The organism is Paenibacillus sp. AGC31 (assembly GCF_057334655.1).
This window is the reverse complement of sequence record NZ_JBHFJH010000031.1, coordinates 173015-230685: the sequence shown is the minus strand read 5'-3', so window position 1 is coordinate 230685 and position 57671 is coordinate 173015. Positions and strand designations below refer to the sequence as shown.

Sequence of the window (57671 nt, the reverse complement as noted above, 5' to 3'; positions counted from 1 at the left end):
GATCGAATTGGAGAAAGAAAAATTCCTGCTCGCGCTGGATATGCATCACATTGCTTCCGACGGCCTTTCCATGGATGTGCTGCTGCGCGAGTTCGTGCGCCTGTACAATGGTGAAGAATTGCCGGAGCTGCGGATTCAATACAAGGATTACGCCGTTTGGCAGCAATCCGAGGAACAGCGTCAACGCATCAAACGACAGGAGGAATACTGGCACGGGGTATTCAGCTCCGAGCTTCCGGTTCTTGAGCTGCCTCTTGACTACTCGCGTCCAGCCGTTCAGCAGTTTGACGGTCAAACGCTCACGTTTACGCTTGATGCGGAGAAAGGCGAAGCTCTCAAACAGCTTGCCAGCGATTCGGGGGCAACGTTGTACATGCTTCTGCTGGCTGCGTACTCCGTATTGCTTCATAAATACGCGGGACAGGAAGATATAGTAGTAGGCACTCCGATTGCCGCTCGTTCTCACGCCGACGTGCAGCCAATTATCGGTATGTTTGTCAATACGCTGGCCCTTCGCTTGGGTCCGACGGCAGAGCGGACGTTCATGGATTACTTGCAGGAAGTGAAGGAAAGGACGCTTGGAGCCTACGAGCACCAGGACTATCCGTTTGAGGAGCTGGTAGAAGCTCTTCAGGTGAGCCGGGATTTAAGCCGGAATCCGCTGTTTGACACCATGTTTTCATTGCAAAAGCACGAAAGCCTGGATTTAACTCTTGAAGGCTTGCAATGGTCACTGTTTGACATCGAGGAAAAGACGGCGAAGTTTGATCTTAGCTTGGATATCGTGGAAGAGGGTAACGAGTTGGTTTGCAAGATCGAGTACGCTACCTCGTTGTTTAGACAGGACACGATGGTGCGGCTGGCGGGTCATTACGAGCAGCTTTTGGCGTCGATCCTGGCTCAACCGGGTGCGCGGATTTCGGATTTGGATATATTGACGGACAGCGAAAAGGATAATTTAATGGTCGGGTTTGACGTGTCTTCTTCGGCTCTTGCAAAGCAATCCGTTACAGAGGGTACGGGTTTGGAAGCGGATGGGTCGTGGAGAGAGAGAATATTCCACGAGCTGTTCGAGGAGCAGGCGGAACGCACTCCGGGAGCGCTGGCGGTTGTATATGAAGACAGCAAGCTGACATATGCGGAGCTGAACGCCAAAGCAAATCGTCTGGCGTATGTACTGCGGGCACGCGGGGTGAAGCCGGAACAGGTGGTCGGCATTCTGGCCGGCCGTTCGGCCGAGCTGTTGATCGGGGTACTCGCCGTATGGAAAGCTGGCGGCGCTTATGTACCGCTTGACCCCGATTATCCAGCGGAGCGGATCGAATATATGCTCGCGGACAGCGGGGCATCGGTATTGCTTACGCAGACCTGCCTGTTGGAGCAGGTGGAAGCTTGGCGCAGCGACGGAGCTTTAACGCTGCAAACGGTGATTGCACTTGATGACGCCTCGGCGTACAGCCTAGGCACGGTGGAAACGGCTGTAGGCGTACAAGCTTTGGGCGAAGCGGACGCAGAGGCGGAGGTTTTGGCGCAAGTGGCAACGGCTTCTGCCGAAACATCTGCCACGGCAGAAGCTGAGCAGAGCACACAAGCGGCGGATCTCGCATCCAATCCGGCCAATGTGAACAAGCCGAGCGATCTGGCATACGTCATCTACACCTCCGGTACAACGGGCCGTCCGAAGGGCGTGGCAGTGGAACACCGCAGCTTGGTGAACACGGCGGCGGGCTACCGGCGGGACTACCGTCTGGATCAGTTCCCGATCCGGCTGCTGCAACTTGCCAGTTTCTCGTTTGATGTGTTCGTCGGTGACATTGCACGGACGCTGTACAACGGTGGAACTATGGTCATCGTGCCGAAGGAAGACCGGATTGATCCAACCCGCCTCTATGGCTGGATTCGTGATTACGCCGTGACGGTGTTCGAATCAACTCCTGCGCTGGTCGTGCCGTTCATGGAGCATGTGTATGCCGAGGGTCTGGACCTCAGCTCGATGCAGCTGCTAATCACAAGCTCGGACGCTTGCAGCGTAGCGGATTACCGCACCTTGCAGGAGCGCTTTGGCTCACAGTTCCGTATTATTAACAGCTACGGCGTAACAGAAGCGGCGATTGACTCCAGCTTCTATGATGAGCCTCTGGAGAAGCTGCCGAAGACTGGCAGCGTGCCAATCGGGAAAGCGTGGCTTAACGCCAGATTCTACATCGTGGATGCAAATCTGAAGCCGGTGCCGATCGGAGTGCAAGGCGAGCTGGTTATCGGCGGAGCGGGTGTGGCCCGCGGTTACTTGAACCGCCCGGATTTAACGGTGGAGAAATTCGTAGATAGCCCGTTCATCGCTGGGGAGCGGTTGTACCGGACCGGTGATCTGGCACGCTGGATGCCTGACGGCAACGTAGATTTCATCGGCCGAATCGACAATCAGGTAAAAATTCGCGGTTATCGGATCGAGCTTGGTGAAATTGAAGCGGCCATGAAAAATGTTGCCGAGGTGCGTCAAGCGCTTGTCATCGACCGGACGGACGAGCGGGGGCAGAAATATTTGTGCGGGTATGTCGTAGTGGATTCCAGCTTCGATCTGGAAGGGCTTGTGGCCCATCTGGACGCCGTACTGCCTTCTCATATGGTGCCTTCACGAATCATGCGTCTGGATCAACTACCGCTTACACCGAACGGCAAGATCGACCGTAAAGCGTTGCCTGTGCCGGAAGGAAGCATTCGTGCCGAGGCTGCATACACGGCGCCGCGTACTCCTGCCGAGAAAGCACTCGCGTTGGTCTGGCAGTCAGTGTTAGGCGTGGATCAGGTTGGCACCATGGATAATTTCTTTGCGCTTGGTGGAGATTCAATTAAAGCTTTACAGGTATCTTCTCGTCTTTTGCAAACGGGGTACAAGCTGGTCATGAAAGATTTGTTCCATTACCCGACGATTTCCGCCCTTAGTTTGCGGTTGCAAACAGCGGAGAGAACGGCAAGCCAGGCCGAAGTGACGGGAGAGGTTATCCTGACCCCGATTCAGCTCTGGTTCTTTGAACAAAATTCGGCCGATGTACATCACAGTAATCAGGCGTTCATGCAGTTCTCCAAGCAAGGCTTTGATGAAAAAGCTTTACGTCAAGCAGTGCGTCAGCTTATCGTGCATCACGATGCTCTTCGTACGGTTTATCGTCAAACCGAGAATGGTTATAACGCTTGGAATCGAGGCGCTGGGGAGAATGAAGTGCTGTTCGATCTGGAAGTTGTCGATTTCAAGGCAGTCCGTGACGTGAAAGAAGCGGTAGAGGTTAAGGCAAATGACATTCAAGCAAGCATCGATCTGGAAAACGGTCCGCTGGTGAAGCTTGGTTTGTTCCGCTGTGATGATGGCGACCATCTGCTCATCGCGATCCATCACTTGGTTGTAGACGGCGTATCCTGGCGGATTCTGCTTGAGGATTTTGCTGCCGCCTATGAGCAGGCGCTGCAAGGGCAGCTGATCCGTCTGCCGCTCAAAACGGATTCATTCCAAACGTGGGCGAAACAGCTCGCTGATTATGCGAACGGGTCCGCGATGGAAAGCGAGAGAGCGTATTGGCAGTGTATCGAGCAATTGGCCTATGAGCCGCTTCCAAAAGATTATGGACAAGGTAGATCCAAGCTGAAGGACAGCGGGCTCGTAACCGTTCGATGGACAGTGGACGAAACCGAACAATTGCTTAAGCAGGCTCACCGTGCTTACCATACGGAAATGAACGATTTGCTGCTTGCCGCGCTGGGCCTCTCAGTACAAGCTTGGAGCGGTCAGGAACGCGTGCTGGTGAATCTCGAAGGCCACGGCCGGGAAGAACTTTTGCCAGATGTGGACATTACGCGCACGGTAGGCTGGTTTACAAGCCAATTCCCTGTTGTTCTGGAGCCAGGTAACGTTCAGGCACTCGGTCATCAGGTGAAACAGGTGAAAGAAAACTTGCGTCGCATTCCGAACAAAGGGATCGGCTATGGCATCCTGCGTTATTTGTCGGCGCCGCGTGCCGGAGAGAGCTTTGTTTTGGAGCCGGAGATCAGTTTTAACTATCTGGGCCAGTTCGACCAGGATTACGAAAGCAGTGGCTCGCAGCCGTCTCCGTTCAGTCCGGGCTCCGATTCAAGTCCGAATGCTGTGATGGATTATGTCCTCGATATCAACGGTATGGTGTCGGAAGGCGTGTTGGAACTCACGATCCGTTATGGGGAAACCCAGTATCAACGGGAGACGGTTGAGCGCCTGGGCTCTCTGCTTCAATCGAGTTTGCGTGAGGTCATCAGCCATTGCGTATCGAAAGAGCGGCCGGAGCTTACGCCTAGTGACGTACTGCTTCAAGATGTGACGGTGGAGGAACTGGAGCGGCTGTCCGAACATACGGCGGCACTCGGCGAACTGGAGAATGTATACACCCTGACTCCACTGCAAAAAGGGATGTTGTTCCACAGCCTGCTGGATGCCGATTCGGAAGCTTACTTCGAACAGGTAACCTTCGATCTGTATGGAAGCCTGAATGTGGAAGCCTTCACCCGGGGATTGGATACGCTGGTACAGCGAAATGAGGCGCTGCGGACCAACTTTATTACCGGCTGGAGAGACGAGCCGATTCAAGTGGTATTCCGCGAGCGGAAATGTGAAGTGTACTTTGAAGATCTTCGCTCGGCAAGAGATGAACACCCGGAGAAAACGATAGCCCATTTTGTCAGCGCGGATAAAGCGAACAAGTTTGATTTGGCTCAAGACTCTCTTATGCGTGTGACCGTTTTGCGCACAGGCGACGAGGCCTACCATGTGATCTGGAGTCATCATCACATTTTGATGGATGGCTGGTGTATGTCCTTCATGATCAAGGAAGTGTTCGACACTTACTTTGCTTTTCAGGAGAAGCGATCGTTAGAGCTTCCTCCGGTTACCTCATACTCCCGGTATATCGAATGGCTGGAAGCTCAAGATGTAGCAAAAGCTTCGGGTTACTGGTCGGAGTATTTGGCGGGTTACGATCAGCAGACCAGGCTGCCGCAGGAGAGAACGCAGCTGAAACAGCATGCTTTTGAAATGGCTGAAATCGATGTGGAACTCAGCAAGGGACTGACTGAGCAAATTGAGCGTGTGGCGCGCCAGCAACAGGTGACACTCAACACGTTTATGCAGACTGTATGGGGACTGGTCTTACAGATATACAACAACAGCGAGGATGTTGTGTTCGGCTCCGTTGTATCCGGGCGTCCGGCGGAGATTCCGGGCATCGAAAGCATGATTGGCCTGTTTATTAATACGATTCCGGTCCGTATTCAAGGTAAAGCCGAGGAGACGGTAGCCGATATTTTGAGAAAAACCCAGGATCAAGCGCTGGCATCGGGAGCTTACGAAACGTTCCCGCTGTTCGAAATTCAGTCGCTGAGCGAGCAAAAGCGTGACTTGATCAACCATATTATGGTCTTTGAAAATTATCCGATGGAAGAACAGATTGAGCAAGTTGTCGGCGGAGGCCAAGATGCGCTGAAAATCGCTAATATCCAATCGCCGGAACAAACGAACTATGATCTGGACATTACCGTCATTCCGGAAGAGCATATTTTGCTGCGGTTTACGTACAATGCACTGACGTTCAGAGAGCAAGACATCAGGCAGATCCACGGTCATTTTGCCCGTGCATTGGAGCAGGTTGCGGCTAACCCGAATGTTCGTGTAAATGAGTTAGAGCTTCTGACGGCGGCGGAAAAAGAAGAAATTGTCGGCGTGTTTAATCCGGTGCAGCAGGAAGTGGCTCCTGTAGCCGCCTTCCATCGCCTGTTCGAGCAACAGGCGGAACGCACACCGGAAGAGGAAGCCGTTGTCTACGAGAACGATCGGCTGACGTATGCGGAGTTGAATGAGCGGGCGAACCGCCTGTCAGCAACGCTGCGTGCAAGCGGCATCGGTCGGGAGACAATCGTTGGCATTCTCGCCGAGCGTTCGGTGGACCTGCTGGTGGCTGTGCTGGCCATCTGGAAAGCGGGAGGGGCTTATGTACCGCTTGACCCGGATTATCCGGCGGACCGTGTGCGGTTCATGCTGGAAGACAGCGGAGCGAAGGTGCTGCTGACGCAAACGCCGCTGCGAGAGCGTGCCGAAGCCTGGCTTGGCGAAGAGGAGCTGGTACTGGCGAAGGTGCTGTACCTCGACGACGAAACGTCATACAGCGAAGTTCGGGCAAATGCCCCGATGGGCACTGGTACGGTTTCCGGTATAGACCCCGGCAAGCTAACGGGGGCTGTGAACGGTGGTGACGAGAGTCATCCAAATGATGTTGATGTTGTCGGTATGGACAGCTTCCATGAAGCTTGCCCGGAGGATTTGGCGTATGTGATCTACACGTCCGGAACGACGGGCAAGCCCAAGGGTGTGATGATCGAGCACCGCAGCCTGGTGAACACGGCAGCAGGCTACCGACGGGAATACCGGTTGGATCAGTTCCCGGTGCGACTGCTGCAACTCGCAAGCTTCTCGTTTGACGTGTTCGTGGGCGACATTGCGCGAACGCTGTACAACGGAGGGACCATGGTCATTGTACCGAAGGACGATCGGATTGATCCGTCTCGTCTGCACTACTGGATAGAGCGGGAGCAAGTGACGACTTTTGAATCGACGCCCGCGCTGATCGTGCCGTTTATGGAGTACGTGCATGAGCAGGGGGTGGAGTTAAGTGGTATGGAGCTGTTGATCACTAGCTCGGACAGCTGCAGTGTGGCAGATTACCGGACCTTACAGGAACGGTTTGGCTCGTCGTTCCGCATTATTAACGCCTACGGTGTGACGGAAGCGGCAATTGACTCCAGTTTCTATGACGAGGAGTTGTCGAGACTTCCTCAGACAGGGCATGTGCCGATTGGCAAAGCGTGGTTGAATGCGAAGTTCTACATCGTGGATGCACATCTGAATCCTGTTCCAGTCGGGGTGCTGGGCGAATTGGTTATCGGCGGAGTCGGTGTGGCGCGCGGTTACTTGAACCGTCCAGAGCTGACGGAAGAGAAGTTCGTAGACAGTCCTTTCACCGCTGGTGAGCGGTTGTATCGCACGGGAGATTTGGCGCGGTGGACGGAGGACGGCAACGTGGACTTCATCGGCCGGATCGACAATCAGGCTAAAATCCGGGGGTACCGGATCGAGACGGGCGAAGTCGAAGCAGAGCTGCTGAGTGTAGGTGGCGTGAAGGAAGCGGTCGTTGTTGTCAGGGAAGATCAAGAGGGGCAGAAAGCGTTGTGCGCTTATTATACAGTGGAAGAAGGCTTGACGGCGGCAGATTTGAAACGGGCGATCTCCAGTGAGCTACCAGGATACATGATTCCGTCGTATTTCGTCGAATTGAAGCAATTGCCTCTAACTCCGAATGGGAAAATTGACCGGAAGGCGCTGCCAGCGCCGGAAGGGGGAGGCCGCGAATACGTGGCGCCGCGCACCGAAATGGAGGCGAAGCTGGCCGCCATTTGGCAGGAGGTACTTGTTCGGGATAAGGCGGTAGGCGTAATGGACAACTTCTTCGACCTCGGAGGACACTCCCTGCGGGCGACAACACTTGTCAGCAAAATGCATAAGGAGCTGGGCGCCCAATTCCCGCTTCGCGACGTATTCCGCTACTCGACAGTTGAGGAAATGGCTGTGGCTATGGAGCATTTGGAGATCGGCTCGTTTATGGCTATTCCGGCTGCGGAACCTAGCGAGTACTATCCGCTCTCTTCTGCGCAGAAACGTCTCTATATCTTGAACCAGCTGGAAGGAGGCGAGCTGAGCTACAATATACCGGGAGCTATGCTGCTCGAAGGGCAGCTCAACCGGCAGCGGTTTGAAGAAGCGTTCCGCGGGCTAGTAGCTCGTCATGAAACGCTGCGTACCGGCTTTGAGATGGTTGAAGGCGAAGCGGTTCAGCGGATTTACGAAGAAGTCACCTTCCAGGTGGAATATGTGCAGATCAGCGGGGAACAGGCGGAAGAAACGGTGCGCCAATTCGTTCGTGCGTTTGATCTGGCGAAGCCGCCACTTCTGCGGGTGGGCATTGCCGAACTGGCGCCAGACCGGCGCATTCTGATGTTCGATACACATCATATCGTATCGGACGGCGTTTCAATGGACGTACTGATCGAAGAGTTCGTGCACTTGTACAGCGGGGAGCCGCTCAAGCCACTCCGCATTCAGTACAAAGATTATGCAGTATGGCAGCAATCGGACGAGCAGAAAACGCAGCTTGCCAAGCAGGAAGCCTACTGGATTGACATGTTCAGCGGAGAACTGCCAGTTCTGGAAATGCCAACGGACTATCCGCGCCCGGCTATGCAGAGCTACGAGGGCCGTACGCTGCAATTGTTTATGAATATTGAGAAAAGCGAAGGTCTGAAACGGCTTGCAGCTGAAAACGGCGCAACGCTTTACATGGTTCTGCTTGCGGCGTATAACGTGCTTCTGCATAAATATTCAGGTCAGGAAGACGTGGTGGTTGGTACGCCGATTGCGGGCAGAAATCACAGCGACGTTCAACCGCTGATCGGGATGTTCGTTAATACATTGGCCATCCGCAGTTACCCGGCTGCTGGTAAGACGTTCCTTGACTACTTGAAGGAAATCAAGGAGACAACGCTGGGTGCTTTTGAACATCAGAATTATCCGTTTGAGGAACTGGTGGATAAGGTAAACGTGACTCGTGATTTAAGCCGTAATCCGCTGTTTGATACGATGTTTGCTTTGCAGAATACAGAAAATGTGGAAATCCAGCTTCCGGGACTGCATTTGTCGACGTATGCCAGCGAAGAAATTGTGTCCAAATTCGATCTCAGCTTGGACGTTACGGAGATTGAGGACGGCTTGGAATATCTGTTTGAATACGCCACGGCTCTATATAAAACCGAAACGGTGGAGAAGTTGGCTGCCCACTACTTGCAGTTGCTTGAATCCATTCTCTGCAACCCGTCAGCGACGATTTCCGAGTTGGATATTTTGACGGCGGCGGAAAAAGAAGAACTTGTACGCGCGTTTAACCCGGCGCAGCCGGAAGTGGCTCCTGTGGCAGCGTTCCATCGACTGTTCGAGGAACAGGTGGAACACACGCCGGAAGCGGTAGCCGTCGTCTACGAGAACGATCGGCTTACATATGCGGAGCTGAACGAGCGGGCGAATCGCTTGGCGACTACGCTGCGTGGAAGCGGCATTGGTCGGGAGACAATCGTTGGCATTCTCGCCGAGCGTTCGGTGGACCTGCTGGTGGCTGTGATGGCCGTCTGGAAAGCGGGAGGGGCGTATATACCGCTTGACCCGGATTATCCGGCGGACCGTGTGCGGTTCATGCTGGAAGACAGCGGAGCGAAGGTGCTGCTGGCGCAAACGCCGCTGCGAGAGCGTGCCGAAGCCTGGCTCAGCGAAGAGGAGCTGGCACTGGCGAAGGTGCTGTATCTCGACGATGAAGCGTCGTACAGCGAAGATCGGGCAAATGCCCCGTTGGGCACTGGTACGGTTTCCGGTATAGCCCCCGGCAAGCTAACGGGGGCTGTGAACGGTGTTGGCGAGAGTCATCCAAATGATGTTGATGTTGTCGGTATGGACAGGGACAGCTTCCATGAAGCCCGTCCGGAGGATCTGGCGTACGTCATCTATACATCGGGAACGACGGGCAAGCCAAAAGGCGTGATGATCGAGCACCGAAGCTTGGTGAACACGGCGGCGGGTTACCAACGGGAATACCAGTTGGATCAGTTCCCGGTGCGGCTACTGCAACTCGCAAGCTTCTCGTTTGACGTGTTCGTGGGTGACATTGCGCGGACACTGTACAACGGCGGTACCATGGTCATTGTACCGAAGGACGACCGGATCGATCCGTCTCGTCTGCATTACTGGATAGAGCGGGAGCAAGTGTCAATCTTTGAATCAACACCAGCACTGATCGTGCCGTTTATGGAGTACGTGCATGAGCAGGGGTTGGAGTTGAGCGGTATGGAGCTGTTGATCACTAGCTCGGACAGCTGCAGTGTGGCAGATTACCGTACCTTGCAGGAACGGTTCGGCCCGTCATTCCGCATTATTAACGCTTACGGCGTAACGGAAGCGGCAATCGACTCCAGTTTCTATGACGAGGAGTTGGAGAAACTGCCGCAGACAGGCCATGTGCCGATTGGCAAAGCGTGGTTAAATGCGAAGTTCTACATCGTGGACGCACATCTTAACCCGGTGCCGGTCGGGGTGCTGGGCGAATTGGTTATCGGCGGAGTCGGTGTGGCGCGCGGATACTTGAACCGTCCAGAGCTGACGGAAGAGAAGTTTGTATACAGTCCCTTCAACGCGGGTGAGCGGTTGTATCGCACGGGAGATTTGGCGCGGTGGATGGAGGACGGCAACGTGGACTTCAGCGGGCGGATCGACAATCAGGCGAAAATCCGGGGGTACCGGATAGAGACGGGTGAGATCGAGTCACAGCTGTTGCGGGTGGTAGGTATACGCGAAGCGGTGGTGCTGGTTCGAAGTGATGAGAATGGGCAAAAGGCGCTGTGCGCCTACTACACAACGGATATCGAACTGACGGCGGCCGACCTGAAACGAGCAATCTCCAGCGAGCTGCCGGGTTACATGATCCCGTCGTACTTCGTGGAGCTGGAGCATTTACCTCTGACACCAAACGGGAAAATCGACCGGAAAGCTCTGCCAGCACCGGAAGAGGGAGTAAGTGCAGGGCGCGAATACGTGGCGCCGCGCACCGATCTGGAGGCGAAACTGGTCTCTATCTGGCAGGACGTGCTCGGGTCAGTTACGATTGGTGTGACGGACAACTTCTTCGACCTCGGTGGTCACTCGCTGCGGGCGACAACGCTGGTCAGCAAGGTGCACAAAGAGCTGCACGTGGACCTGCCGCTGCGCGATGTATTCCGGTACTCGACTATTGAAGCGATGGCTGAAGTGATTAGCCGATTGGAGCAGCAGGAATTCCTCTCCATTCCGGTTCTGGATAAAAGGGAGTATTATCCGCTTTCCTCCGTGCAAAAACGGCTGTACATCCAGCAGCAGATGGAAGGCGCCGAGCTTAGCTACAATATGTCCGGCATGACGGTTCTCGTCGGGCGCTTGGAGCGGAATCAATTCGAGGCGGCGCTCCAAGGATTAATCGCTCGTCATGAAGTTTTGCGAACTGGCTTCGAAATGGTTGACGGCGAACCGGTACAACGGGTTTATTCGGACTTGGAGTTTGCCATCGAGTATACAAAAGCGACGGAAAGTGAAACGAAAAGCATTGCGGATGCCTTTGTACGTGTCTTTGATTTGGAGCGGCCGCCGCTGCTGCGTGTGGGCTTAGTTGAATGGGAAGCGGAACGTCATCTGCTTATGCTGGACATCCATCATATCGTCACGGATGGCATGTCGATGGGTATCTTCATCGAAGAACTGCTGCGCCTGTATAACGGTGAAACGCTGAAACCGCTTCGGATTCAATACAAGGAATTCGCCGCTTGGCAGCAGTCCGAACCTGTAAAAGAACGGCTGAAACACCAGGAAGCCTACTGGCTGGACATGCTGGAAGGTGAACTGCCAACGCTTGAGTTGCCTACGGACTTTGTCAGACCTGCCACTCGCAGCTTTGAGGGAGATGTGCTGCCTTTCAGTATCGACAAGCAGATGACCGACAGCTTGCAACGCATTGCCGATGAGAATGGTGCTACCCTATATATGGTGTTATCGGCGGCCTATTCAATCCTGCTCAGCAAGTACTCGGGACAAGAAGACTTCATTGTAGGCACACCGGTTTCGGGCCGCACACATGCCGACCTGGAGCCGCTCATCGGAATGTTTGTCAACACGTTGGCGATTCGTCATTATCCATCCGGGGAGAAGACGTTCCTCGCTTACTTGAACGAAGTCAAAGAAACGATGCTGGGGGCCTACGACCACCAGGATTATCCGTTTGAAGAACTTGTGAAAAAGCTGCAGGTGCCGCGCGATCAAAGTCGCAATCCTGTATTCGATGTCATGTTTACACTGGAAACGAAGGAAGATAACGTTCAAAGCTTCGGGGAAATCCAGATCGAATCTTATCCGGAAACGCATGCGGTTTCCCAATTTGACCTTACCTTGGTCATTTCGCTCTTGGATGAGGGAATGAACGGGCAGTTTGAATATGCGACGAAGTTGTTTACGCGCAATCTGATCGACAATTTCGCTCAAGACCTGCTCGTGATCATCAACCAAATTGCCGAACAGCCTTCGGTAATGTTAAAGGATATTTCCCTGAATGGCCAAACTGAACAGGAGCAAGATGAGCTAGAGGTTATTGATATTATTTTCTAATCCCTTACCCGGCTTGGGTGAAAATGGATCATTTAAGCACGTTATATGCGACATTCGGTATATTGAGGAAGTCGTAATTTTCTTTTTGTGGTAATCTGTGGTGGTTTCACGACTTTTTATCACCTGACAAAAGTATTTAAGTTATGTAACAAAGGGTCCTGATGACAGTTGTCATCAGGACCCTTTGTTTATGAACGTATAATTAATGTTCCTATGTCCAAATCAGTATGAGGCTATTATAATGAAAGCCTTTAACTGATATAGGATGAGTACTCTGGTATTATGGAATGCACAGTAATTTTTATCTATTTTTCAGACTTAGTATTTACTTATAGTTGTTATATTCACTTAACTATTTAATACAAGAGATATTACTTCATTGAGAGTAGCTGTTGATTATGCCCAAGTTGTAATCGTTTCAACCGGGAGACGATAGGAAGGATAGCCTTCTTTGGCTGCTTTCCCTATGGAGATCAACATGACGGGCTGGAACCGTTCTTTATCCAGGCCGAACGCTTCGGCGATCTGACCTTTGTCATAACCGGCCATAGGGTTGGTATCATAACCATGAGCACGGGCAACGAGCATGAGTTGCATGGATATGAGGCCTGAGTCAATGAGGTTCATATCACGCAATTCGGATGCGTTTATGTTCGCATAATAAGGTTTTACCTGCTGCATCTGCATATCCATGATGTCTTGGGGCATGTACCCAAGTTCCACTGATTTGCTGAAAATCTCTTCCATGTATTCAACGTTGTTGGCATCGTAAAACACGGCAATGACAGCGGAAGACGTTAGTGCCTGTGTCTGGTTAAAAGAGGCCAGTGGTGCAAGCTTCTCTTTGCCTTCAGCACTGTCGATAACAAGAAAACGCCAAGGTTGCATGTTAATGGCCGAAGGGGCACGTGAAGCTTTCGCCAGTATTTCGGTCATCTCCTCGCGGCTGATCTTCACTTCAGGGTCGTAGGCTTTAACGGAATGGCGCTCCAAGACGATGGTATCAAAATCATTTGTTTTGTTAAATTGACCGGTAATTGTGTTCATATTGAAATCTCTCCTCATATCTATATTGGTGAGAGTAGGGTATAAATTATATCTCCATCTGTCTCACTATGAGGATTGTAAACTATGAAGTATACTTTATAGCAAGAAGAAGAAACGGGGGAAATCCATATGAAGATTAGTGAAGTAGCGAACCATGTAAACCTTCCGATATCCACGATTCGTTACTACGAGAAAATAGGTATTATCCCGGATGAACATATGCTGAGAGATCATAATAACTATCGAATATATGCGCAGAGCATTATTCAGCATCTGGAAGTGGTCAAACAATGTTTAGCTGTTGGTTTTACGATCCATGAGATCCAATCTATGATCTCTAAACATGGGTTTTCAAGTAATGATCAAGCAATCATTATCCAAGCGAAAATATCAGAAATTGAAGAAACACAAAATAAATTAGAGAATTCCAAACAAAATCTGTACGAAATTCTTAAATCGGATATCACGTGTGAGGATGGTTTTGGTAAGTATTAAGCCGGAAGTCCCTCTATAGGTTTTCATTCAGTACGTTCTTACATCATATCGATTCAATCGAGTACATATCGTCCTGTATACGCAGACTACCTGGCTGCCCAGTTTCAACTTTTACCTCCGTGGCAAATACACCAGGCATACGCCCGTCTGGGAACCAGGGCATTTGTTTATCAAAGACAATAAACAAGCCTTCTGCATCACCCGTGGGGGAGAATTGTTTTCCGTCTCCGGCAAATGGTTCAAGTTGATAATGCCTATTCAATGTGCTCATCGTCTCAGGAACGTCATCGACAGGCAGACCGATTTCACTAATACATAACAGATGCTTCGCTTCGAAAGCTTCATCAACTGCGTTATCGAGTGAATGGTGAGCGATAAATTCCATCAAGTTGCCGCTTGGATCATAGAAATAGAAGGCTGTTGCATCCCAGTAAGGGAAATAAAATTCATCCTGTCCATCTTTCGAAAGCAATGGAATGTTACGGTCTTGAGCCCACCTTTTTGCATCAGCAAGTTTATTTGTTGGAATCGTAAATGCTACATGATAGTAGGGCTTCTCTTGTTCCGGCGCCTTCTTGAAAGATAGGACCGAGTTCCCCGCACGGAATGAAACGCATGTTGTATTATCCTCCACAAGATCCAGTTCCAGCAGTGTACCGTAAAACTCTTTTATGGCCTCGACCTGATGTGTCAACAAACCAACTTCTCTTATTATCATTTCAATATCCTCCTTTTAATCTCACCTTTGATTGAAATACTCGATTGTTTTCTCAATAAATGCCTTGGCCGATTGCGTCAGGTAACGGTCGGACCGATGGATGATCTCAAAGTGCCGGTAGGGCGGATCGTCTGTAATTCGGATGCAACGTAGCGTGGGCTCATTCATGGCTTTGATCAGAGGATAAGGCAGCAGTGTTCCTCCGACGTTGGCTTTGACCAAGCTAATGATGGAGGTTGCAGAACTGGTCTCCATGATGGTATTTAGGGTGAATCCATATTTACGGCAATAGCCATCGACCAATTCTCTGCCCGTAAATCCTTCGGGAAACATCACCGTTTGGATATCACGCAGCTCCTGAATTTCAATTGTGCTTCGTTCAGCCCAATCATGATTCTCGGAAACGACGAGTACATATTCTTCACTGCACAAAGGAATGCGTACAAGCCGTCTATCAGGGGCAGACGTGATCTCGATGCCGATGTCGACTGCATTTTCCAACACTTGATTTACGACATAGATCGAAGAGATAACTTTCAATTGCACTTTGGGGAATCGGGCATGAAAATCTACGAGCAGCGGAGTGATACGGTAATCCAAATCGGATGGAAGAACACCAATCACCAATCGTCCCCGCTGATCATTCCGAAATTCAGCCAACGCATCTTGGGTATTCTGTAAATGCCGGATCATCTGTACACAGTGCTCCAGAAACAGAGTGCCTGCCTGGGTCATCACAATCTTTTTGCCGACACGGTCAAACAAAGGAACACCAAGTTCATCCTCCAATCCACGTATCTGTTGACTCAACGTAGGTTGAGATATGCCAAGTTTCTCCGCTGCCCGTGTAAAATGAAGCTCCTCACACACTGTAATAAAATTTTCCATCTGACGAATCTCCATGAATTCACCTCTAATCATTGGTTTTAGTAATCATTTTAATAGAAACAATAGTATTGTTCAATCATTATAATGATCCTATACTTAATTCGTGCACCACCCGAAGATCTTGTCATTAACAAATGGGATCTTTGGTGAAGGCAACGATACTACTACCATGAGGTGATCCATAATGAAACTTTTTTATATTGTATTGGCGCTTATTCTGGCTTCACTGAACTTAAGACCGCCGATTACTTCCATTTCTCCTCTGATGAGTACCATACAGAATGATCTGGGTTTGAGTGGCATGACCGCCAGTCTGTTAACTACACTACCGGTATTATGTATGGGCATATTCGCTCCATTCTCTGTAAGACTAAGTAGAAGGTGGGGGAATGAAGGAGCCATTGTGCTGGCTTTAATCCTTATCGGGATAGGTACGGGATTACGATTGTTCGTAGGTGCAACTCCGTTGATGATGTTCACTTCTTTTCTATCAGGTGTAGGGATTGCATTGGCAGGGCCGCTGTTGTCAAGCTTCATTAAGCAGTATTTCCCTAACCGAGTGGCAGCCATGGTCGGCATCTACTCTACAGCAATGGTGATGGGGGCCAGCATTAGTGTGGGATTATCGGTTCCGCTTCAGCAGATGTTGGGTGGATCTTGGAGAGGTTCTTTGGCTACATGGGCATTACTCGCAGCCATTGCATTGCCGATCTGGTTAAAATTAGCTTGGTCTGCGCGTACAAAGAGACAATCCGGACAAACTTCGGCTCTCATTCATGCACCACTTCCGGTGAAGAACAGGCGTGCATGGGTGCTGACACTGTTCTTTGGACTGATGGCCGCGATCTTCTATTCATTAACCGCGTGGCTTGCGCCAGCCATTCAAAGCCATGGATATAGCCAAGAGACTGCTGGCAACATCCAAACGTTATTTACATTGATATCACTGCCCTCAACGTTATTCATTCCCATGCTTGTACACCGATACCAAAGGCGTGTCTTCTGGCTTGTTGGTTGTGCGATGTTGGAGTTAATAGGTGTCCTGATGCTGAATCTCTCTGTCAGTCCGTGGCTCGCGGCGATCCCGCTCGGTATTGGTGCAGGTGGACTGTTCCCGATTGCACTCATGTTGCCGATTGATGAGACAAACAATGCTCAGGAAGCTAGCAGCTGGTCCGCTATGACTCAATCTGGTGGTTACATTCTTGGAGCACTTGGGCCGCTGGCGATTGGTTGGCTCCGAGATCTAACAGGCAGCTTCGTGCAAGCATTTTATGGTTTGGCTATCATCATCGTGTTGCAGATTATCGTTCAATTGGCTATTGGCAATAAAAAAAGTTTGAAAGTTAGCCAGGAGCAGAGCTAAAAGGCATGTAAAGTAAAATGGATATAGAGATATGATCTTTATACATGATCTAACAAGTCCAGATAGTACTGCCTTAATGCTTTCTGTAAGATGATGGGCTCCATAATCTTAATCGATTTACCATAGCCTGCAAGATATCTCACTATGAAATCAAGCTCGTGAGGTTCATACGAACCGACAAGATACATGTGTCCCATCTTCTCGATGATCTGCATAGATGGGAAATGTTCTTGCTGGAATAGCTCCATCCCGGCTTCGTCAATCAGGCATTTGAATGGAATTGTTTGTTCCGATGGTTTCAATAGGGATTGGGCATCCTGTGAATAGCGTTCCTTTACATGAGTTAAAGGTTCAATCTCCGTTGTTTCGGCTGAAATGATGCGGTCGCAGCGGAATACACGATAAGCTTGTTTATGCAGATCATAGGCCTGACAATACCAATAGCCTTTCCTGGCATAGAGCGCGATGGGTTGAATGGTGCGGATATTGGTGTTTGCAGAAGATAACCTTTGATCAGAGGATCTACGCTGACTAACGTACGTAATCTGAATCACTATATTCTGCACAGCAGCCATCAACAGAAACTCCAAATGTGCACTATCGCGGATCTGCTCGGTATGTTGGAAGTAAACCCGGTGTTGGATGTTCTCAATATCCTGTCGCTGCTTGTCGGATAACGCGCTCATAAATTTCTCATGAATGGTACGGAAAGAGACTTGAAAGGGTAAGCTGGAGAAGCTGCGGAGAGCCTGCATCGCAAAATAAAGGGCATGAAGCTCACCCGTATTAAACGAAATGGGAGGCAGTTGCATCTGTTGCAACAGTCGATATCCGCCGTAGCGTCCATATTCGACATAGATGGGCGCACCTAACTCTTCCAATGAAGCGATATCTCTTAACGCAGTTCGTTTGGAGATCTGGAACTCCTGCATGAGATCTTGCAGGGTGAACTGTTGTTTTTGATTAATGAAGCGCAGCATCTGGTTCATACGTTCTGATTTTTTCATATCAAACCTCTTAATGGTGCCATGGATTGGCACCTTTCGTTGTTATAGTGATAAGTGTAATCCAATAGGAACAAGGAGGCAATATAATGAATTTTGAAGTGATACCATTTTTGTCGATGAACGGGGATGCGGCGGCAGCCATTGCTTTTTATGAGGAGTTTCTGGGCGCCAAGGTGATATTCAAGAAAAGTTATAAAGAGATGAAGGAGATGAACCCGGGCTTCGAGTACCCTGCCGGTCAAGATGAGTATATTACACATTCGGTGCTGGAGATTGGGGTTAACAAAGTCATGATTGCAGAAGAAGCAATGGACACGGAGAGAGCATGGCAGCTGGGGAACAGCACGTCACTATGTATTCAATCCAAGGACAAAGATACAATCGATCAACTGTATCATTCTCTGATGCAACATGAGGGTGTGAAGGTACTGGTGCCGTATGAACAAAATGAATTCAGCCTAGGATACGGTATTGTACGGGACCCATTTGGCATTGCGATTCAGCTGTGTGTCACTGTGCACGATTTTTAAAATGAGTTCAGGCCCCCGATTAAGCACTCGGTATGTAAACCTGTAACTAACTTAAAAACATCAAAAAAAGAAGAGCCATGGATATCATGCGCTCTTCTTTTTTCGGTTTCTCTGTTTTTCTTGTATAAAGGGGCTAAACAGTTACTACAAAACAGAAATTATGTTACAAATACGTTACAAGTGCAGAAGTGTATCCTTTTTTGCCTTATGTTACGATACGTACAAGTAGATACCGAGATATTTTACGGATAATATAAGTTATAACGTCTCTTTTCTGGACGATGAATATGCTCCAAAAGTATGATGATGGAAGCCTTTTATCCAGGATATTGCAGAAGCATTGAAACGCAGAAACAACTATATATTTTGACTGAACAAGGTTGCAATAAAGTGCAGGGATACTACTACAGCAAGCCATTGCCAGCGGATGAGGTGGAGCAGATTTTCTTTAGAAAAAATAAACGACAACAGGTGATCCAAAATGCTGCAAATCGGGTATCAATAGTAGAGTCATCTAGAACCTGATGGATACATATGTTGTTATGATCGTTTTTTGCTAGTTAAAGGCTGTCTATTATGGAATGAACTGTGGGGGTTATCAAGTGTCTGTATTAGATATGGAAAAGAAAGATGTTGTCACCGATGCAATGGTCATCAAGGCGATGGAGAAAAGTCTTGCTATCATTCGATTCGATCTGGATCGCCGGGTAACCTACGTGAATGAAGTCTTTGCCCAGACGATGGGATATACGGTAGATGAGATGTACGGCATGAAGCATCAGCAACTATGCTTCGGTCAATTTGCAAATACCCCGGACTATGATGCTTTTTGGAATAGCATATTTAATGGTGTCAGCTTCCAGGACAAGGTTGAACGCAAGGATGCAGAGGGAAATTCCGTATGGCTTGAGGCGACATATATGCCGGTGTACGATGAGACAAATCAGAAGATATTGGGTGTCTCCAAAATCGCCACCAACATTACCAACCGTCAGAACAACATTTCGGTCGTAGTGAATGAGCTAAAAGCGATGTCTCATGAACTAAATGGGCAGGCAGATGTAGGCATTGAACGGAGCCAGGAATTAATGTCCAGTATCTCCTATATCTCAGAGGTGTCCGCTACTAACCGTGCAACGCTGACTCATTTGCAGGAACAGGCCGGATCGATTCAGGGCGTGGTACGAACGATACGCGAGATTTCGTCTCAGACGCAATTGCTCGCGTTGAATGCTGCCATTGAGGCTGCACATGCAGGAGAATTTGGACGAGGATTCGATATCGTGGCTAAAGAAGTTAAGAAACTATCCGCAATGGTGGAGAGTTCGATTAACGAGATTCGTGATAGCGTTACCGGAATAACAAAGGAGATAGGTAATATCACAGGCGGTACCAAAAAAGTAGAAGAATATGTCGAGCAGAGCCAGAAGCAGATTGAGATCGCTCTGAATGATTTTACAGCAATTGCTGCATCGGCTCACTTGTTGGATGCCAAAGCGGAGCATGTGACCAGAATCGTATAAGAATATATAGTAATAGCGGTTCCTTACACAGGAACCGTTTTTTTTGTCGTTCAGTACACAAAAAAACGGGAATTATTGTGATCAAACGGGGACACAATACTTGGGAATACCTGCAGCTTCATCATGCAGAGAAATGTTGGGGTGGGAACATGTGGTCAACAATTGTATCCTACGTGCCGGATTGGACCATATGGATTCAGGCATTCTTGGTCCTTATCATACCGATCGGCATTACAGTAACCATGCGGTGGATCAATGCCGCCATTAAGCGTGGAACCTTCTCTCGTTCCGAGAAACCCTCCATATCCTCGAAAGATATTTCTCCTGCTACCGCGGGTCAGGGTCAGGGAACCGAAACAGGCCAATATGCCAATATTAAATTAACCGGCAAGTACAATACGGATCTGACCAGTGTAAGAGAAAGCTTTGGTCAAAATGCTGATGTTCACATTCGGGAATTTACCATTAGAGGTACCAATACAAGGGCAGCTGTCATATATACCGAAGGCCTGGTAGATCAAGACTTAATCGATGATCACCTGATTACACCGTTAATGTTGGAAGGCGTTCCAGAGCTTAAGCGGGAGGGGTTCCTGCATCCGGATAATGCGCATTTACTGTCGGCCTACCTGCAAGAGCAATTACTACCTGTCAGTCTGGTTGAGGAGACCAAGTCCCTCCAAGAGGTCGCAGTTGGCGTGCTTTTTGGCAAAAATGCACTGTTGGTCGATGGATTGCCGGGGGCTCTGTTAATTGGAGCTCATAAGATCAAAACACGTGGTGTGAATGAACCGGTGTCAGAGGGGTTGCTCCGTGGCCCCCGAATTGGTTTTACTGAACAGTTAAGTGATAACACAGGTATTTTACGTCGGTATGGTAGTGATCAGAGCCTCTTTATTCAGAAGTATGAAGTAGGTTCACGGATCAAGAAAGATTTGGCTGTTGCCTATATTCAGGATATTGCTGATCCTAATCTCGTGGCGGAAGTCCAAAAGCGAATTGAAGAGATGGATATGGATTCCATGTTGGAATCTGGGTATGTTGAACAGCTCATCGAAGACAATACGCTCAGTCCGTTTCAACAAGTGTTGAATACAGAAAGACCAGACCGGGTGATGGGTGCTTTACTGGAAGGGCGAGTGGCTATTTTATTGGATGGGACGCCATTTGTCTTAATTGTGCCAGTGTCGTTTAGCATGTTGCTCCAATCTCCCGAGGATTATTATGAACGATGGATTCCTGGAACATTCCTGCGAATGCTGCGCTTTATGTCCGCCATGCTGGCCTTGCTCGCTCCTGCGCTCTATATCTCTTTTATCTCGTTCCATCCGGGACTTATCCCAACCAAGCTGGTATTGACGATCATTGAAACGCGGACGGGAGTGCCGTTTCCTTCAATCATCGAAGTACTGATCATGGAACTTTCGATCGAGATATTGAGGGAGGCTGGCATTCGTTTACCTAAGCCGATTGCACCCTCGCTAGGTATCGTTGGAGGTCTGATTATCGGCCAGGCAGCCGTACAGGCAGGAATTATAAGCCAATTCCTGGTCATCGTTGTTGCGGTTACCGCCATATCCTCCTTTACGATCCCTGTCTATAGTGCCGGCATCACACTGCGAATTCTGCGATTTGCTGCCATGTTTAGCGCAGCTGTACTCGGATTGTTTGGCGTGGTTATGTTCTTTCTCCTTATATGTACCCATCTTGCGAGACTCTCGAGCTTTGGCCTACCTTATGTTGCACCGGCCGTTCCTTATCACTTTGGGGAATGGAAGGATTTCTTTATCCGTGCTCCGCTAAATATGATGAGGAAGCGTCCCGAGATGTCTAATCCAATAGATAAAGACCGCAAAAAATAAATCAAGCAAATCACGAGGTATGAGGTGGGATGAAGTGAACGGTTCTGAAGGAAATATTAGCACAAGGCAGGCCGTCGTAGTTATTGTTAATTACATGCTTGGCGCTGGGATCCTGACCCTCCCCCGAACGACGAGTAAAGCTGTCGGAACACCGGATGTCTGGATCTCCATCATTCTGTCGGGACTGATTATCACGGGTGTCGGAATTATTCTGGTTACCCTGTGTCGCAGATTTCCGGAGAAAACAGTGTTCCAGTTCACCCGTGAGATTACGGGGAGCTGGATTGCTTACATATTGGGATTCGCCATGATTATGTACTTTATGGTGATTGCCGCATTCGAAATCAGGGTCATGGCTGAAGTGACAGGCATGTATTTGCTAGAGCGTACTCCGACATGGGCCATTGTGATGGTGTTTATGTGGATTGGCATATATTTGATCTCCGGCGGACTTGCTGTTATTGTGCGTGTATTTGAGATTATTTTGCCGATTACACTGATTATATTTGTGATTGAAATTTTGCTTAGTAATCAGTTATTTGAGATCGGCAATCTGAGACCCGTACTCGGAGAGGGTATCATGCCAGTCCTCAAAGGTTTGAAACCTTCGTTGCTGGCTTACACGGGGTACGAAGTCATGTTTGTCATGACTGCTTATATGAAAAATCCCAAAAAGAGCAATGTAGCCATGAGCTGGGGCATCATCATATCGACTATGATTTATCTGATTACTGTTGTGATGGTTGTAGGCAGTCTGTCACTCGACGGCATCAAAACACGTACTTGGCCCACGCTCGATCTGGTTAGAAGCTTCGAGATTCAAGGTTTGATCTTTGAACGGTTCGAATCCCTGCTACTGGTCATCTGGATTATGCAGATCTTCTCGAGTTTCACGATCACACACTATTGCGCTTCGGTGGGCATTCGGGATTTATTTCGTACGAAGAAGATCAAGGTCATTATGTACGCCTTTCTGCCAGTAATATATCTAACAGCATTAATGCCGAAAACCGTGGATGAAACTTTTGCACTGGGTGATATGTTGGGCAATCTATCCGTGCTTCTTTTTGCCATTTTACCTCTGTTGCTGCTGTTAATAAGTCTGATTCGCAAAAAGGGAGGCAAGCAAGCATGATTCGTATTTTTATGCTTTTACGTGTAGCCTTTGCTTTGTCCGTTCTTCTGGTAATATCCGGATGCTGGAGCAGTAGGGAGATCGAGGAACTAAGTGTCTATGTTGGTCTCGGGATCGATATCGCGAAAGAAACAGAATTTGAGAAGGACATCGCTGCCCAGGGAGGAAAGTATCCAAAGAATAATTATATAACGGCTACCGTGCAGATTGCTCCCGGGACGGGCGGTTCGAACAGTAAACAGGGCGGACAATCCGGTTCACCTGCTTCGGGAAAGACTTCCTATTCCAATGAACAGCTTACTGGAGATTCGTTGCTGCAAATCTTTCGTCAGTTTGCACTAAGGCGAGACCGTCCACTTATCGGACATCATCTAAAGGTCATCGTTGTCTCCAAGGATATTGCCAAAAAGTATGGTCTGGACCAGCTGCTGGATTTTGTACTTCGGGATAACGATATTCGTCCAAATTGTCTGGTGCTGATAAGTCATCATCGCGCCGTGGATGTCCTGACTTCGGATGATCCCTCTCGGATTCCAGCATTTTATCTAACAGGAATTACCGGTAATTCATACTTGTCCAACAAAATCCTTGACCCTGTTTTGCTCTCCAAATTAGATGCCCAAATGCAATCTGGTTCCAGTTTCTTGCTCCAGAATGTACTGTACTCCAATGGAGAGGGCAAGTTCTCAGGTGGCAGCATATTCGATGGGAAAACAACCAAGTTTATTGGAGAACTAAGTCAAACGGATCTGGAAGGTTTATCGTGGCTCAGGCCTAAGGAAAGAGGAGGCGTCTTGAAGACTTACAACAAAGAGGGATTCACTGTTGTATATGAAATGAAAAAGAAGAAAACAAAAGTAATTCCCAAGGTTGTTGGCAATGATATTTCATTCCATGTAAAGACCGAATCCGAAGGCTGGTTAATGGAGGATTGGCGTGCTCCCGAAAGAGAGGAAAAAGGGGCTTATCGCGGGGAACTGGAAAAAGAATTTGCTGAACTGGCGGAACAACAGATTCGTCAGGTGTTATACAAGCTGCAGCATACCTACAAAGTGGATGTTGCGGATTTTCGGGATAGCTTACGTATTAAAGAGCCCAAAACATGGAAGAAAGTCAAAGATGATTGGGATAACATTTTTAGTACCGTGCCAATTACGTACGATGTGAAGATTAGCATTACCAATCCGGGATCATCCACCGAATAGCGATGTGTTTCATTTATGATTTAAATGTTGACACATTCATGATAGATCGCTATATTTATAAAAAATCATTTTCTTATCCAGAGAGGTGGAGGGACTGGCCCTTAGAAACCTCAGCAACAGATCTGAAGGATACTGTGCTAATTCCAGCGGGTGAAAGCCTGATAGATAGGAGCGTTTGTTTTTATTTGTCAGTAACGGCGCACTCTTTAGGCAGAGTGGGTCTTTTTTGTTTTTTCTGGATGAAGAAGTAGGGGAGCAGCAGGTATGGAGAACAACAACGACAAAGGGCATTTTCAGCGGAAAATGCAGGCACGGCATGTGGTCATGCTCTCTCTCGGAGGAGTTATTGGAACGGGATTATTCCTCAGCTCAGGTTACACCATTCAGCAAGCGGGACCACTGGGTACCATTCTGTCCTATCTGATCGGAGCCATCGTTGTATATCTGGTGATGCTCTGTCTTGGTGAACTGTCTGTTCATATGCCAGAGACGGGAGCATTTCATAGTTATGCAGCCAAATATATCGGACCAGCAACAGGCTACACGGTGGCTTGGTTATACTGGTTAACCTGGACTGTTGCGCTTGGCTCCGAATTCACAGCCGCCGGATTGCTGATGCAGCGCTGGTTCCCATCGGTGAACGTATGGATATGGAGCGCGCTCTTTGCCCTGATGATCTTTCTGTTTAACGCTTTAACGGTGAAATTATTTGCGGAATCCGAGTTCTGGTTCTCATCTGTAAAAGTAGTGACTATCGTAATCTTCATTATTATCGGTGGCGCAGCCATGTTTGGGTTCATTCCGATGGCGGATGCTGAACCAGCGCCGTTTCTATCGAACATTACCGCATCCGGGTGGTTCCCTCATGGGGCTACAGCGATATTGATGACCATGCTTGCTGTAAACTTTGCCTTCTCAGGCACCGAATTAATCGGCATTGCTGCCGGTGAGACGGAGAACCCGGAAAAGACGATACCGAAGGCTATTCATACAACGCTGTGGCGTTTAGTTATTTTCTTCATCGGAACGATCATTATCTTGTCGGCCTTACTGCCCATGTCGGATGCCAGTGTACTGGAAAGTCCGTTTGTAGCGGTAATGGAACGGGTGGGTGTACCCTATGCAGCAGACATTATGAACTTTGTTATTCTGACGGCGATTCTCTCTGCTGCCAATTCGGGCTTGTATGCATCTTCACGGATGCTCTGGTCTTTGGCTGACAAAAGAACGATCTCTCCGTGGTTTGCCAAATTGACCAAAAGTGGGGTACCACTGAATGCACTTCTGATCAGCATGGTAGGTGGTGCGCTGGCCTTGCTGTCCAGCATCATTGCGCCAGGTACCGTATATATAACACTGGTTTCCATTTCAGGTCTGGCTGTTGTTGCAGTATGGATGAGCATCAGTGCCTCCCAATACATGTTCCGCAGACAATATATCCGTGAAGGCCATGCGGTCAAAGATCTGGTGTACCGCACACCACTCTATCCGGTGGTACCGATTGTTTCATTTATATTATGCCTGGCTTCATGCATAGGTATTGCCTTTGACCCGACACAGCGAATTGCGCTGTATTGTGGGGTTCCGTTTATCGCATTATGTTACGCTGCTTATTATCTGACAGAACGTGTGAATAAGAAAAGAGGACAAGTACATGACGCAAGCACAACAGACTAACCCGATAGAACAGATCCTGCGTGAACATCCAGTCATGATTCTGGATGGAGCGTTGGCAACGGAACTTGAACAGCATGGATGTAATCTGGATGATCCGCTCTGGTCGGCTCGTGTGTTGCTTGAGAATCCGGATGTTATCGTTCAGGTCCATGCGGATTATTTCCGCGCAGGAGCCGACTGTGCAATTACATCCAGTTATCAGGCGACGGTGGATGGCTTCAGCAAGAGAGGAATCGATGAACAGGCAGCACTGGAGCTGATCCGCAAGACGGTGGAGTTGGCTGCAAAAGCGAGAGATGCCGTATGGGTGGAAGTGCAGAGTGATTTAGTAGGGAGAGAAAGCTCAACAGGTCAGCTTGTAGAAGCTCCTCCGGTACGTGCCGAGACGGTGGAGAATGAGGAGCAAATAACAGATCGTACAGTAGATCATGAAGGAGATTGTGCTCGTCCACGTCCAATTATTGCCGGGTCCGTTGGGCCGTACGGCGCCTATCTGGCGGATGGTTCAGAGTATGTGGGACATTACGGCGTGTCGGATGTGACGTTGGCTGCTTTCCATCGACCACGTATGGCAGCGTTGCTTGAAGCAGGTGCAGATATTCTGGCTTTTGAGACGATTCCTTCCTTGCAGGAAGCACAGGTGCTGGTTGATGTACTGAAGGAGTTTCCTCATGCGTATGCCTGGTTATCTTTTTCTTTAAAAGACGGGACAAGCATCAGCGAGGGCACACCGCTTGAGGTATGTGCACAGAAGTTTGGCTCTGAGCCGCAGATTGCGGCGATTGGCCTGAACTGTGCTCCGATGGAAGTGGTGAGGGAAGCAGTGGGTATTTTGAGCCGTACCAGCGATAAACCTGTTATTGTGTATCCGAACTCAGGAGAAGTATACGATGCGGCAACGAAGACGTGGAGCGGACAGGGTACATGTGGCAGTATGAGTGATGCTTCTGAGCAGTGGGTTGCGGCGGGCGCGCAAATTATTGGTGGTTGTTGCCGCACTACCCCACATCAGATTGGTGAACTTGCGAAGAAGTGGCGGAAATAGTTCTTATCATAATAACAAGCCCTTCCACATCCTATAGAGGTATGGAAGGGCTTGTTTTATTGTGTTAAGGCATCCTTATTACATTATTCGATAACCAGCATACGTGGCGATGCTTCCCGAATGATTCTTGAAGAGAACCATGAGCCAAGACTGGCTGCAATGATGGTTAGACAGGTGAACAGTACCATGCCACCCCAATGCAGGATCAGTGGAAGTTGTACGATACCATAACCGGAAAGGACCATTTCGAGTAGAAGAGGTAGCAGATATACGCCGACGAAAATACCCAGTATGGCTCCCACGGAGGACAGTATGAACATTCCCATGGTGAGCGATAACCTGATTTGGCGGGATGTCATTCCCAGCGATTTGTATATCCCGTACGTTCTGCTTTCTTTACGAATATTGATTCTACAGGTACTGAAAATAATGATGAACGTCACAGTAATAAACAACAATCCAATGAGGCTCATCGGATAGATCAGGATGTTAGCAGCTTCCGCGTAAACGGAATCAAGCAATGTCTTCTGAGTAACTACCGAAGCGAAATCTTTAAATTGCTCATTTAATTCCGAGGCAACCTTATCCGCTTGTGCCATATCGTTCACATTGATGAAGATAACATCAAATTCACTATAACTGGGGTTCACACTTCTCATAGCATCAATGGTGATTCTGCCTGAAACAGACATGTTGGCGATTGCCTGATAGATTCCTGTAATGAGGAATGTACGCTTTTCTCCTTCAATATAGATATCGATAAGATCACCGAGATCTTTATTTGATGTGTTGGCTACACTTACACCAAGGGCAATTTCATTCGCATGTTGTGGGTTAACCCCTTTTAACGTTTCGAATCCAAGTTCTTGATAACTCCCGTCCAGTACATTCAAGTTGATGCTGATGGATTGGCCCTTGACTGTTGCCGAAGACTCCGGGCTAATTACGCCCGTTGTGTTCCCTTGCCAGCCTGCATTGCTAATCCTTGAATCCTCTTCTAACGTTTGTTTTAATTCAGTCTTTGGAACGTTACTTTTGTTCACGACCACTGCTGCGATATTGGCATTGTCATACCCCCATTTAGCTGCGGTCTGTTCAATTCCGGTTATACTGGTCAGCAGAACATAACCCAGAACAAGTACGGAAGAAGCCATGGTGGTTAGCAGGAGTGTTAGAACAGAGCTTTTGGTGTTTTTGAACACATGTCGGAATCCAAGCACGGCGGTCACAGGCAGTCGTGTGAAGCCGATCCAGTGGGCCAATGGCGAATTCATTTTGCCAGCCATCCGGCCGTGATCTATCTCCGACATACCATAACGAATAGCTTGCACGGGCTGTATGCTGCGTGCCTTTTTGGCATATAACACAGTGAACAGAATCACTAGAGCAAATAGTAGTGCGCCGGACAGTATGGCCGCATCCAATCCATGGACTGGAATGTTCTGATTCCCCACTCGAAGAGAGGATACAGAAATATTAATGATCCATTTGGATATCCATATACTGAGTGCAAGTCCTGGGATAATGGCTACGATGGATAACATTGCATATTGAATAACATAGGTGCCTATCGTTTTTCGGGAAGTCAGACCTAGTGATTTGAGGATTCCTATCGTTCTGTAATTGGCCAGGATGGCATCTGCAATCGTAAACCCGATGGTCATCAAAGCGATGGAGAGCATGACAACACCCATGAATATCATGATGAATCCAATAACCTGATTGATGATCAGATAGAAAGAGGCAATCGCCTCGAACTCCATTTTGGATTCCAGAAACGGAATACCTGTCTCACGATTGTATCGTTCCCAATACACCGAATTCATGCTGTAATCGTTAAAATGGATGCCCATCATACGATTCTCGTTGCCAGTAAGTGTAGCGAGATCATGTTGATAATCGGTAGGATTCATCCAGACCCGTGCTGTATTGGAGAAGGGTGCCCCGTATGGTACATCGATCACAATACCCGATACATTCAATTCGAGTGTGCTTGAGCCGGTTTTGAAGCCAATGGTATCACCTACCGAAATATGATAGGTATTTGCCATGGACGTTGGAATCCAGACGGAGCCTTGTTCGGGCACTGTGTCGGGCGTTCCACTTGAGAAAATTAGTTCATCCACACCCCAGGGCGGTGGAGGCGTATTAAACATGTACAGGTAGATGTTAGGGATGTGAGTTTCATTCAAAATGATGCCTGACAATGTACGATACGTTAGCAAAGGGGACACCTGAGCTCCATCCTGAGAAGCCCACCAGTTGTGCACAGCGTCAGGGTCATTGAGCCCTTTTTCAAACGTCAGGATCTGATGAGATCCATGGGTTCGGGTATGCATTTCATAAAACTGATTGCCTGTGTTCGCCAGAATGACAATAGCTGTAGATACAAGAAGTGTCGAGAGTAGCAGGAGCAGCGCAATCAGCGCATTTTGTATTTTGTTCCTGTTCAGATACGACAAGCTAAGTTTAAACATGACAGCCATCGTTATTCCTTCCCCGTAACCAAAGCGAAGATAATCGCTTCACGATCCTGAATTTGATGTTCGTCATAGGTGTCAAACTCAAGGATTCCGCCAATCTTGCCGTCCAAAATGTAGATCAGGCGATCTGCCCGACAGGCGGCCTTGATATCATGCGTCACCATAACAACAGACTGTCCTTTTCGGTTGAGGTCTGTAAGGATATTGAGAACAGCTGTGCCGTGTTCCATATTCAGGCTTCCGGTCGGTTCATCCGCAAAAATGATATCCGGTGAATTGATCAAAGCCCGTGCAATGGCAGCTCGCTGCTGTTGTCCTCCAGATGTCTGGGAGGGGAGGCGGTCACGCTGTCCATCAATATCCATGGCATTCATCAGCTCAGCAGCGCGGGATTGGATGTCCTTCGTTTTGTTTCCAGCGATATATCCCGGTAAAGCAATGTTCTCTTTGATGGAAAGGTCTGGGACCAGATTGATGCTCTGATAGATATAACCAATCCGGCGGGTGCGGAAGTCGGACATTTCCCGTTCACTATAAACGTCAATCCGTTGGTTGCGAAAATAGACCTCACCTGCTGTGATCTGATCTAGTCCGCTTAGCAGATATAGGAGAGTTGATTTGCCAGAGCCAGAGTTACCCATGATGACCGTGAATTCTCCTTCATAGATGTCGAGATCAACATTACGGATGGCATGATATTGTTCACTTCCGCTGTTGTACGTTTTGCACAGATTCTGTGCACGGATAATCACTTTTTTGGACAAGTCGAATCACTCCCGAGTGCAGTATAGGATTCATTCTAGAGGAGGGATGTTGAGGAAGCCTTATCAAATTATGAATAAAGTATTACAGCTGTTGAGTGTAGGCTCAGCAGATCGGCAGATAGAACCGGAAAGTTGTGCCTTGTCCTTCTTTACTAGTAAAGGAAATATGGCCTCCATGTGCTTCAATAATGCTTTGGCAGATGGAAAGGCCCAGCCCTGTACCTTCCTGAACACGTTGTTCTGCATGACTCGCCTGGCCTCTGAAGTAACGCTGAAAAACAAACGGCATGTCCTGTACACGTATTCCCTGACCCGAATCGGCAATCGTCACTTTCAAGTGCCCGGATTCCAGTTCCATATCAATACGGATCGTGTCTCCTGGAGCTGTATGCTTGAGGGCATTGGCGGCAAGATTGGAGATCACCTGTTCAATTCGAGTGGGATCGATAGCGATTAACACATTGGGGATGTAGTTGGGCCCTTTATAGATAAGCCCCTTTGTTAGGACAACATGTTCAATAGGTTTCAACATCGTCTCCAGTATAGGCCCACTGTACATTTCACGGGTTTCCACCGAAATTTGCCCCAATTCCTGAAGTGCATGAACCAGCAGATCCTCCACAAGGCGGGCTGTCTTATCCGTATGGGTCCGCATGACTCCCATATATTCCATCAGCGTCTCCTGATCGTTGCATAGTCCTTCCTCAATAGCTTCTATGTATGCTTTTATTGTGGTAATTGGTGTTTTAATGTCATGAGATATATTGGTGATGAGTTCTTTTTGTGCTTGTTCCTGCTGAATACGCTGCTCGCTCATATGTTTAATCTCCGTGCGCATTAGATCAAACATGGCATATACTTCGAGCAATTCATCGTTCCGGTTGTACTGGATTTTTTCTTCATAATTGCCTTTAAGCATGGATTCCGCATGTTGCTTCAATTGATGGATGGGAGAGAGCAGATGTTTGTCCAGTTTTCGTTTCATCCAAAATAGAAATAAGCTCAGAATCAGGGACAGGAGCATGAGTGCGCTAATCAATATAACCGGAAAAGTCATCGGTTGCTGAACCGTAACCATAGCTTGGGGGATGGAAAAGATGGCATTGCCGATCTGACTTCCCATCGGTCCATCCATCACGGGAAAAGCAATATCAAGCAAATCGTTACCGCCCGCCGCCTGCGTGGCATGATGCAGATCATAATGAAGAGTTGTACGCAGATTAACTTGCGTTCCTTCAGAGGTGGGGTCGGAGGACAGAATGACTTTTCCATCCAAGTTTAGATAGGTAAGCAGAACTCTGGTCTCTCTGGCGGTGGAACGTATGTCTTTACGAATATTTTGTTCATTAAGATACTGATGATTTTGCTCCAAAGCGAGTAAGATCGGATTGACCTTGAGTCGAACCTGATTCAGGGACAGATTGGATTCGCCTGAATTTTGATCTTGTAACAGCATCATCGACAGTGCAAGAATACTTAAAACGATAATCATGAGAAGCCCAAGTGTTGTTAACAACCAGCGTTTGGACCAGCTGTTCAATGACATGTGGGAGCCTCCAATCTCACTTATTCGTAATTGAATTTGTAACCGACACCCCATACAGTCTTCAGAACGGTCGGATGCGAGGCATCTGCCTCAATTTTTTCACGCAGTCTGCGAATGTATACGGTTACGGTATTTTCATCGCCGTAGGTTGCATATCCCCAGATGGCATCGAGCAACTGGGCTTTGGAGAATACCTGATTCTTATGGCTTGCCAGATAATGAAGTAATTCGAATTCCTTGGCAGACAGAGAAACTTCCGATCCGTTTAATGTAACTTTATAGGCTTTTTTATCAATCACCAGGTTTCCAAGATGCAGCAGATCTGTTCTGTCTCCAACGGATGTCATGCTGTCATAACGCCTGAAGTGGGCATTAATCCGTGCTAACAGTTCGCTCAGCGAGAAGGGCTTGGTCATATAGTCGTCTGCTCCAAAGCCAAGACCAAGTACCTTATCGGTATCACTGCCTCTGGCACTTAGAATGAGGATGGGGATATTGTTGCGCCTTCTGATCTCTCGACAGACCTCGATCCCGTCCATGTCCGGAAGCATAATATCCAGAATGATGTAGTCTGGTTGAATAAGATCCATGATCTGAAGCCCGTCTTGTCCAGTGGCTGCCACGGCGGCTTCATATTGATTTTTGGTTAAATAATCTCGCAGAATGCGCGAAATATCTGATTCATCCTCGATGATGAGGACTTTGCGCTGGTGGGTTAGCATATGTATCGCTCCAGTATGATAGATGGGAATTCAATGAGATATATGAATTAGGTAAGGTGACAGTCTTTATAATTGTACAGTCTTGTTCTCTTGGAGTCACATGAAAAAATATTGAAGTGTACTTCATTCTTATATAAAACGTTCTGACTTCCAGTCGTACTGAGAGTTGATCATAGTTCAATGTATTAAAATAACCCATGAACCTCTTTAAGGTCATGGGTTTCTGATACTTAACATCATACATGCTCCAGATCATCGATAGGCTCATGCTGCTTGGATTTGAGATACTCCGCCGGAGACACACCGAAGTGCGCCCGGAATACCCGGTGGAAATAGGAGTAGCTTGCAAAACCGCAGGATTCCGCAATATGCTCCAGTGTCATTTCACTGTATTTCATTCGTTCCAGCGCTGCATTCAGACGGATCTCAATCGCATATTGAATCATGGTCTGATTGTAGTGCTCCTTGAATAAACGGACTGCACGTGACAGACTGAGCCCCGCATAACGAGCCGCTTCCTCAAGCTTGAACGTAACCGTGGCATGCTCCTCAATAAAACGTTTTAACTTCAGCGCAGAGGACACTGCCCGATCAGTCTGAATATTCTCTTTAATTGCCCGGTCAATATACAGACATAATCCGCGCAGTAACGCATCCTTTAGCTCCGCATTCTCCTCAAGAGGTCCGCGACGTTTCTCAAGTAACATATTTCTCCAAAGGCTGATGAGCTTGTCATCAAGTCCAATTCGGCTCACGGTAGATCGATGCTGCCGTTTCCACCAGTTCTCGATCCAGCTGCCCTCGCAGAACAGATAATAATCTCCGCTGGACAAACGTCCTTCCTTATGCGGTTCATCTACAACGAGATGATAGTCGTCACCAGGCTTTAAGAGCAGCAAGTCCCCGCTCGTCATCCTGAATTCCTCATCCTGTACATATACTTTGCATGAGCCTTCGGTCTGCAGACGGAACAGGTAGGTTTGCAGCTCGCCCTTCATATTATGAGTGAACGCCTTATAGTGGTATGAGTAGTCACAGATCAGTACAGATGTCTCTAACGTATCCAAAGATAAAATCCCCCAATATGTACATCCTTTTACATCATAAGTTTAACTTAACATTTACACGAAAACGGAGAGGACAGAAAGAACCTGAAGAAACGAAGTTAAAAGCTTTCTGGAAGAAAGCTGCATCGGAAGCATAAACTCGCCTTTATCTCCGGATTTTATCCTTTTGAAAAGGAAATCAAAAAAATCTGGGGATAACAGCGATCGGAAGGTTGTTCTGTCATCGGAGTGCCAGTGTAAATATCTTCAGTTGAAATTAGCTACATTCAATAGATGCAAAATGATGGAAATAAAATTTGATCAGATAGTTCATGTTCTGACTATATTGTATATGTTCATTCTAGCCTGTTTTGCGGTAGGATGATACCAGATAGAGCAATGAAAGCAAATTTGAGAACAGAGGTGTATCCTACATGAAAAAACTTAATATTGGTTTGCAATTGTTTACACTCCGTGATGAAACTGCAGCAGATTTTCGTGGTACGTTGCGTAAGGTAGCGGCCCTTGGATATGAAGGCGTGGAGTTTGCCGGATATGGTGACATTCCAGCCGAAGAAATGAAAGCGCTACTAGATGAACTTGGATTGAAAGGATTCAGCAGCCATGTTTCACTACATGCGATGCGCGAAGACTTGCAAAAACAACTCGATTACCTGAAAACAATTGGTGCACAATATATCATTTGTCCTTACCTGATGCCAGAAGATCGTCCTGAGAATGCAGAAGGTTGGACCAAGCTGTTCGATGAGTTACAACAATATGGAGCTGAAGCGGCGAAGCAAGGTTTGATCTTCGGTTACCATAACCATGACTTTGAATTCCATGGCCAGGTTGGTGATGCCAATGCCTTTGATGCCATGTTCGCTCAAACATCACCGGAAGCGGTAAAAGTGGAAATGGACGTATGTTGGGTACAATTTGCGGGACAAAATCCGATCGAGTATATTAATAAATATGCGGGTCGCTTACCGCTGCTTCACCTGAAAGATTTCAGCAAAGACGAACAGGGTCAGATGAAAACGCTGGAACTGGGCCAAGGTTCGGTTGACCTGCCGGCTGTTATTGAAGGCGCTACGAATGCAGGCGTGGAATGGTTGATCGTGGAACAAGACGTATGTCAGAACCCTCCGCTTGAGAGCGTATCCAATAGCTACAACTGGCTGAAAGAAAACTACCTGAACCAATTCTAATGGACCATCGAACCATGAAAAATGCTAATCTATTTGTCAAAGGAGACTTATGTACATGAGTAAAATTAAAGTTGCTGTATTCGGCTGTGGAGCCATTGCCGAGCGCAGACATATTCCAGAGTACGCTGCCAATGAGAACGTAGAACTTGTCGCTTTTGCCGATCCGATTGTGGAGCGTGCGGAGAAGATGGCCGAGACTTACGGCGGTAAAGCTTATTCCAGTTACGAAGAATTGCTTGCAAACGAAACAGTTGATGCCGTTAGTGTGTGTACACCGAACTATCTGCATGCGCCAATGGCGATTGCTGCTGCAAATGCAGGCAAGCATGTTTTGGTTGAGAAACCAATGGCAGTATCCACTGAAGAAGGCGAGCAAATGATCGAAGCTGCCAAGAAAAATGGTGTGTATCTGATGGTTGGACACAACCAGCGTCTGATGCCTCCTCATGTCAAAGCAAAAGAAATTCTCGACTCCGGCAAACTCGGTAAAGTCCTGAATTTCCGTACTTCCTTCGGTCACCCGGGTCCGGAAGCATGGAGTGTGGACGGAGCTGAAAGCTGGTTCTTCCGTAAAGAAGAAGCGATTATGGGCGCTATGGGCGACCTCGGCGTGCACAAATCAGACTTCATCCGTTACTTGCTGAATGATGAAGTATCTGAAGTGGCTGGTTTCATCAGCACACTGCACAAGGAAGGCACTAAAGTTGACGATAACGCAACTTGTTTGCTGCGTATGAAGAGCGGAGCGATCGGAACGCTCGTAGCAAGCTGGACACAATACAGAGCTGGAGACAACAGTACAGTGCTGTGGTGCGAGAATGGCGTTATGAAGATCGGAACAGTGGAAGGCGATGAAGTTATCGTTGAACTGACCAATGGTACAGTTGAGACGTACAAAGTTGGTGCCATGGCTACCAATGAGAAACAAGTGCCGAGTGGTGTAATTGACGCATTTGTAGAGTCGATTGTAACCCAAACACCTCCAGCGATTTCCGGAGAAGAGGGATTACGTTCCCTGCAAGTGATCCTGGCAGCATTCGAATCCGAGAAAACAGGTCAGATCATTAAGCTGTAATTCAACTGAATAACAGTGCAATTTCTAACATTCTATATGGCTTAATCTATGACATAAAGGACTTACCTTCAGAGATGTGCTCTGGGGTAAGTCCTTCTGTATTTGTTGATGAATAATTAACTTTCTTTAGATGCCGGCCGGCACTTCACTGCCTAGGTCCAGCCATGTTATTTCAGCAGGAGTCAGCGTGATGCGGGAACCTTCGTCACAGGACAGCAGCTCCGCCTGATTCTGGGCTCCGATCAGGGCACAAGTTGGGAACGTCTGATTCAATACATAAGCGAGTGCAATCTGGATCGGTGTTGTTTTCTTCGAATTCGCCAATTGTTCAGCCCGGCGCAACCGTTCCCAGTTGCCATCACTGTAAAATACACGCACCAGATCTTCGTTATCCCGAACTTCAGGTGTGAATCTTCCAGTGAAGAAACCACGTGCTTGGGAGGACCAGGATAGCAAGGGCAACTTGGATTGCTCATGCCATGCCAGTGTCTCTGCATCTGCTGACACACAGCCTTCCCAGAAAGGTTCGTTTGCTTTGGCGAGACTGAGATTTGGGCTGCTGAATGTGAAGCCCTTCAGGCCATTTGCCGCAGCGTATGCATTGGCTTCCTCGAGCCGCTGCCAGGTCCAGTTGGAGGCGCCAATTGCGCCGACTTTACCGGATTCAATATGTTCGTTCAGTGCTTCAAGAATAACACTGACAGGGGTATTGGGATCATCCCGGTGCAAGGCATACATCTCTACGTGATCTGTCTGCAGACGCTCCAGACTTTCCATCAAGTCACTGCGGATGGCATCAGCGTTCACACGTGGTCCATTCTGGTCATGATGCGCGCCTTTGGTGAGAATGACGATCTGGTCGCGGTTACCACGTTCCTTCATGTAACGACCAAGGACTTCTTCACTCTGTCCACCACAATAGATATGTGCTGTATCTACAGTGTTACCACCAATCGACAGAAAAGCATCCATGTTCGTAGCTGCTTTATCGTAGGCATCATGCACGAAATAATCGGTTCCTTTAATCAATCTGGAGACACGTTTACCTGCACCAGCAATTTCGATATATTCCATAAGTCAGTTCATCCTCTCAATTATAGTGTAATTCGTGTACGTTCTTCCGCTGAACGAAGGCAAGCTTCCAGTACTTTCATATTAGCTACTGCATCGGAAGGGGCGAAGCGCAGATCCTTGCTCTGAAGTACAGCACGTGCCATATCATCTCCCTGCAGAGAGTAGTGGTTCACTTGCGGAACTTCAATCTCTCTGCGTTCACCACCAGTCGTTACATAGAAGTTGGAACTGCGGTCCTGTCTGCTGATAAATGCGGAAGGTACTTCAATAATCCCGTCGGATCCCAATACCTCCAGCGTGTTGCGGAAGGCTGCCCACATGCTGCTGTCAAACGTCACGCCAACGTGATTATCGAATTCCAGCAGTCCGGAAGCCATCATATCGACTTGATCATGCTGTGGAGAGAACATGCCAATAACGGTAACTGCGCTTGGTTCTTGACCAAGCAACAGACGTGCTACGCTGATGGAATAACATCCGATATCATACAGTGCACCTCCGCCCCAATCCCGCCGAAAGCGGACATTGCCGGATGCATTGGAGTTATTAAATGAAAATGTGCTGTGCATACCACGAATCTCACCAATCTCACCGCTGGCAATGATATCCCGGATCTGCTCATATCTTGGATGATGGCGGTACATGAATGCTTCAGCCAGCTGCACACCTGCATCTGCACAAGCTTGAACCATCTCCTGAGCTTCCTGTTCTGTCAGAGCCAGTGGTTTTTCGCACAAAATATGTTTGCCTGCTTCAGCAGCACGGATCGTCCAATCGCGATGCAGATGATTCGGCAATGGGATATATACGGCATCAATGGAATCATCCGCGAGCAAAGCTTCATAACTGCCATAAGCCTTGTCGATCCCAAGTTGTTCGGCAGTCTGTTTGGCTTTATCTTCGTCCCGACTGGCAATCGCGGTTACTTCATTCAACTCGGATTGCTGCAGGCCTGGAATGACGGATTCCACAGCAATGCTAGCGCTACCAAGAATGCCCCAACGCAATTTTTGAACTGAATTCATTTGTTGTATCCTCCTGTGTATGAATGTATATTGTGATTATAAAGAATAGACCAATGAATTAAAATGATAATATATTGAAGTTAGTTAACACAATATTGTTGATTAAGGAGAACCGGCTATGATGAGACAATCCGTATTGCTTACCCTACAGGATATTCCATATTTTTGTTATCCCGAGTCCGTTGGACATTATATGGACCACGTCCAGCATTCCGTGTTGCGTGAGGCTGGCGCACTGAACAACTTTAATATTCACTACGTTGCTTCGGGCAAGGGATATGTTGAAGTGGACGGGGTGGTGCATGAGCTTCGTGCAGGTCAGGCGGTTCTCTATTTCCCGCAGCAGCGGCAGCATTATTATAGTAGTGAAGATGATCCATGGGATGTACGATGGCTTCATTTTTACGGTGAACGTCTGCATGATTATATGATCGAGCGGGGGTTACATCGCAATCTATTGTGGACACTGCGGCAACGCAGCTCTTGGGAAGAGGCTCATCTGGCCTTGCTCACTGAGGCGGAACAGAACACGATGCTGCGTCCGGCTCAGCTATCCACACTGACTTATGCCGTACTCGCCGAGTTCGTGCAGCATGCGGTACCTTTAAAGAGCACACGCACTACCAGCAAGACGGAGAGTCGGGTTCTTGCGCTGCTTCCACAGATGCAGCAGGAGGCCTGCCAACCTTTCCTGTTACAGGACTGGGCGGATCTCGCAGGTGTGAGTTCGTATTACTTTTGCAAAATATTCAAGAGTGCTGTGGAGATGACGCCCATGGAGTTTATCACTCGTTCACGACTACAGATGGCGAAGCAATGGTTACTCGAACGGCCTACGGCCAACATTGGACAAATCGCGGAGGAAGCGGGGTATCCTAATGCCAGTTATTTTAACCGCCAGTTCATGGCCCATGAGGGGATGACACCTACGGATTACCGCGGATTGTATCACAATTAACCCGTATCCTTTCGTTGTTGCCAGTGCTTGAGGCATAGTGGTTTGACAGAGAGCTCAATCAAGTCTATTATGGATAAATTAAATCCGTATATAATGAGGTGCCCTCATGAAATATTCAAAAGCGACAAATTATGCTTTGCATACGATGCTTCATCTTGTAAGTACTGCTCCTGAGCAGCTGGTTAGTGTACACCAACTTGCAGAATTGCAGAAGGTATCACCAACGTATCTGTCCAAAATTTTGACCAAATTGGTTAAGGCGGGCATGATCGAATCGACTTCTGGCGCCAATGGTGGCTACCGGCTTAGTCGTAAAAATCCTGATCCTTCTTTCCTGGAGATCATTCATGCGATTGAAGGTCAGGCGTCCCTGTTCGAATGTTCCCAGAATCATAACGCAGGCTGTTTGATCCAGCAGGTGATGGTGCAGGCGGAAGAAGAGATGGAAAGTTTTTTGAACAATAAAAAAATGTCAGAACTGGCTTCCCAGATGAAGGGTGCACATTCCCTGTAAGTTGCACTAGAAGTGAAGTTTCGATGGACGCGGTTAACTCGTCTGGCACATAGGTATATCCAGGTCTTTCCCAACCTCGCGAGAGGTAAGGAAAGATTTTTTTGTATCGTTGTACCTATTAGAAGCCGAATGGTACAATAAGGAAGGTATAGTATGCATACATACATGATCCAAATCTTACATCACATTTTACATCTCTGGAGGGACAACACATGAGCCAATCAACGATCACAGGACTGGAACAATTGCTCGCGCTTGAAAACATTCGGAATACCAAGGCGCGTTATTGCCGCTATATTGATACGAAGCAGTGGGATACCTTGGGTGACGTATTCGCTCCGGATGCTGTGGCCGATTTCAGCACAGAAGGCAATCCAATTCCGGTATTAACAGGCCGAGATACGATCGTACAAGTCTTCCGTGATCTGGTGGATGTTGCCGTAACCGTGCATCATGTTCATAGCGCCGAAGTTGAATTTGTATCCGAGAACGAAGCAAAGGTCATCTCCCCAATGGAAGATTGGGTCACTTTCCCGGAGGGCAATGAGAACAAATCCTTCCACGGATTTGGGCATTACCACGAAACTTTTGTCAAAATCGACGGCCAGTGGTACATCAAACATACAAGTCTGAAACGTCTTCGTTTGGACCTGTTTGAATAGGATAAGGATGGATAAAGATCACTTACAGAGGTTCGGTGCTGTAAGTGATTTTTTGGTTACCATGGAGACGAGTATTGTTCCGAAATTCGATATTAGACAAAATGTGAGTGCTTTATGTGAATTGTAAGATTATTTTACATAAAATTGAATTAATAGCATTGACGTTCCAAAAGTCATGGGTTAAGATATTCACAACAAAACAATTACATTTTATTACACAAATTGAAACTTAGGGATTTAATTCTCTCTTATTTTATGTATATTTCCGCTTGGCTAATTTGTTAATCAGAGGATGATGCCATGAACTGGTACGCATTGTTTGTACATACAGGAAGCGAAGAAGTCATTAGGAAATACCTACATATGTATCTAGGAACCTCCATCCGAGTTTTAATCCCCAAGAGAAAAGTTCCGGAGAAGAAATCAGGTATTTTTGAAGCCTGTACCAAAAAACTCTTTCCTGGTTATGTATTAATTCAAGTCAACATGTCCGCCGAAACATACCACTTAATCTGTTCTATTCCTCATATCATTAAAATGCTGGGAACTAATGCAAGCTGCACGCCAATCCCGGATCATGAAATGACCACATTGCTTAACCTCATCAATCCGGAAGATATTATCGATTATTCAACCGTATATATGGAAAATACCAAAGTTGTGGTGCTAGATGGCCCATTGATGGGAAACGAAGGCATCATTAAGAAGATTGACAAGCATACACGCAGAGCAAAGGTGTGGCTTCATCTAACAGGCTACGATGAACCCAAATTAGTTGATTTGGGTGTTGAAATTTTATATGCAACACAAGAAAAATGAGTACTCAGACATGTTATGGTCACATACGACAACCAAAACCGGAGGAGCAGAATGAAGCTTAGGCACATTTTGCAACCAAAGGAGTCATATGCATAAACACTGAAATACACATTGTGTATCAACAGGGCGAAGCCATGTACGTTGAGCAGTCATCACTACATGTTGTTGAATAAGGTATTTCTGTGACAGTAAAGCGCAAACAAGCGGCTGAGCTGTTCTTTTTGTTGTCTTCAGGAAATTTATTGTTTTCAGAGAGGGCTGCTCACCTTGGATTCAGGAAAGGAAGACGTGATGCATGAGACAAATGACCATTCGCGGTATCGGCATGTATGTGCCGGAATCCGTGTTGACGAATCAGGGGCTGGAGGCCATGGACATTAACGCCAATGCGGACTGGATCTACCATAACCTTGGAATCCGCGAACGAAGAATCTCCCATAAGCATGAGTATACCAGTGATTTGGCATTGGAAGCTGCGAGACAAGCTATAGAGCAGGCTGCGATGGATGCCGAGGATATTGATATGATCATTATGGCGACCTTCACACCGGATCGTTTAATACCACATCCGTCCGCTCTTGTGAAGGAAAAGCTTGGAGCAGACCAAGCCATTTGTCTGGATCTTCGCGCGGGCTGTGCCGGGTTCAGCTATGGATTATTGAATGCGTATTATACGTTCCAGGCTGAAGAGGATATAAGCAATATTCTAGTCATCGGCGCGGATACCTATTCGAAAGTAACGGATTGGCAGGATCGGGCAGCATGTTCCAGTGTGGGAGACGGCGCAGGGGCATTTGTCTTACAGGAATTAGATGAAAATGACTCTTATCACAGCGTTTTTTTGAACGGAATCATGCATCACGAGAATATGGAAGATATCAGTTATGGAACATTGCCTGTTCATTATGGACACATTCCTGACGGATCTGTTTCCGTCTATACGTCCAATGGCCGATATTTATATGAACAATTGGTCCGAGGTATTCCACGGCTCGTGAATCGTCTTTTGCGCAAAGTAAAATGGAATATGGGGGAAGTAGATCTGTTTATTTTCCCGCAAACGAACAGTAATCTGATTCGAGAACTCGCCGTTGCCTTGGGTATCCCACAAGAAAAAGCCTATATGACGATGGAAAAATACGGGTATACCTCTAACGCCTGTTTGCCAATTGCGGTGACCGAGGCTGTGAAGCAAGGGGCACTGAAAGCAGGTAATCGTGTTGTGTTGGTTGGGGCCGGGGCTGGAACGTATTATTGCGCTACAGCGATTAGATGGGGAGAAGTCGTGTAAGTGGAGAGGAGATTATGACCAAGATGCGATTATATTGTGTCCCTTATGCAGGTGGTTCAGCATCAATATATAACAAATGGAAAAAGGGGTTATCCGAATCCATTGTGCTGAACCCGGTTGAACTTGCAGGACGTGGATTGAAATTCTCCAAGCCGCTCTATGAGAGTATTCAGCAAAGTGTAGATGATGTATTTGATTATATATCTAGCGATTTACCAGATGAGGAGCCATATGCCCTATTTGGACATAGCCTCGGAAGTCTGATTATCTATGAACTGTATAACAAAATGCATGAAGAGCAGTTCAGGAAACCCATACACATGTTTTTCTCGGGGCGAGAGACGCCGGATTATAAAAAAGAACAGGTCTATTACCATTTGCCCGAAGGACAGTTCATCGACCGCATTAAGGAAATGGGCGGTACCCCGGATGAGTTCTTTGAGAACCAGCAACTGATGGATATGTTTATCCCCATATTACGTAAGGATCTGGAGATGAATGAGACGTATACCTACGAAGAGAAGCCTTATAAGCTGCAATGTGATATCACGATACTGAACGGAGCAGAGGATGAAGGTTACATTCTGGATTGTGCAGAACGTTGGAGAGGTTATACGGAACAAGGAAGTGCCGCCCGGATATACAAAGGGGGGCATTTTTATTTATTTGAAGGCAGTATGCATCGGGTGACTAGCATGATCAATCAGACATTAACAAGTTATATGGAGTAGATCCTATACGGAGGTGAGGTGTCCAATGAATCAACGGCAGATTACTTCAATTGAACAGCTAGAGACAACTATTCTGGACGTATTTCATGTTGTGCTGGGAGCTGATGCGGGAGTCACAACCACGATTAATTTTTTTGACTTAGGGAGTGATTCTCTGCTTCTTGCCCAGGTCTATAATCAACTTGAAAAATTATATCCAGCCCAAATTACGTTAACCAATATGTTTGCCTATCCTACGATCTCCAGACTTGCTAAATTCATCGCAGACCAGGAAGGCATGGAACTGGAAGCATACCCTGTTCCATTGGATTACATGCAGAATGGTGGACAGGCCCTTCAAGACCATCGGTATGAATTCCGGATCGAGAAGGATCGCTTTAATGAAATCAGGAACTTGTCCAAAACGGCAGGCTGCACGCCTGTAGAATGGTTATGGTCTTTGTTTGCATATCTGTTGACGGAGATTGGCAATCAGCCGCAACTCACGGTCTATACACTGATTTATCGGATGAATCATATCAGTTCCATTCCGCTGGATGTGCAAGAGGTGCAGGATTTCAATGAGTTGTTTGCCCTAGCTAAACAAGCTTTACATACAGCAGACGAACAGCCTGGTCATCATATCCAGGATCTGGTTAGAGCAGGGATGAAATCACAGCATGACGCCATCCGTCCGCTATTTTACGAGGCAGATTATGTCAGTGGAGGCAGGGGGGCGCTGGAGGAACTGTTTGATGTCATCTGTGAAATTCAGAATGAAAAACGAAATATGGTGGTAACGCTGTATTGTAAACCCGGAATGAATACGGTTCAATGGAACCTTTTTTTCAGAACCTATGATCAAATGCTTGCCAAAGTGATTGAAAGTCTCCGCTCAGCGGCTGAAAGGGGATAAAACAATGAAAAACAAACTGATGGATTTCAGTGAACTGGGTATTCGTGACACAGCTCAGACGGAGTCGTCTAGTCAGCTACCTCCAGTGGCAACTCCAGCTACTATCCGTCCGGGTGATATCGCGATCGTTGGGCTCAGTGTTCGTATGCCCTTGGCAGATGATGCGGAGCAATTCTGGAATAACTTGTTGCATGGTCTGGATTGTACGAGGGATCTACCCGAGCAGCGACGCCAGGATGCCGATAATTACATCTCTCGTAAAATGAACCCTGGTGAAGACACCAAATATTTGGATGGCTCTTATCTGGAACATATCGATACCTTTGATTATCCCTTTTTTCGATTTACCCCAAAGGAAGCCAGTTTAATGAATCCGGCTCAACGTATCTTTATGGAGACAGCTTGGGCCGCTTTTGAAGATGGAGGATATACCAGTGAGAAGCTGGCGGGAAGCAATACAGGAGTATACGTTGGACTGGTATCCGATCTGGAAGGTTATCGGTATAAAGAGATGATTCATGATGTGGAGCCACAGTCTCTGCCGATCTCGGTCACAGGCAATCTATCCTGCATTTTACCCAGCCGTTTATCATACCTTCTTGATCTGAGAGGGCCGAGTATGGTGGTGGACACTGCCTGTTCTTCATCTCTGGTTGCAGTGCATCATGCTTGTAATGCCATTCGTTTGGGTGAGTGTGACATGGCGCTGGCAGGAGGCGTAAAACTCAACGTTCTTCCTCTGGACAAGGATTACTACCGAATGGGCATTGAATCATCGAATGGCATGACACGCCCCTTTGATGATAGCTCAGATGGTTCCGGAATAGGTGAAGGTGCGGCAGTCATTATGCTGAAACCACTTCAGGATGCTATCAGGGACAAGGACCAGGTGTATGCAGTCATTAAGGGCAGTGCCATTAACCAGGACGGGAACTCCATGGGGATTACGGCGCCGAATGCCAGAGCCCAGAGTGAGGTCATTGTGAAGGCGTGGAAAGCTGCGGGGGTCGATCCGGAAAGTATCGCTTATATTGAAACCCATGGAACCGGGACTGTCTTGGGAGATCCGATTGAAATCGATGGCATTAAGGGAGCATTTGAGCAATACACCGATAAGAGGCAATTTTGTGCGATCGGTTCGGTGAAGTCCAATATCGGACATTTGTATGAAAGTGCTGGGATTACAGGACTTGTTAAATCCGTATTGTCCTTAAAAAAAGGAATTTTACCTGCGGTGCAGCATTTCGATCGCCCGAATCGCAATATTGATTTTAGTGGAACGCCTGTGTATGTAAATACACGTAACCGAATCTGGCCTGCTGAGGGTGAACCTGTACGAATGGGTGTCAGTGCATTTGGATTCAGCGGAACCAATTGCCATCTCATTCTGGAGCAGGCGGGTGCAATGGAAACCAACAGCGAGACTGAGACGCGGGAGTACCTCTTCCCTCTTTCAGCCAAGACGCTTCAAGCCCTGCAACAATATATATCCAAATATACGAAATATCTGAAAACAACCGATCACACGTTAGCTGATATATGTTACACGGCAGGCACCTCCCGAACCCATTATGAACACCGTCTGGTACGGATTGCTTCCAGCAAAGAGGATTTGCTCGCCCAACTGGCCGAACTTGAAGAAGGCGGATTGGAATTCATTCGAGAGCAGTCAATCCCGGAGTCCAGTCAGCTGCATTTAACCGCTCATTGTGAAACCTATCTTGGGGGTGGGGAGGTAAGCTGGCCAAGCCTGTATTCAGGTGAGGATGTTCGCCGAATCAGCATCCCGACGTATCCATTTGAAGCTCATCGCTGCTGGATTGAGCTATCTGCTCCTCCGTCCCAAACCAAGACGGATGCCAGCGCTATGGAGAACATTCACCATTATGAGTTGGGTTGGGTTCCTGAACCGGAACGTAATTTCGATCGGAAGTTATCGGAAGGTCATATCGTTATTTTTATGGACGAAAAAAGAGAGGAAAAAAGAGAAGATCTATCTCTTCGTAAGACACTACAGCAGCAGGGGCATCAGGTTATAGAAGTGTTTGATGGACCTTCGTTCCTTCAAGTATCTTCCGAGAAGTATGTCATTTCAGACCATCGTGAGAGCATGGAACAATTGTGGGCTCATTTGGAAAAATTGACGATCACCCGGATTATCTATATTCAACAGGATCAGTCCTTTCATCCATTCTTCTATCTCCTTCAGGAGATGATAGGTGCCCAATCACAGGAGCCTGTTGACCTGGTGTTGTTGACGAATCCAATCCATTCCATCACCGGAAGAGAAGAAAATGTATTTCCTCAGGCTGCCCTGATGTTTGGTCTGGGTTTGGCTGGACGAAAAGAAGATGCACGCCTGCAATGCCGATCCATCCAAGTGGACGCGGAGACTTCGCTCCAGGATATTGTGGCTGAACTGGATCATGAAAGTGATGATTATGGTGTAGCTTATCGTGCAGGTACGCGTTACATTCAGCAGTTTGGAGCGCTGGACCCGAGTGCGTATCCTAAATGGAACTACAACATTCGCAATGACGGATTGTATCTCATTACTGGCGGACTGGGCGGCATTGGGCTGGAGCTTGGATTACAACTCGCGGAGCGATACCCGGGAATTACACTCGCACTGGTGAACAGAACTTCGCTTCCCGCACGAGAAGAGTGGGATAGCATTCTTGCTACACATTCCAACGAAGTGTTAGCTCAGAAAATCCGATCTGTGCAACAAATGGAAGCTGCTGGTGCGACAGTTCTTCCTTACCAAGCAGACATTTCAGATGAAGCTTCCATGCGAATGATTTTGAGTGAATTACGTCAGAAATACGTTCGCATTGCAGGTGTCATTCATGGAGCAGGGGTCGCTGTAGGTGGAGATCATCCACTTAAGGATAGAACGATAGAAGAAGCTGAACGTGTATTATGCCCTAAAGTGCAAGGAACCCAGGTCGTGGATCAACTCACCAGAGAGGACAATCCAGACTTTTTTGTGATGTTTTCATCCATTGCAACGTTATTTAGCGGACCGGGACAGGCCTATTACGTTGCTGCCAATGCGTATCAGGATGCTTACGCAGCCTATCGCAACCAAGAGATGGACGGAACGATGACGGTCAACTGGTCAACCTGGAAAGAAACAGGCGCAGCTGCCGCAACGGGCTACGGAGTAGACACCCTTTTCAAAGCAATGACCAATAAAGAGGCTCTGACTTGGCTGGATCAGGTGGAAGGACGTCAGATTGAACGTGTATTGATAGGACAGATGTCGACAGACCGTGGCATGTTGAAGATGATTCGCAACTATCCGTTTAGACTTTCTCCTCAAGTGGAGAGCTGGATTGATTCACGTCTACAGAGAACTTCATCACCGAAGGCGCCAGCGCCAGTGACCCCGCAAAGTGTAGCCCGGCAGGATACCGTGCTGAATGGTGCGGATGACGGAGAATACACACCATGGGAGAGAAAGGTTGCCGAAGTGTGCCAAGCTATTCTGGGCTTTAATGAAATTGATATCCATGACAGTTTCTTCGAACTTGGAGCTGACTCGATTCTGGTGAAACAAATGTATGCACAACTTGACCGTCAGTACCCGGGGGTACTCGTTGTTGCAGATCTGTTCGAACATCCGTCTGTGCACCGATTGGGTGGATATCTCGCTGATAAAACAGGCCACAAACGGGAGAAGAAACAGGTAGAGGAGCCTGTAGGTGGTGCAATTGCGCTGGACGAGGAAGTCCATTCTCTTTTTGATCAGTTGGAAGATGGCAAGATCAGCATGGAGGATATGCTCAAAGGATTAAAACATATCTGATATGTAAGGGGACGATACATTGGAACAGTTGCTTAAATACATTATTGAGAATACATCTGGTGGCAAAATCGACAAAAAAACGGCGATTGATATGATTACGCTGTTGAAACAGCAGAAAAAGAACACTCGTGAAGATATTGCCATTATCGGCATATCTGCGCATATGCCCATGGCTGATCATGTGGAGGAGTTCTGGAACAATATCGAGAACAAAGTGAATTCCATTGTGGAGTTCCCTGAAGCGAGACAAGAGGATGTGCTGAAATATGTACGTTTCAAACAGCAGGATGAAGATGGGCTGAGCTTTATTAAAGGTTCCTACCTGGATGAAGTGGACAAATTTGATTATCGCTACTTTAAGCTGACACCCAAAGAAGCAGCCCTGATGAGTCCTGACCAGAGAATTTTTCTCCAGACGGCATGGGAAGCGGTGGAAGATGCAGGTTATGGAGGCGCAAAGTTATCCGGTAGTAATACGGGATTGTATGTAGGGTATTACAGCAGCACCCGAGACAATTATGCCAATATTATCGCCGATGTAGAACCGGAATCCATCTCCATCTCGGTAACGGGCAATGTGACTGCGGTACTGGCGGGGAGAATATCCTATTTGCTGAATTTGAAAGGCCCCAGCATGGTGGTGGATACTGCATGTTCATCATCTCTTGTTGCTGTTCATATGGCCTGTCAGTCGATCCGAAGTGGTGAGTGTGATGCAGCCATAGCGGGTGGGGTGAAGGTGAATACGCTCCCTGTTTTTAATAAATATGAGCAATTTGGCATTGAGTCCTCCGACGGGGAGACGCGGACATTTGATGATGCCTCAGATGGGGCAGGTGTGGGTGAAGGTGTGGCCGCCATTCTTCTAAAACCGTTAAGTCGGGCCATTGAGGATGGGGATCATATCTACGCCGTCATTAAGGGAACTGCTGCCAATCAGGATGGAACCTCTATTGGGTTGACTGCACCGAATCCGCGTGCCCAATCCGAAGCGATCGTGAAGGCATGGGAAGAAGCGGGGATTGACCCTGAGACCATCCGTTATATTGAAGCCCATGGTACAGCGACGGAGCTAGGAGACCCGATTGAGATTAAAGGGATTACCAATGCTTTTGAACAGTTTACCACCAAAAAACAATTTTGCGCGATTGGCTCTGTGAAATCCAATATCGGTCATTTATATGAATGTGCAGGCGTAACAGGGCTGCTCAAAGCAGTGATGGCCTTGAAACATCAGAAGCTGCCGCCGTCTCTTCATTTTGCCAAACCCAACCGCAACATCCGGTTTGAGCAAACGCCAGTGTATGTGAATACACAACTCCGACCCTGGGAAGCGGAAGAGGGAGTCCCGCGCAGATGTGGTGTCAGTGCTTTTGGATTCAGCGGAACCAACTGTCATGTCGTGCTTGAGGAAGCTCCAGCCGTTACTGCTCAAGACCCAGGAGAGGATCAGGATTTAGGCAAGCAGCTGTTTGTATGTTCGGCTCAGACGGAAGAAGCGCTTATTCGATTGCTCCAGCGGTATGAGCGTTTCCTGAAGGAGAATCGTGAAGTTCCTGTTGCGAATGTCTGTTATACGGCAGCTACAGGTCGTGGGCATTATGAACATCGTCTGTCCCTGCTTGTGGAAGACACGGCTCAACTGATTCACCTGTTGGAACAACCGTGGACCCAATTGAAGACACAAGAGGGAGTCTATACCGGTGCTCCCGCTCCTAAGCCTACAGGAGCCGAGCGTATGGGATCGGAAGAACGTGAGCGCACCAGACGTCAATCGTCTCAGGCACAGGAACGGATCAAAGAACTTGCTTCCAGTCCTCTTGTATGGGATGAATCAGCACTTCGGGAGCTGGCTTTACTCTATGCGGAGGGTGCAACGATGGATTGGGGGCAGCTATATCAAAGAAGACAGGTACGGAAGTTGAGTTTACCTACGTATCCGTTTGAGCCCAGCAGATGCTGGATTGATATTCAAGACCCGACTGCTGTGTCGTTAAAGGACTATTTTCATACGGTGCGCTGGATAGAGGACGATGGGGATACGACTTTGCATACCTCGGTGCCTTCCTCTTCAGGCACAGTCATGATGATCGGTAATGGTACCGAATTGGAACAGGAACTGTCGGCAGAACTGGAGGGCGAATGCAAGCGGGTAGTCCATGTGAGACCGGGTAACCAGTTCCGGCAAATATCGGAGAATCAATACGAAGTCGGCGGAGCTGCTCCGGCGGCCTATACTGAGCTGTTAAACATGTTCACAGACGGTGAAATTACTGAAATCATCTATTTATCCATGATGGGCAATTCATTATATCCTGAAGATTTGGCAGCTATTGAAGCCAGACAACAGGAAGCTTTCTACTCACCGGTCTATCTGATTCAGGCGCTTATGAGCAAAGGCTTTGCTGAAGAAATTCATCTGAACCTGATTGCTGAGTACGCTGGACAAGTCACAGGAAGAGAAGAGAGGATTACCCCTCATAATGCACTCTTAATGGGACTTGGTAAAGTGATTCAGCAGGAATATGGACATATTCGGAGCAAGTTTATAGATGTGGATCAGTCCATATCTGCGAAGGATATCCTCAAGGAAAGACATATCAACGGTGAAGCTTATGCTGTTTCGTATCGTGAAGGCCAGCGTTATACGGAGACCTTTACAGAGATGGATCTTAATGAACATGAGAGCGTACCTTTCAAGGTGCGTCCAGGCGGTTTATATCTCATGACAGGCGGTACAAGTGGTATTGGTCTGGAAGCAGCACGGTTTCTGGCTTCTTCGGAGCAAGTGAAGCTGGCGATTGTTGGTCGGACACTTCTTCCGGCAAAGGAGGAATGGGAAGACATATTGGAAGCAGGCCAAGATTCCCGCGGTCCCAAGATGCAAGGCATCCTTGAACTGGAAGCATTGGGCGCAACCGTTCATTATTATAATGCGGATCTTGCCGATGTTGCGGGCATGACGGAAGTGATTCAGGATATCACCCACCGCTACGGGGACATACATGGTGTTATTCATGGAGCAGGTATTCCCGGAGACGGATTTATATATCGCAAAAGCGATGAGGAATTCCAGACCATTCTTGGACCCAAGGTGAAGGGAACCTGGATTCTGGAGAAACTGACGCGAGATCAAGACATGGACTTTATGGTATTGTTCTCTTCCGGTATATCTGTGATCGGTGAAATTGGACAAGGGGATTATACGGCAGCCAATTGTTACTTGGATTCCTTCGCGGCATGGAGGACGGGGCAGGGTCGAAGAACACTCTCCATTGATTGGGTATCGTGGAAAGAGACCGGGATGTCCGTAGAATTTGGTATCAATGTGGATGGCATGTTTAAAACCATTCCTACAACGGATGGTATCGCAGCGATGGAAGCAGCCATGAGCAGACAACTCTCGCGAGTATTCATCGGTGCGATGAATTATGGAAGTAAACATCTCGCTGCACTTGGGCAGTTCCCGTTCCGTTTGTCGGATAAGTTGGAAGCCGGAGTGAAGCGGAGTAAGGAAATCGCTGACCAGGGAGCATCGAATCGTTCCAACCGGACCGTACCACAGGAGAAGCATACGGGGCCCGTAGATCTTTCAGGGAATGAAGGGGGACTCTATTCGGAAACCGAGCAGCAGGTAGCACGCATATACAGTGAGATTCTGGGTTATCAGGAGATCAATATCTATGATAATTTCTTCGATCTCGGGGGCAACTCCATTATGCTGATCCGTATGCATGAGAGGCTGAACGAGGAGTTTCCGGGTAAAGTGAAGATTGCTCATTTATTTGCACATACGTCTATCCATAAGCTGGCACTGCATGTGAACCAGGGTAACGGCACGGCTGTAAAAGCAAAAGCGGCTGCTCCTCTGGAGCAAAAGAAACCAATCGTTGAACAGGATGAGGCCATCGCCATTATTGGGATTGCTGCGGAAATGCCAATGGCTGATACGGCAGAGCAGTATTGGGACAACATCTTGAACGGTGTGGACTGTACAACGGATTTTCCAGAGGGACGCAAAAAAGACATGGATGCCTATCATCAATGGATGAATGCCAAGCTGGGTGCGGACAAAGAAGTGCAGTACCTTCAGGGTGCATTTCTGGATAATATTGATCAGTTTGATTATAAGTATTTCCGTTTGTCTCCGAAGGAGGCCGGATTAACGGACCCGATTCAGCGGTTATTCATGAAGACGTCATGGCATGCGGTAGAGGATGCAGGTTACGGAGGGCGCATCGAAGGAACAAATACAGGTGTCTATATGGGTTTTGCAAGTAGCCTGAACGATTCTTATCTCAAAATGATCTGTGATCTGGACCCCTATCAATATCCGATGTCCATTGTCGGGAACATCACAGCCATGATGCCGACTCGTATTGCCTATCCACTGGATCTCAAGGGGCCTACGATGGTGATCGACACGGCATGTTCTGCATCACTTGTCGCTACCCATCTGGCCTGCCGGGCCATTCGTAATGGTGATTGCGAGATGGCGATTGTCGCAGGTGCACGGATCAGCCTCAGTCCGTTGGATCATGATTATTTGAAAGTTGGCATTGAATCTTCGGATGGATTAACCAAGCCATTTGATCAAGAAGCAGATGGTTCGGGGCTTGGTGAAGGCGGAGCCGCCGTAGTATTGAAGTCACTAAGCAAGGCGATTGCGGATAAAGACAATATTTATGCGGTTATCAAAGGAAGTGCCATTAATCAGGATGGAGCTTCGATTGGCATTACGGCTCCGAATCCTGAAGCACAGACGGATGTCATTGTGAAGGCATGGCAGGATGCCGGTATTGATCCTTCGACCATTGGTTACGTGGAGACGCATGGTACAGCGACGAAGCTCGGCGATCCAATTGAAATGGATGGACTTACCACAGCGCTGCGCCGATATACAGACAAGCATCAGTTTGTTGCTATAGGCTCAGTCAAGTCCAATATAGGCCATTTGTTTGAAGCAGCTGGTGTGGGCAGTCTGGTTAAAGCGGCTATGGCCTTGAAGCATCGGGTATTACCTCCTACGCTTCATTTTGATAAGCCTAACTCATCCATTTCATTCCAGGATTCGCCGTTGTATGTCAACACGAAATCGAGACCATGGGACGGGAACGGGGAGCCGCTTCGCTGCGGAGTCAGTGCCTTTGGATTTAGCGGAACCAATTGCCATCTCGTACTGGAAGAGCCGCCTGTGATCCAGGAACGGAAGATTACCAGAGATGTGGAGGTGTTCACGCTAAGTGCCAAGAGCCGCAAGTCATTACTTGCGCTGGTTGATAACTATATCCGTTTTATCTCAGAACGTCAGCAGGAACTTTCGCTCAAAAACATATGTTATACCGCGAATACGGGGCGCTGGCATCATGTATATCGGATTGCCTTTGGAGTGACGGACACATCCGATCTGCTCATGAAGTTGCGGCTACTCGCTACATCAGGTCTCGAATCCACAGGTGAGCATCAGCTCTATTATGGCGTGCATAAAGTAGTCACAGAGAAGATCGAAGGGAAAGACCACGAATTGACGGGGCTGGAGAAGTCCATCTTGAAGCAGGAGGGCAGAGATTGCCTATCCCGATACATGGAGTCTTCAGATCCGGGTTTATTATATGAATTATGCAGACTGTACACTACAGGCAGTGACGTGGATTGGAGCCTGATGTACAGGGAAGAGGAAATTCGTAAAATCAGTCTTCCATTGTATCCATACGATAATACACGCTGCTGGGTGGATCTTCCCGAGCAGTCTTCAGTGTATGCACAAGCGAGCACCAGATCGGTACCGGAAGCCTACGAGCTTGTATGGCAGCAGAAGGAGATAGCGAAAGAGGATTCCGATCAGCCGATCGAAGCGAGCCATGGTACTACACTGGTACTTCTGGATGGGTCCGATTATGCAGCTGAGATAGCGGCCCGTATGGAACAGTCGGGGATGCAGGTATATACCGTACTTCAGGCGGATGTTCTGCAATCTGACCCGGACAGTCGAAATCTGGAACAGGTGGAAGTCTATCAGCGTGTGCTGCAACAGGAGGGCCTAGACCAACTTTCCAGAGTGGTGTATCTAAACGGTGTGGGTAGCGATGAACATGCAGCAAGTGTATCTAGTGACATGGAATCATTAGAGTCTGTTCTAGATGAACGTGTATATGGGTTCTTCCGGTTTATTCGAGCGCTGTTGTCCAGTTCTCTGAGCCAGCCCATGGAGTTAGTTCTGGTATCCCGTGAGGTCAATTGCATTACCGGTACGGAGCGGATAAAGCCTCATCTGGCTTCTGCCTTTGGAATGGGCAGAGTGGTAGGCAAGGAGAACATACAGGTTCATTGCCGTTGTATAGATATGGATGAGAACTCTTCTCTGGAGCAGTTGTTGCAAGAGATCGGTACAACATCTTCCTATTATGAGGTGGCCTATCGTAATGGAACACGGTATGTTCAGGAGTTCAGAGCATTGAATGAATCTGCACCTGCTGAAGATGCCTTTATTTTTGACAACGATGGTGTGTACATCATTACCGGTGGTACCGGTGGAATTGGCTTGGAAACGGCGCGATATCTGGCTTCCGACGCTCCAGTGAACCTAGCATTAATCAGCCGTACACCGATGCCTGCACGTGAGGAATGGGATGCCATTGTTGCAGAACAATCGAGATTCAAGGTGATTCATCAAATTACAGTTATTCGTGAACTGGAGAGCCGGGGACATCAGGTTAGTTGCCATGCTGCAGATGTGTCGGATCTGGATGCCATGCGTGTAGTTCTGGATCAGCTTCGGGCAACGTTCGGGAAAATTAAAGGGGTTGTCCATGGCGCAGGGGTTGGAAGCTCGGAAATGATCACAAGCCGTTCACAGGCGGGATTCACCGAGGTATTCTCTCCCAAAGTACATGGTACTTGGGTATTGGATCAACTTACCGAACAGGATCATCTCGATTTTATGGTGCTATATTCATCGATCGCTTCGGTATTCAGCGCCCCGGGACAGGCGGATTACATTGCTGCCAATGCCTACCTAGATGCATATGCTGACTACAGATCAATGATGGGCAAGCGCACGCTGACTGTGCAATGGTCTACCTGGAAGGAAACGGGTATGTCAGCAGAGCATGGGTTTGCTGTGGATACGTTGTTCAAAGCCATGCCTACGGAACAAGCGATGAATCAATTATCTCTTGTGATGCGGCAATCATCGGTTCGCCGAGTACTTATTGGTCAGATTCATTATGAGGGTCAATTGATATCGGCACTGGCCAAAAGTCCGTTTGATCTCTCTTCCGCTATTCGCGTTCAACTGGACCAACGGATGAAGCAAATGGCCAACAAGCGTCTCCGGGTATCCTCGTCAGAGGAACGTGACGGAGAAGTGGTTTTGACAGGTAAATCAGACGCATCCTATACACCAACTGAAAAGGCACTCGCTTCCATCTGTCGAACGATGCTTGGTTTTCATGAGATTAATGTAGGGGACAGTTTCTTCGAGATGGGTGCTGATTCCATTGTGCTTATACAGGTTCAGGCCCGGATTGATCAGCAGTTTCCTGGTTTGACCAAAGTCACGGATTTGTTTGCGAACTCCAATATTAGCAGATTGGCTCGGTTTATGGATGAGAAGGCTACTTCGAAGCCACAAGACATGGAGCAGGATCTGAAGCGTGTAATCGACCAGATGGAAAGTGGCGACGTTACGCTGCAGCAGGCTTTGAATAACCTGATTAACCTGTAAAGGAGGAACTGTGGTGGAGAGTGTATACAAGTTTGTCATGGAACATCTGCAAGACGGAAGCTTGGACAAAACAGTGGCCGTGCAGCTGCTCAAAAAACTCAAATCGGAGGAGGACGCCTATACTGCGTCCGGGTCAACCAATACTGCCAAAGATATTGCCATTGTGGGCATGGCTTTGAAATTGCCGCAAGCTGATTCTCCCGAAGAATTCTGGGACAACATCGTCAGTGGTACGGACAGCATTCGTTCCTTTCCGGCATCCAGAGTGCCGGACATTCATTCGTATCTGCAATATCTAGGTATGTCGCCAGACGAGATTCAATTCAACGAAAATGCCTATCTGGATGAGATTGATAAATTTGATTATGCCTATTTTAAAATGTCACCCAAAGAAGCCAGTCTGACGGACCCCAATCACAGGCTGTTTCTGGAAACGGCATGGAAAGCGATCGAGGACGCAGGGTATGGGGGAGGGAAACTGGTTGGCAGCCGCACGGGGGTATACCTAGGCCTTTCCAACAATATTCGGGATCTTTACTCACGTTTTATCTACGATGCGGAACCGGAATCCTTTGCGTACTCGCTTGTGGGTAATCTGGCTTCTGTAGCGGCTGGTCGGTTATCCTTCTTACTGGATTTAAAAGGGCCGAGCTTGGTAGTGGATACGTCTTGTTCATCCTCTCTGGTGGCCATTACACTGGCGTGTCAGGCGATCAAGGAAGGGCAATGCGATCAGGCGCTCGTTGGGGGAATCAAGATTAATCTGGTTCCGCTAAAGAGTGATCATATCAAAATTGGGATTGAGTCCACCGATTGGAGAACCAAAGCGTTTGATGACGATTCGGACGGATCGGGTATTGGTGAAGGCGGAGGGGTGGTGATGCTCAAACCATTGGATAAAGCGTTGGAAGACCGGGATCAGATCTACGCTGTTATCAAAGGGTATGGCGTAAACCAGGACGGTAAATCCATCAGTATCGCTGCCCCGAACCCGGAGGCACAGACGGAAGCGATTCTTCAAGCCTGGGCGGATGCGGGTATCGATCCCGAGACGGTCTCTTATATTGAGACTCATGGCAGTGGCACCATGCTGGGCGATCCGCTTGAGGTACAAGGGATTGAGCAGGCATTCCGGCGTCACACGGGTAAAAGTCAATTTTGCGGAATCGGCTCGGTCAAAACGAATATCGGTCACCTGTCAGAGGCGGCTGGTGTCGTGGGTTTGATCAAATCGGCCTTGTCACTGAAACATAAACAGATTCCTGCCTCCAAACATTTTCACAGACCGAATCGGGCCATCGATTTTGCGGCATCCCCGGTCTATGTGAATGCCCGGTTGCGGGAGTGGGATAACGCGGCCACGCCACGACGTAGCGGTGTTAGTGCATTTGGCATCAGTGGGACCAATTGTCACATTGTGCTGGAAGAAGCGCCGACCACTACGGTTAAAGAGCTGGAAATACGCGGAGAACATCTTCTAACCGTATCGGCCAAAACGCAGGCAGCGCTCCAGACGCTGATTACGGAATATACTTACGTTCTCTCTCAAGTTGAAACTCAGAATGTACCTTCTCTGTGTTATACCGCCAACACAGGGAGGGGGCACTACGCCTACCGTTTACTGGTCACCGGGCAGGATGCGGAAGAGCTCTTGCTTCGATTAAATGAAGCTGGACGAATGATCGGAGCAGATGAGAATTTAAGCAAAAGTAGTGGACCCAGTGGACATCGAAGTCCAGGGATTTATTACGGTTATCACAAGGTTAGCAACGATCAAAATCGTCCAGATTCACCAGCCACAGGTGGCGAAGATGGCCACAAGGGCCATCGGACTATGAGTCTGAATCCGGAACTGGCGAAGATGGGTAAGGGTCAGCAGGCTGTACAGGACATACTGGACCAGATTGGACTGCATTATGTACAAGGTGCAGAACTGAACTGGGAGCTTCTATACACAGGAGACGGACTGCGCAAAACAAGTCTGCCAACCTATCCATTTACCCGGACTCGCTGCTGGTTTGAAGTTCCCGAGGGCGCTCGTACTGCCGCTACCGCAAATTGCAGCAGTGCGGTCTCGGAAGAACCGACGCCAGCCCGATTCTATCGGATGAACTGGAGGAAAGCTGATCTAACAGAGCCAGAACCGATTCAGGGAACAGGTGCAGTTCTGATTTTGAAGGATGAGGGTAAACGGGGAAGCGCATTGATTGAACGCCTTAAGCAGCCAGGGCGCCAAGTAATTGAGGTGCGTTACGGAGAATCTTTCAAGCATGAACCTGACGGTTCGTTCACGGTGAATGGTTCGGAAAGCAACTTTGCTGAGCTATTTGCAGCGCTGGGGAATACATCCATAAGTGACATTGTACATCTCTTTGCGGTGCCGAGTTCTGCAGAAATTCATACACTTCAGGACTTGGAACATAGTCAGCAAAAGGGCGTATATAGCCTGTTTTATCTGATTCGTGCACTCATTGAACACGGAAGTGACAACGCACTGAATATGATGCTGGTCTCCGAACAGG

33 protein-coding genes and 1 riboswitch (2 of these 34 running past the window's edge) are annotated in these 57671 nt (G+C 48.0%); of the genes, 22 read left to right on the top strand and 11 right to left on the bottom strand.

What is annotated here, in order from left to right; all coding sequences use genetic code 11:
* Positions 1 to 12298, top strand: partial view of a non-ribosomal peptide synthase/polyketide synthase gene (locus ACE04G_RS19470; protein ID WP_449004000.1) — the 3' portion only. The gene continues 6683 nt to the left of window position 1, outside the view; only the last 12298 of its 18981 coding nucleotides appear in the window; its start codon lies beyond the left edge, outside the window; its stop codon occupies positions 12296 to 12298.
* A 396-nt stretch (positions 12299 to 12694) separates the two neighbouring features.
* Here ACE04G_RS19470 and ACE04G_RS19465 read toward each other — a convergent pair whose 3' ends face one another.
* Positions 12695 to 13345 (bottom strand): nitroreductase family protein, encoded by a 651-nt coding sequence (locus ACE04G_RS19465; protein ID WP_221820590.1) that lies wholly within the window; start codon positions 13343 to 13345, stop codon positions 12695 to 12697.
* Positions 13346 to 13474: 129 nt separating this feature from the next.
* On the opposite strand from ACE04G_RS19465, the gene ACE04G_RS19460 reads away from it, so the two are divergent.
* Positions 13475 to 13840, top strand: a complete 366-nt coding sequence (locus ACE04G_RS19460; RefSeq protein WP_221820591.1) for a MerR family transcriptional regulator — start codon at positions 13475 to 13477, stop codon at positions 13838 to 13840.
* A gap of 43 nt (positions 13841 to 13883) precedes the next feature.
* Here the strand turns inward: ACE04G_RS19460 and ACE04G_RS19455 are convergent, their stop codons facing one another.
* The gene (locus ACE04G_RS19455; RefSeq protein ID WP_221820593.1) at positions 13884 to 14558 is read right to left on the bottom strand and encodes a VOC family protein; all 675 of its coding nucleotides are present in this window, start codon (positions 14556 to 14558) and stop codon (positions 13884 to 13886) included.
* A gap of 21 nt (positions 14559 to 14579) precedes the next feature.
* A complete protein-coding gene (locus ACE04G_RS19450; protein ID WP_260632707.1) occupies positions 14580 to 15446 on the bottom strand; it encodes a LysR family transcriptional regulator in 867 nt (288 codons plus the stop codon).
* Positions 15447 to 15630: 184 nt separating this feature from the next.
* Between ACE04G_RS19450 and ACE04G_RS19445 the strand changes: the two genes are divergently transcribed.
* Positions 15631 to 16812, top strand: a complete 1182-nt coding sequence (locus ACE04G_RS19445) for an MFS transporter (RefSeq protein WP_449003999.1) — start codon at positions 15631 to 15633, stop codon at positions 16810 to 16812.
* A 38-nt stretch (positions 16813 to 16850) separates the two neighbouring features.
* Here ACE04G_RS19445 and ACE04G_RS19440 read toward each other — a convergent pair whose 3' ends face one another.
* Positions 16851 to 17819, bottom strand: a complete 969-nt coding sequence (locus ACE04G_RS19440; protein ID WP_449003998.1) for a helix-turn-helix transcriptional regulator — start codon at positions 17817 to 17819, stop codon at positions 16851 to 16853.
* Positions 17820 to 17905: 86 nt separating this feature from the next.
* Between ACE04G_RS19440 and ACE04G_RS19435 the strand changes: the two genes are divergently transcribed.
* The 7 genes from ACE04G_RS19435 to mmuM all read left to right on the top strand — a co-directional run bounded on the left by ACE04G_RS19435 (position 17906) and on the right by mmuM (position 26796).
* Entirely contained in the window at positions 17906 to 18349 is a 444-nt protein-coding gene (locus ACE04G_RS19435) for a VOC family protein (protein WP_221820600.1), read from the top strand.
* Positions 18350 to 18951: 602 nt separating this feature from the next.
* On the top strand, positions 18952 to 19872 hold the full coding sequence (locus ACE04G_RS19430) for a methyl-accepting chemotaxis protein (protein ID WP_339305744.1): 921 nt from the start codon (positions 18952 to 18954) through the stop codon (positions 19870 to 19872).
* 149 nt (positions 19873 to 20021) lie between these two features.
* Positions 20022 to 21734 carry a spore germination protein gene (locus ACE04G_RS19425; protein WP_221820608.1) on the top strand — a complete coding sequence of 571 codons (1713 nt, stop codon included), beginning with the start codon at positions 20022 to 20024 and terminating at the stop codon, positions 21732 to 21734.
* A gap of 34 nt (positions 21735 to 21768) precedes the next feature.
* A complete protein-coding gene (locus ACE04G_RS19420) occupies positions 21769 to 22869 on the top strand; it encodes a GerAB/ArcD/ProY family transporter (protein ID WP_339179636.1) in 1101 nt (366 codons plus the stop codon).
* Entirely contained in the window at positions 22866 to 24074 is a 1209-nt protein-coding gene (locus ACE04G_RS19415) for a Ger(x)C family spore germination protein (RefSeq protein ID WP_221820611.1), read from the top strand. The genes ACE04G_RS19420 and ACE04G_RS19415 overlap by 4 nt, the downstream gene beginning before the upstream one ends.
* A 70-nt stretch (positions 24075 to 24144) precedes the next feature.
* A riboswitch (SAM riboswitch) is annotated at positions 24145 to 24246 on the top strand.
* Positions 24247 to 24338: 92 nt separating this feature from the next.
* Positions 24339 to 25751, top strand: a complete 1413-nt coding sequence (gene mmuP, locus ACE04G_RS19410) for an S-methylmethionine permease (RefSeq protein ID WP_339179634.1) — start codon at positions 24339 to 24341, stop codon at positions 25749 to 25751.
* Positions 25729 to 26796: a homocysteine S-methyltransferase gene (gene mmuM, locus ACE04G_RS19405; protein WP_221820616.1), complete on the top strand. Its 1068-nt coding sequence runs from the start codon at positions 25729 to 25731 to the stop codon at positions 26794 to 26796. The genes mmuP and mmuM overlap by 23 nt, the downstream gene beginning before the upstream one ends.
* A gap of 83 nt (positions 26797 to 26879) precedes the next feature.
* Here mmuM and ACE04G_RS19400 read toward each other — a convergent pair whose 3' ends face one another.
* The 5 genes from ACE04G_RS19400 to ACE04G_RS19380 form a co-directional block, all read right to left on the bottom strand.
* Positions 26880 to 29282 carry an ABC transporter permease gene (locus ACE04G_RS19400; protein WP_449003997.1) on the bottom strand — a complete coding sequence of 801 codons (2403 nt, stop codon included), beginning with the start codon at positions 29280 to 29282 and terminating at the stop codon, positions 26880 to 26882.
* A gap of 2 nt (positions 29283 to 29284) precedes the next feature.
* Positions 29285 to 30043, bottom strand: coding sequence for an ABC transporter ATP-binding protein (locus ACE04G_RS19395; protein WP_221820619.1), 759 nt, complete (start codon positions 30041 to 30043; stop codon positions 29285 to 29287).
* Between the two features lie 103 nt (positions 30044 to 30146).
* Positions 30147 to 31589 carry a sensor histidine kinase gene (locus ACE04G_RS19390; RefSeq protein WP_339179625.1) on the bottom strand — a complete coding sequence of 481 codons (1443 nt, stop codon included), beginning with the start codon at positions 31587 to 31589 and terminating at the stop codon, positions 30147 to 30149.
* 20 nt (positions 31590 to 31609) lie between these two features.
* Entirely contained in the window at positions 31610 to 32311 is a 702-nt protein-coding gene (locus tag ACE04G_RS19385) for a response regulator transcription factor (protein ID WP_339179622.1), read from the bottom strand.
* 236 nt (positions 32312 to 32547) lie between these two features.
* Positions 32548 to 33378, bottom strand: a complete 831-nt coding sequence (locus ACE04G_RS19380) for a helix-turn-helix domain-containing protein (RefSeq protein ID WP_221820625.1) — start codon at positions 33376 to 33378, stop codon at positions 32548 to 32550.
* 413 nt (positions 33379 to 33791) lie between these two features.
* Between ACE04G_RS19380 and ACE04G_RS19375 the strand changes: the two genes are divergently transcribed.
* Positions 33792 to 34568, top strand: a complete 777-nt coding sequence (locus ACE04G_RS19375) for a sugar phosphate isomerase/epimerase family protein (RefSeq protein ID WP_449003996.1) — start codon at positions 33792 to 33794, stop codon at positions 34566 to 34568.
* 55 nt (positions 34569 to 34623) lie between these two features.
* A complete protein-coding gene (locus tag ACE04G_RS19370) occupies positions 34624 to 35643 on the top strand; it encodes a Gfo/Idh/MocA family protein (RefSeq protein WP_062836369.1) in 1020 nt (339 codons plus the stop codon).
* Positions 35644 to 35769: 126 nt separating this feature from the next.
* Here the strand turns inward: ACE04G_RS19370 and ACE04G_RS19365 are convergent, their stop codons facing one another.
* Complete coding sequence (locus ACE04G_RS19365; protein WP_339179618.1) at positions 35770 to 36717, bottom strand: aldo/keto reductase; 948 nt, start codon at positions 36715 to 36717, stop codon at positions 35770 to 35772.
* 20 nt (positions 36718 to 36737) lie between these two features.
* Positions 36738 to 37742: a Gfo/Idh/MocA family protein gene (locus ACE04G_RS19360; protein WP_449003995.1), complete on the bottom strand. Its 1005-nt coding sequence runs from the start codon at positions 37740 to 37742 to the stop codon at positions 36738 to 36740.
* A 118-nt stretch (positions 37743 to 37860) separates the two neighbouring features.
* Here ACE04G_RS19360 and ACE04G_RS19355 point away from each other — a divergent pair, with 118 nt between their 5' ends.
* The 10 genes from ACE04G_RS19355 to ACE04G_RS19310 all read left to right on the top strand — a co-directional run.
* Entirely contained in the window at positions 37861 to 38700 is an 840-nt protein-coding gene (locus tag ACE04G_RS19355; protein ID WP_221820633.1) for an AraC family transcriptional regulator, read from the top strand.
* 106 nt (positions 38701 to 38806) lie between these two features.
* Entirely contained in the window at positions 38807 to 39214 is a 408-nt protein-coding gene (locus ACE04G_RS19350) for an RrF2 family transcriptional regulator (protein ID WP_017692155.1), read from the top strand.
* Between the two features lie 212 nt (positions 39215 to 39426).
* Positions 39427 to 39876 (top strand): nuclear transport factor 2 family protein, encoded by a 450-nt coding sequence (locus ACE04G_RS19345; RefSeq protein ID WP_074096526.1) that lies wholly within the window; start codon positions 39427 to 39429, stop codon positions 39874 to 39876.
* A 300-nt stretch (positions 39877 to 40176) separates the two neighbouring features.
* On the top strand, positions 40177 to 40695 hold the full coding sequence (gene loaP, locus ACE04G_RS19340) for an antiterminator LoaP (RefSeq protein ID WP_221820635.1): 519 nt from the start codon (positions 40177 to 40179) through the stop codon (positions 40693 to 40695).
* Between the two features lie 295 nt (positions 40696 to 40990).
* Positions 40991 to 41986 carry a 3-oxoacyl-ACP synthase III family protein gene (locus ACE04G_RS19335; RefSeq protein ID WP_339179607.1) on the top strand — a complete coding sequence of 332 codons (996 nt, stop codon included), beginning with the start codon at positions 40991 to 40993 and terminating at the stop codon, positions 41984 to 41986.
* A 14-nt stretch (positions 41987 to 42000) separates the two neighbouring features.
* Positions 42001 to 42717, top strand: coding sequence for a thioesterase II family protein (locus ACE04G_RS19330; RefSeq protein ID WP_179088547.1), 717 nt, complete (start codon positions 42001 to 42003; stop codon positions 42715 to 42717).
* Positions 42718 to 42742: 25 nt separating this feature from the next.
* Positions 42743 to 43612 carry an acyl carrier protein gene (locus ACE04G_RS19325; protein WP_449003994.1) on the top strand — a complete coding sequence of 290 codons (870 nt, stop codon included), beginning with the start codon at positions 42743 to 42745 and terminating at the stop codon, positions 43610 to 43612.
* A 4-nt stretch (positions 43613 to 43616) separates the two neighbouring features.
* Positions 43617 to 47423, top strand: a complete 3807-nt coding sequence (locus tag ACE04G_RS19320) for a type I polyketide synthase (protein WP_449003993.1) — start codon at positions 43617 to 43619, stop codon at positions 47421 to 47423.
* Positions 47424 to 47442: 19 nt separating this feature from the next.
* Complete coding sequence (locus ACE04G_RS19315; RefSeq protein WP_449003992.1) at positions 47443 to 55149, top strand: SDR family NAD(P)-dependent oxidoreductase; 7707 nt, start codon at positions 47443 to 47445, stop codon at positions 55147 to 55149.
* A gap of 13 nt (positions 55150 to 55162) precedes the next feature.
* Positions 55163 to 57671, top strand: partial view of an SDR family NAD(P)-dependent oxidoreductase gene (locus tag ACE04G_RS19310; RefSeq protein WP_449003991.1) — the 5' portion only. 1520 nt of this gene lie beyond the right edge of the window; 2509 of the gene's 4029 nt are visible here — the first part of the coding sequence; it begins with the start codon at positions 55163 to 55165; its stop codon lies off the right edge, out of view.

Bases quoted from the DNA above. Each gene is read 5' to 3' on its own strand.
- ACE04G_RS19465 (WP_221820590.1), bottom strand. From the start codon at position 13,345: ATGAACACAATTACCGGTCAATTTAACAAAACAAATGATTTTGATACC.
- ACE04G_RS19460 (WP_221820591.1), top strand. From the start codon at position 13,475: ATGAAGATTAGTGAAGTAGCGAACCATGTAAACCTTCCGATATCCACG.
- ACE04G_RS19455 (WP_221820593.1), bottom strand. From the start codon at position 14,558: ATGATAATAAGAGAAGTTGGTTTGTTGACACATCAGGTCGAGGCCATA.
- ACE04G_RS19450 (WP_260632707.1), bottom strand. From the start codon at position 15,446: ATGGAAAATTTTATTACAGTGTGTGAGGAGCTTCATTTTACACGGGCA.
- ACE04G_RS19445 (WP_449003999.1), top strand. From the start codon at position 15,631: ATGAAACTTTTTTATATTGTATTGGCGCTTATTCTGGCTTCACTGAAC.
- ACE04G_RS19440 (WP_449003998.1), bottom strand. From the start codon at position 17,819: ATGAAAAAATCAGAACGTATGAACCAGATGCTGCGCTTCATTAATCAA.
- ACE04G_RS19435 (WP_221820600.1), top strand. From the start codon at position 17,906: ATGAATTTTGAAGTGATACCATTTTTGTCGATGAACGGGGATGCGGCG.
- ACE04G_RS19425 (WP_221820608.1), top strand. From the start codon at position 20,022: ATGTGGTCAACAATTGTATCCTACGTGCCGGATTGGACCATATGGATT.
- ACE04G_RS19415 (WP_221820611.1), top strand. From the start codon at position 22,866: ATGATTCGTATTTTTATGCTTTTACGTGTAGCCTTTGCTTTGTCCGTT.
- mmuP (WP_339179634.1), top strand. From the start codon at position 24,339: ATGGAGAACAACAACGACAAAGGGCATTTTCAGCGGAAAATGCAGGCA.
- mmuM (WP_221820616.1), top strand. From the start codon at position 25,729: ATGACGCAAGCACAACAGACTAACCCGATAGAACAGATCCTGCGTGAA.
- ACE04G_RS19400 (WP_449003997.1), bottom strand. From the start codon at position 29,282: ATGGCTGTCATGTTTAAACTTAGCTTGTCGTATCTGAACAGGAACAAA.
- ACE04G_RS19390 (WP_339179625.1), bottom strand. From the start codon at position 31,589: ATGTCATTGAACAGCTGGTCCAAACGCTGGTTGTTAACAACACTTGGG.
- ACE04G_RS19385 (WP_339179622.1), bottom strand. From the start codon at position 32,311: ATGCTAACCCACCAGCGCAAAGTCCTCATCATCGAGGATGAATCAGAT.
- ACE04G_RS19375 (WP_449003996.1), top strand. From the start codon at position 33,792: ATGAAAAAACTTAATATTGGTTTGCAATTGTTTACACTCCGTGATGAA.
- ACE04G_RS19370 (WP_062836369.1), top strand. From the start codon at position 34,624: ATGAGTAAAATTAAAGTTGCTGTATTCGGCTGTGGAGCCATTGCCGAG.
- ACE04G_RS19365 (WP_339179618.1), bottom strand. From the start codon at position 36,717: ATGGAATATATCGAAATTGCTGGTGCAGGTAAACGTGTCTCCAGATTG.
- ACE04G_RS19360 (WP_449003995.1), bottom strand. From the start codon at position 37,742: ATGAATTCAGTTCAAAAATTGCGTTGGGGCATTCTTGGTAGCGCTAGC.
- ACE04G_RS19355 (WP_221820633.1), top strand. From the start codon at position 37,861: ATGATGAGACAATCCGTATTGCTTACCCTACAGGATATTCCATATTTT.
- ACE04G_RS19350 (WP_017692155.1), top strand. From the start codon at position 38,807: ATGAAATATTCAAAAGCGACAAATTATGCTTTGCATACGATGCTTCAT.
- ACE04G_RS19345 (WP_074096526.1), top strand. From the start codon at position 39,427: ATGAGCCAATCAACGATCACAGGACTGGAACAATTGCTCGCGCTTGAA.
- loaP (WP_221820635.1), top strand. From the start codon at position 40,177: ATGAACTGGTACGCATTGTTTGTACATACAGGAAGCGAAGAAGTCATT.
- ACE04G_RS19335 (WP_339179607.1), top strand. From the start codon at position 40,991: ATGAGACAAATGACCATTCGCGGTATCGGCATGTATGTGCCGGAATCC.
- ACE04G_RS19330 (WP_179088547.1), top strand. From the start codon at position 42,001: ATGACCAAGATGCGATTATATTGTGTCCCTTATGCAGGTGGTTCAGCA.
- ACE04G_RS19325 (WP_449003994.1), top strand. From the start codon at position 42,743: ATGAATCAACGGCAGATTACTTCAATTGAACAGCTAGAGACAACTATT.
- ACE04G_RS19320 (WP_449003993.1), top strand. From the start codon at position 43,617: ATGAAAAACAAACTGATGGATTTCAGTGAACTGGGTATTCGTGACACA.